General features: G+C 59.3%; 52 protein-coding genes, 1 tRNA gene and 2 pseudogenes (1 of these 55 running past the window's edge). 39 read left to right on the top strand and 16 right to left on the bottom strand.

The annotated features are described in order from the left end of the window. Both KGB25_RS21765 and KGB25_RS21760 read right to left on the bottom strand, forming a co-directional pair. Positions 1-64: pseudogene (locus KGB25_RS21765) on the bottom strand (hypothetical protein); its annotated part reaches 148 nt to the left of the window's first position; the annotation flags it as partial. Between the two features lie 152 nt (positions 65-216). After that, positions 217-301, bottom strand: a tRNA-Leu gene (locus KGB25_RS21760). Between the two features lie 107 nt (positions 302-408). On the opposite strand from KGB25_RS21760, the gene queA reads away from it, so the two are divergent. From queA to KGB25_RS21730, 6 genes are all read left to right on the top strand, one after another. Further along, positions 409-1,458 carry a tRNA preQ1(34) S-adenosylmethionine ribosyltransferase-isomerase QueA gene (gene queA, locus KGB25_RS21755; protein WP_192420785.1) on the top strand — a complete coding sequence of 350 codons (1,050 nt, stop codon included), beginning with the start codon at positions 409-411 and terminating at the stop codon, positions 1,456-1,458. 14 nt (positions 1,459-1,472) lie between these two features. Beyond that, a complete protein-coding gene (tgt, locus tag KGB25_RS21750; RefSeq protein ID WP_162130615.1) occupies positions 1,473-2,588 on the top strand; it encodes a tRNA guanosine(34) transglycosylase Tgt in 1,116 nt (371 codons plus the stop codon). Positions 2,589-2,631: 43 nt separating this feature from the next. Further along, positions 2,632-2,970: a preprotein translocase subunit YajC gene (gene yajC, locus KGB25_RS21745; protein ID WP_007916913.1), complete on the top strand. Its 339-nt coding sequence runs from the start codon at positions 2,632-2,634 to the stop codon at positions 2,968-2,970. Between the two features lie 63 nt (positions 2,971-3,033). Then, on the top strand, positions 3,034-4,902 hold the full coding sequence (gene secD / locus KGB25_RS21740; protein WP_008025484.1) for a protein translocase subunit SecD: 1,869 nt from the start codon (positions 3,034-3,036) through the stop codon (positions 4,900-4,902). A gap of 9 nt (positions 4,903-4,911) precedes the next feature. Beyond that, positions 4,912-5,826, top strand: coding sequence for a protein translocase subunit SecF (secF, locus tag KGB25_RS21735; protein WP_008025485.1), 915 nt, complete (start codon positions 4,912-4,914; stop codon positions 5,824-5,826). A gap of 132 nt (positions 5,827-5,958) precedes the next feature. Beyond that, entirely contained in the window at positions 5,959-6,510 is a 552-nt protein-coding gene (locus KGB25_RS21730) for a glycine zipper 2TM domain-containing protein (RefSeq protein WP_008025488.1), read from the top strand. A gap of 245 nt (positions 6,511-6,755) precedes the next feature. Here KGB25_RS21730 and suhB read toward each other — a convergent pair whose 3' ends face one another. Then, positions 6,756-7,574 carry an inositol-phosphate phosphatase gene (gene suhB / locus KGB25_RS21725; RefSeq protein ID WP_008014726.1) on the bottom strand — a complete coding sequence of 273 codons (819 nt, stop codon included), beginning with the start codon at positions 7,572-7,574 and terminating at the stop codon, positions 6,756-6,758. A gap of 146 nt (positions 7,575-7,720) precedes the next feature. On the opposite strand from suhB, the gene trmJ reads away from it, so the two are divergent. The 21 genes from trmJ to KGB25_RS21620 all read left to right on the top strand — a co-directional run bounded on the left by trmJ (position 7,721) and on the right by KGB25_RS21620 (position 26,652). After that, positions 7,721-8,491, top strand: coding sequence for a tRNA (cytosine(32)/uridine(32)-2'-O)-methyltransferase TrmJ (gene trmJ / locus KGB25_RS21720; RefSeq protein WP_008025492.1), 771 nt, complete (start codon positions 7,721-7,723; stop codon positions 8,489-8,491). Between the two features lie 2 nt (positions 8,492-8,493). Beyond that, positions 8,494-9,270, top strand: coding sequence for a serine O-acetyltransferase (cysE, locus tag KGB25_RS21715; protein ID WP_008025494.1), 777 nt, complete (start codon positions 8,494-8,496; stop codon positions 9,268-9,270). 238 nt (positions 9,271-9,508) lie between these two features. Then, positions 9,509-10,000 carry a Fe-S cluster assembly transcriptional regulator IscR gene (gene iscR, locus KGB25_RS21710; RefSeq protein WP_008042436.1) on the top strand — a complete coding sequence of 164 codons (492 nt, stop codon included), beginning with the start codon at positions 9,509-9,511 and terminating at the stop codon, positions 9,998-10,000. Positions 10,001-10,050: 50 nt separating this feature from the next. Then, the gene (locus KGB25_RS21705) at positions 10,051-11,265 is read left to right on the top strand and encodes an IscS subfamily cysteine desulfurase (protein WP_008025496.1); all 1,215 of its coding nucleotides are present in this window, start codon (positions 10,051-10,053) and stop codon (positions 11,263-11,265) included. Positions 11,266-11,351: 86 nt separating this feature from the next. Next, complete coding sequence (gene iscU / locus KGB25_RS21700) at positions 11,352-11,738, top strand: Fe-S cluster assembly scaffold IscU (RefSeq protein ID WP_003443374.1); 387 nt, start codon at positions 11,352-11,354, stop codon at positions 11,736-11,738. Positions 11,739-11,772: 34 nt separating this feature from the next. Next, entirely contained in the window at positions 11,773-12,096 is a 324-nt protein-coding gene (gene iscA, locus KGB25_RS21695; RefSeq protein WP_003227904.1) for an iron-sulfur cluster assembly protein IscA, read from the top strand. Between the two features lie 8 nt (positions 12,097-12,104). Then, the gene (gene hscB / locus KGB25_RS21690) at positions 12,105-12,626 is read left to right on the top strand and encodes a co-chaperone HscB (protein ID WP_008025499.1); all 522 of its coding nucleotides are present in this window, start codon (positions 12,105-12,107) and stop codon (positions 12,624-12,626) included. Between the two features lie 51 nt (positions 12,627-12,677). Further along, positions 12,678-14,543 (top strand): Fe-S protein assembly chaperone HscA, encoded by a 1,866-nt coding sequence (gene hscA / locus KGB25_RS21685; protein ID WP_223436579.1) that lies wholly within the window; start codon positions 12,678-12,680, stop codon positions 14,541-14,543. After that, the gene (gene fdx / locus KGB25_RS21680; protein ID WP_008025503.1) at positions 14,543-14,884 is read left to right on the top strand and encodes an ISC system 2Fe-2S type ferredoxin; all 342 of its coding nucleotides are present in this window, start codon (positions 14,543-14,545) and stop codon (positions 14,882-14,884) included. The genes hscA and fdx overlap by 1 nt, the downstream gene beginning before the upstream one ends. Before the next feature lie 14 nt (positions 14,885-14,898). Further along, positions 14,899-15,099, top strand: a complete 201-nt coding sequence (gene iscX, locus KGB25_RS21675; RefSeq protein WP_008025505.1) for a Fe-S cluster assembly protein IscX — start codon at positions 14,899-14,901, stop codon at positions 15,097-15,099. 88 nt (positions 15,100-15,187) lie between these two features. Beyond that, positions 15,188-15,613 carry a nucleoside-diphosphate kinase gene (ndk, locus tag KGB25_RS21670; RefSeq protein ID WP_007916882.1) on the top strand — a complete coding sequence of 142 codons (426 nt, stop codon included), beginning with the start codon at positions 15,188-15,190 and terminating at the stop codon, positions 15,611-15,613. 28 nt (positions 15,614-15,641) lie between these two features. Beyond that, complete coding sequence (rlmN, locus tag KGB25_RS21665; protein ID WP_008025507.1) at positions 15,642-16,784, top strand: 23S rRNA (adenine(2503)-C(2))-methyltransferase RlmN; 1,143 nt, start codon at positions 15,642-15,644, stop codon at positions 16,782-16,784. A 17-nt stretch (positions 16,785-16,801) separates the two neighbouring features. Continuing rightward, positions 16,802-17,560: a type IV pilus biogenesis/stability protein PilW gene (gene pilW / locus KGB25_RS21660; protein WP_008042429.1), complete on the top strand. Its 759-nt coding sequence runs from the start codon at positions 16,802-16,804 to the stop codon at positions 17,558-17,560. Next, entirely contained in the window at positions 17,560-18,636 is a 1,077-nt protein-coding gene (locus tag KGB25_RS21655) for a helix-turn-helix domain-containing protein (RefSeq protein ID WP_223436577.1), read from the top strand. Before pilW ends, KGB25_RS21655 begins: the two co-directional genes overlap by 1 nt. A 3-nt stretch (positions 18,637-18,639) precedes the next feature. Next, the gene (gene ispG / locus KGB25_RS21650) at positions 18,640-19,749 is read left to right on the top strand and encodes a flavodoxin-dependent (E)-4-hydroxy-3-methylbut-2-enyl-diphosphate synthase (protein WP_007903603.1); all 1,110 of its coding nucleotides are present in this window, start codon (positions 18,640-18,642) and stop codon (positions 19,747-19,749) included. Between the two features lie 23 nt (positions 19,750-19,772). Continuing rightward, positions 19,773-21,062, top strand: coding sequence for a histidine--tRNA ligase (gene hisS, locus KGB25_RS21645; RefSeq protein WP_008042422.1), 1,290 nt, complete (start codon positions 19,773-19,775; stop codon positions 21,060-21,062). A gap of 42 nt (positions 21,063-21,104) precedes the next feature. Then, a complete protein-coding gene (locus tag KGB25_RS21640; RefSeq protein ID WP_192228439.1) occupies positions 21,105-21,746 on the top strand; it encodes a tetratricopeptide repeat protein in 642 nt (213 codons plus the stop codon). After that, positions 21,739-22,890: an outer membrane protein assembly factor BamB gene (gene bamB, locus KGB25_RS21635; protein ID WP_032828591.1), complete on the top strand. Its 1,152-nt coding sequence runs from the start codon at positions 21,739-21,741 to the stop codon at positions 22,888-22,890. The genes KGB25_RS21640 and bamB overlap by 8 nt, the downstream gene beginning before the upstream one ends. A gap of 139 nt (positions 22,891-23,029) precedes the next feature. Further along, on the top strand, positions 23,030-24,499 hold the full coding sequence (der, locus tag KGB25_RS21630) for a ribosome biogenesis GTPase Der (protein WP_008025521.1): 1,470 nt from the start codon (positions 23,030-23,032) through the stop codon (positions 24,497-24,499). A gap of 225 nt (positions 24,500-24,724) precedes the next feature. Next, entirely contained in the window at positions 24,725-25,873 is a 1,149-nt protein-coding gene (locus KGB25_RS21625) for a pyridoxal phosphate-dependent aminotransferase (RefSeq protein ID WP_008042421.1), read from the top strand. Continuing rightward, entirely contained in the window at positions 25,861-26,652 is a 792-nt protein-coding gene (locus KGB25_RS21620; RefSeq protein ID WP_192228441.1) for an amidohydrolase, read from the top strand. Before KGB25_RS21625 ends, KGB25_RS21620 begins: the two co-directional genes overlap by 13 nt. 194 nt (positions 26,653-26,846) lie before the next feature. Here the strand turns inward: KGB25_RS21620 and leuA are convergent, their stop codons facing one another. After that, complete coding sequence (gene leuA, locus KGB25_RS21615; protein WP_008025530.1) at positions 26,847-28,526, bottom strand: 2-isopropylmalate synthase; 1,680 nt, start codon at positions 28,524-28,526, stop codon at positions 26,847-26,849. Positions 28,527-28,914: 388 nt separating this feature from the next. Here leuA and KGB25_RS21610 point away from each other — a divergent pair, with 388 nt between their 5' ends. Continuing rightward, positions 28,915-29,271 carry a hypothetical protein gene (locus KGB25_RS21610; RefSeq protein ID WP_008025532.1) on the top strand — a complete coding sequence of 119 codons (357 nt, stop codon included), beginning with the start codon at positions 28,915-28,917 and terminating at the stop codon, positions 29,269-29,271. A gap of 117 nt (positions 29,272-29,388) precedes the next feature. On the opposite strand, the gene KGB25_RS21605 is transcribed toward KGB25_RS21610, so the two are convergent. The 3 genes from KGB25_RS21605 to KGB25_RS21595 all read right to left on the bottom strand — a co-directional run bounded on the left by KGB25_RS21605 (position 29,389) and on the right by KGB25_RS21595 (position 32,619). Beyond that, complete coding sequence (locus tag KGB25_RS21605; RefSeq protein WP_008042419.1) at positions 29,389-30,210, bottom strand: M23 family metallopeptidase; 822 nt, start codon at positions 30,208-30,210, stop codon at positions 29,389-29,391. Between the two features lie 3 nt (positions 30,211-30,213). Next, complete coding sequence (gene xseA, locus KGB25_RS21600) at positions 30,214-31,593, bottom strand: exodeoxyribonuclease VII large subunit (protein ID WP_032832722.1); 1,380 nt, start codon at positions 31,591-31,593, stop codon at positions 30,214-30,216. 78 nt (positions 31,594-31,671) lie between these two features. Next, on the bottom strand, positions 31,672-32,619 hold the full coding sequence (locus KGB25_RS21595) for a LysR family transcriptional regulator (protein ID WP_008042417.1): 948 nt from the start codon (positions 32,617-32,619) through the stop codon (positions 31,672-31,674). 100 nt (positions 32,620-32,719) lie between these two features. Here KGB25_RS21595 and KGB25_RS21590 point away from each other — a divergent pair, with 100 nt between their 5' ends. The 4 genes from KGB25_RS21590 (at position 32,720) to guaA (ending at position 37,550) form a co-directional block, all read left to right on the top strand. Then, entirely contained in the window at positions 32,720-33,487 is a 768-nt protein-coding gene (locus tag KGB25_RS21590; protein WP_008042415.1) for a sulfite exporter TauE/SafE family protein, read from the top strand. A 161-nt stretch (positions 33,488-33,648) separates the two neighbouring features. Further along, positions 33,649-34,197, top strand: coding sequence for a hypothetical protein (locus tag KGB25_RS21585; RefSeq protein WP_008042413.1), 549 nt, complete (start codon positions 33,649-33,651; stop codon positions 34,195-34,197). 221 nt (positions 34,198-34,418) lie between these two features. Beyond that, on the top strand, positions 34,419-35,888 hold the full coding sequence (gene guaB, locus KGB25_RS21580; protein WP_008025544.1) for an IMP dehydrogenase: 1,470 nt from the start codon (positions 34,419-34,421) through the stop codon (positions 35,886-35,888). Between the two features lie 84 nt (positions 35,889-35,972). Beyond that, on the top strand, positions 35,973-37,550 hold the full coding sequence (guaA, locus tag KGB25_RS21575) for a glutamine-hydrolyzing GMP synthase (RefSeq protein ID WP_008025547.1): 1,578 nt from the start codon (positions 35,973-35,975) through the stop codon (positions 37,548-37,550). A gap of 70 nt (positions 37,551-37,620) precedes the next feature. On the opposite strand, the gene KGB25_RS21570 is transcribed toward guaA, so the two are convergent. Beyond that, positions 37,621-40,674 (bottom strand): membrane-targeted effector domain-containing toxin, encoded by a 3,054-nt coding sequence (locus KGB25_RS21570; RefSeq protein WP_223436575.1) that lies wholly within the window; start codon positions 40,672-40,674, stop codon positions 37,621-37,623. A 99-nt stretch (positions 40,675-40,773) separates the two neighbouring features. Continuing rightward, the gene (gene treR, locus KGB25_RS21565) at positions 40,774-41,478 is read right to left on the bottom strand and encodes a trehalose operon repressor (protein WP_192420129.1); all 705 of its coding nucleotides are present in this window, start codon (positions 41,476-41,478) and stop codon (positions 40,774-40,776) included. Positions 41,479-41,716: 238 nt separating this feature from the next. Between treR and treP the strand changes: the two genes are divergently transcribed. From treP to tadA, 7 genes are all read left to right on the top strand, one after another. Beyond that, positions 41,717-43,159 (top strand): PTS system trehalose-specific EIIBC component, encoded by a 1,443-nt coding sequence (gene treP / locus KGB25_RS21560; protein WP_008042405.1) that lies wholly within the window; start codon positions 41,717-41,719, stop codon positions 43,157-43,159. Positions 43,160-43,194: 35 nt separating this feature from the next. Next, a complete protein-coding gene (gene treC, locus KGB25_RS21555) occupies positions 43,195-44,844 on the top strand; it encodes an alpha,alpha-phosphotrehalase (protein ID WP_223436573.1) in 1,650 nt (549 codons plus the stop codon). Positions 44,845-44,947: 103 nt separating this feature from the next. Continuing rightward, a complete protein-coding gene (locus KGB25_RS21550; RefSeq protein ID WP_008025558.1) occupies positions 44,948-46,171 on the top strand; it encodes a maltoporin in 1,224 nt (407 codons plus the stop codon). A 62-nt stretch (positions 46,172-46,233) separates the two neighbouring features. Further along, on the top strand, positions 46,234-48,768 hold the full coding sequence (gene ptsP, locus KGB25_RS21545) for a phosphoenolpyruvate--protein phosphotransferase (RefSeq protein ID WP_223436571.1): 2,535 nt from the start codon (positions 46,234-46,236) through the stop codon (positions 48,766-48,768). Between the two features lie 2 nt (positions 48,769-48,770). Further along, entirely contained in the window at positions 48,771-49,061 is a 291-nt protein-coding gene (locus KGB25_RS21540) for a PTS transporter subunit EIIB (protein WP_008042402.1), read from the top strand. A gap of 125 nt (positions 49,062-49,186) precedes the next feature. After that, a complete protein-coding gene (locus KGB25_RS21535; RefSeq protein ID WP_192228449.1) occupies positions 49,187-50,563 on the top strand; it encodes a multicopper oxidase family protein in 1,377 nt (458 codons plus the stop codon). Beyond that, complete coding sequence (tadA, locus tag KGB25_RS21530; RefSeq protein WP_008042399.1) at positions 50,563-51,060, top strand: tRNA adenosine(34) deaminase TadA; 498 nt, start codon at positions 50,563-50,565, stop codon at positions 51,058-51,060. The genes KGB25_RS21535 and tadA overlap by 1 nt, the downstream gene beginning before the upstream one ends. Positions 51,061-51,173: 113 nt before the next feature. Here tadA and cmoB read toward each other — a convergent pair whose 3' ends face one another. The 7 genes and pseudogenes from cmoB to lon form a co-directional block, all read right to left on the bottom strand. Beyond that, positions 51,174-52,130: a tRNA 5-methoxyuridine(34)/uridine 5-oxyacetic acid(34) synthase CmoB gene (gene cmoB / locus KGB25_RS21525; RefSeq protein ID WP_207285682.1), complete on the bottom strand. Its 957-nt coding sequence runs from the start codon at positions 52,128-52,130 to the stop codon at positions 51,174-51,176. Then, positions 52,127-52,906, bottom strand: coding sequence for a carboxy-S-adenosyl-L-methionine synthase CmoA (gene cmoA / locus KGB25_RS21520; protein ID WP_223436569.1), 780 nt, complete (start codon positions 52,904-52,906; stop codon positions 52,127-52,129). Before cmoA ends, cmoB begins: the two co-directional genes overlap by 4 nt. Positions 52,907-53,058: 152 nt before the next feature. Beyond that, positions 53,059-53,694: a lysoplasmalogenase gene (locus KGB25_RS21515; RefSeq protein WP_192228451.1), complete on the bottom strand. Its 636-nt coding sequence runs from the start codon at positions 53,692-53,694 to the stop codon at positions 53,059-53,061. 2 nt (positions 53,695-53,696) lie between these two features. Next, the gene (locus KGB25_RS21510; protein WP_223436566.1) at positions 53,697-54,089 is read right to left on the bottom strand and encodes a protease inhibitor I42 family protein; all 393 of its coding nucleotides are present in this window, start codon (positions 54,087-54,089) and stop codon (positions 53,697-53,699) included. 218 nt (positions 54,090-54,307) lie between these two features. Beyond that, positions 54,308-54,436: pseudogene (locus tag KGB25_RS21505) on the bottom strand (hypothetical protein); the annotation flags it as partial. A gap of 59 nt (positions 54,437-54,495) precedes the next feature. Continuing rightward, complete coding sequence (locus tag KGB25_RS21500) at positions 54,496-55,104, bottom strand: hypothetical protein (protein WP_223436562.1); 609 nt, start codon at positions 55,102-55,104, stop codon at positions 54,496-54,498. A 115-nt stretch (positions 55,105-55,219) separates the two neighbouring features. Continuing rightward, on the bottom strand, positions 55,220-57,637 hold the full coding sequence (lon, locus tag KGB25_RS21495; RefSeq protein ID WP_008042395.1) for an endopeptidase La: 2,418 nt from the start codon (positions 57,635-57,637) through the stop codon (positions 55,220-55,222). Positions 57,638-57,671 lie beyond the last annotated feature (34 nt).

Raw genomic sequence — 57,671 nt, 5'->3', positions numbered from 1 at the left:
ACCCCTCCGACTCATAAGCCAGCTTGAGACAGAACAAAGCAACAGTTTCCAGCAGCAGTTCCATGGGATGAATCCTTGAGAATTGTCGTGCCCGCCGAAACAAGCGAGAAGGTCAAAAGCATCGCCAGCAAGCCGGCTCCTACAGGTCGGTGGGGTGTCAGCCACTTTATCGCAGACGAAAAAAAAGGCCTTGCAAAGCAAGACCTTTCTTAATTTTGGTGCCCCGAGGGAGACTCGAACTCCCACTCCTTTCGAAAACGGATTTTGAATCCGCCGCGTCTACCAATTCCGCCATCAGGGCTCAATGGCGGCGAAGTATAGAGATGAGATTACCGTCGGTCAATCAGGTACATAGAGAATTTTCACTATTTCGGCTAGACTTCCGGGCCCTGCTAGACGAACCCCATCATGCGCGTTGCTGACTTTACTTTCGAACTCCCTGATTCGCTGATTGCTCGCCACCCTTTGGCCGAGCGTCGCAACAGTCGCCTGTTGACCCTTGATGGGGTCAGCGGCGCCCTGGCACACCGTCAATTCACTGATTTGCTTGAGCATTTGCGCCCGGGCGATTTGATGGTGTTCAACAATACCCGGGTGATTCCGGCGCGGCTGTTTGGCCAGAAGGCTTCCGGCGGCAAGCTGGAAATCCTGGTGGAGCGGGTGCTCGACAGTCATCGCGTGCTGGCCCATGTGCGGTCCAGCAAGTCGCCGAAGCCGGGTTCGAAGATCCTGATCGATGGCGGTGGCGAAGCCGAGATGCTCGCCCGTCACGATGCGTTGTTCGAGCTGGGCTTTGCCGAAGAGGTGTTGCCGCTGCTCGACCGCGTCGGGCACATGCCGTTGCCTCCTTATATAGACCGCCCGGATGAAGGCTCGGACCGCGAGCGTTATCAGACGGTGTACGCCGAGCGCCTGGGCGCGGTGGCGGCGCCGACGGCGGGGCTGCATTTCGATCAGCCGCTGATGGACGCGATTGCGGCCAAGGGCGTCGAGACGGCGTTCGTGACCTTGCACGTTGGCGCGGGCACGTTCCAGCCGGTGCGGGTCGAGAAGATCGAAGACCACCACATGCACAGCGAATGGCTGGAAGTCGGCCAGGACGTGGTCGATGCCGTTGCGGCGTGCCGCGCTCGCGGTGGGCGCGTGGTGGCGGTGGGGACCACCAGCGTGCGTTCGCTGGAAAGTGCCGCGCGCGATGGCGTGCTCAAGCCGTTCAGTGGCGACACCGACATCTTTATCTACCCGGGCCGGCCGTTTCATGTGGTCGATGCCCTGGTCACCAACTTCCATTTGCCCGAATCCACGCTGTTGATGCTGGTTTCGGCGTTCGCCGGTTATCCCGAAGCCATGGCCGCTTATAAAGCCGCCGTTGAGCATGAATACCGCTTTTTCAGCTACGGTGATGCGATGTTTATCACCCGTAATCCCGCACCACGTGGCCCTGAGGACAAAGAATGAGTCGCCAAAGTCGTATGTCGTTTGAGTTGCTTGCTACTGACGGCAAGGCTCGTCGCGGTCGCTTGACCTTCCCGCGCGGTACCGTCGAGACCCCGGCCTTCATGCCGGTGGGCACGTACGGCACCGTGAAGGGCATGCTGCCGCGGGACATCACCGCGACCGGCGCGGAAATCATTCTGGGCAACACCTTCCACTTGTGGCTGCGTCCTGGCACCGAAGTGATCAAGAAGCACGGCGACCTGCACGATTTCATGCAGTGGAAAGGCCCGATTCTTACAGACTCCGGCGGTTTTCAGGTGTTCAGCCTGGGCGCGATGCGCAAGATCAAGGAGGAGGGCGTGACCTTCGCCTCTCCTGTCGACGGCGCCAAGGTGTTCATGGGCCCGGAAGAGTCGATGCAGGTCCAGCGTGACCTGGGCTCGGACATCGTGATGATTTTCGACGAATGCACGCCGTACCCGGCTGACGAAGACGTCGCTCGGGTATCGATGGAGCTGTCGTTGCGTTGGGCCAAGCGTTCGAAAGAAGCCCATGGCGACAACACGGCGGCGCTGTTCGGTATCGTTCAGGGCGGCATGCACCAGGATCTGCGCATGCGTTCGCTGGAAGGCCTCGACAAGATCGGCTTTGATGGCCTGGCTATCGGCGGTTTGTCGGTGGGCGAGCCGAAGCACGAGATGATCAAGGTGCTGGATTACCTGCCGGGTCAGATGCCGGCTGACAAACCTCGTTACCTTATGGGCGTTGGCAAACCGGAAGATCTGGTTGAGGGTGTGCGCCGCGGTGTGGACATGTTCGATTGCGTGATGCCAACCCGTAATGCCCGCAATGGGCATCTGTTCATTGATACTGGCGTGCTGAAGATCCGTAACGCGTTCCATCGCCATGATGATTCGCCGCTCGATCCGACCTGCGATTGCTATACCTGCCAGAACTTCTCTCGCGCTTATCTGCATCACCTGGACAAGTGCGGCGAAATGCTGGGAAGCATGCTCAATACCATCCATAACTTGCGTCATTATCAAGTGCTTATGGCTGGTTTGCGCGAGGCTATTCAACAGGGTACATTGGCCGCCTTTGTCGATGCCTTCTACGCCAAACGCGGGTTACCTGTTCCGCCTTTGGACTGAGTTTTCTGACCCCAAGATTCAACATTTGCAACTGGAGTGCTAAATGAGCTTTTTTATCTCGAATGCCATGGCTGACGCCGCTGCACCGGCCGCTGCCGGCCCAATGGGTGGCGGTTTTGAGTGGATTTTCCTGGTCGGTTTCCTGGTCATCTTCTACCTGATGATCTGGCGTCCACAGGCCAAGCGCGCCAAAGAGCAGAAGAACCTGCTGAGCAGCCTGCAAAAAGGCGACGAAGTTGTGACCACCGGCGGCATCGCCGGCAAGATCACTAAAGTGGCTGACGATTTCGTGGTTCTGGAAGTTTCCGACACCGTCGAAATGAAGTTCCAGAAAGGCGCCATTGCCGCCACGCTGCCAAAAGGCACGCTGAAAGCGATCTAAGTTTCAACTTCTACTCAATCGACGGGGCGCGCAAGGCGCCCCGCGTCATAAGCGGGCGGCGTGATGCTGAACAAATACCCTCTGTGGAAATACATTCTGATCCTGGCGGTGCTGGCGATCGGTCTGATTTATTCCGCTCCCAATCTTTATCCTGATGACCCGGCCATTCAGGTCAGCGGTGCAAGCACTGCGCTGCAGGTCAATCAGGCTGATCTGGATCGAGTGAGCGCTGCGCTCAAGGAATCCGGGATCAACGTCAAGGCGGCCACGCTGGCGACCAACGGCAAGGGCGGTCTGATTCGTCTGGTCAAGGCTGAAGACCAGTTGCCTGCCAAGGACGTCGTGCGCAAGGCGTTGGGTGATGACTACGTCGTTGCTCTGAACCTGGCACAAACCACCCCGCAATGGCTGCGCAGCCTGGCCGCGCACCCGATGAAGCTGGGTCTGGACTTGTCCGGTGGTGTGCACTTCCTGCTCGAAGTGGACATGGACAAAGCCCTCGACGCACGCTTGAAAGTGTACGAAGGCGATGTAAAGAGCCTGTTGCGTAAAGAGAAACTGCGCTATCGCAGCCTGCCGCAACTGGGCGGTGCCATTCAGCTGGGCTTCTCTGATGAAGCTTCCCGTGAACAGGCCCGTGCGCTGATCCGCAAGAACTTCAACGATTTCGACATTGTTCCGGCCGACCTCAATGGTCAGGCGGTGCTGCGTCTGGCGATGACCCCGGCCAAGCTGGCGGAAATCCGCGAATACTCCATCAAGCAGAACTTGACCACGGTACGTAACCGCGTCAACGAGCTGGGTGTTGCCGAACCGATCGTTCAGCGTCAGGGCGCCAACCGCATCGTGGTTGAGCTGCCGGGCGTACAAGACACCGCAGAAGCCAAGCGTATCCTCGGCAAGACGGCCAACCTTGAGTTCCGTCTGGCTGCTGAGCCTGGCGCTTCGAAAGCCACTTCCGAATCCTTCGAGTTCCGTGAGGGCAATCGTCCTCCTGCGCTGATCGAGCGTGGCCTGATCATCACCGGCGACCAGGTAACTGACGCCAAGGCTGGCTTCGGCGAGCACGGCACGCCAGAAGTGAACATCCGTCTGGATGGCCACGGTGGCGAGCTGATGAGCCGCGCAACCCGTTCGAACGTCGGTCGCAGCATGGCGGTGATCTTCATCGAGCAGCGTCCGGTCACCACTTACACCAAGCAAGTGGTCGATGGCGTCGAAAAAGACGTGGCGGTGCAGTCGTTCAAGGAAGAGAAGAAGATCATCAGCCTGGCGACCATTCAGTCGCCGCTGGGTGCTCAGTTCCGCATCACTGGCCTGAACGGCCAGGGCGAATCGTCCGAACTGGCGCTGCTGTTGCGTGCCGGTGGTCTGGCGGCGCCGATGTACTTCGCTGAAGAACGCACCATTGGCCCGAGCCTGGGTGCGGACAACATCACCAAAGGTATCGATGCATCGCTGTGGGGCATGCTGTTTGTCTCGCTGTTCATCATCGCCATCTATCGCTTCTTCGGCATCATCGCCACCGTTGCGCTGGGTGTGAACATGGTGCTGCTGCTGGCACTGATGTCGCTGCTGGGTGCAACGCTGACCCTGCCGGGTATCGCCGGTATCGTATTGACCATGGGTATGGCGGTCGACGCCAACGTACTGATCTTCTCGCGGATTCGTGAAGAGATCGCTGCGGGCATGACCGTACAACGGGCAATCAACGAAGGTTTCGGTCGCGCATTCACGGCGATTCTCGACGCCAACCTGACCACCTTGCTGGTGGGCGGGATCCTGTTTGCCATGGGTACAGGTCCGGTCAAAGGCTTCGCAGTGACCATGTCCCTCGGGGTTTTGACTTCGATGTTCACGGCCATCATGGTCACCCGCGCGATGGTCAACTTGATCTTCGGCGGTCGTGACTTCAAGAAGTTGTGGATTTAAGGGGCTGCCATGTTACGTACAATCAACTTCATGGGCGTTCGCAACTTCGCGTTCGGCGTCACATTGTTCCTTACTGCGCTGGCCATTTTCAGTGTCTTCCACAAAGGCATGAACTGGGGGCTGGACTTCACCGGCGGTACGCTCATCGAGCTGACCTACGAGCGTCCGGCCGACGTCACCAAGGTGCGTGAGCAGCTGGTTTCGTCCGGTTATCACGAAGCCATCGTGCAGAACTTCGGCGCAACGACCGATCTGCTGGTGCGCATGCCTGGCGAAGACCCGCAGTTGGGTCATCAGGTGGCAGCGGCGTTGCAGAAGGTTGGCGGCGATAACCCGGCGACGGTCAAGCGCGTCGAGTTCGTCGGCCCGCAGGTGGGTGAAGAGCTGCGCGACCAGGGCGGCCTCGGCATGCTGATGGCGCTGGGCGGCATCCTGATCTACCTGGCGTTCCGCTTTCAGTGGAAATTCGCCGTCGGTGCGATCGTTTCCTTGATTCACGACGTGATCGTGACCATCGGTATCCTGTCGTTCTTCCAGATCACCTTCGACCTGACGGTGCTGGCGGCGGTACTGGCGATCATCGGTTACTCGCTCAACGACACCATCGTGGTATTCGACCGGGTTCGTGAGAACTTCCGTGTACTGCGCAAGGCCAGCCTGATCGAGAACATCAATATCTCGACCACGCAAACCCTGCTGCGGACTATCGCGACGTCGGTTTCCACCTTGTTGGCGATTGCAGCACTGCTGTTCTTCGGTGGTGACAACCTCTACGGCTTCTCCCTGGCACTGCTGGTGGGTGTTCTGGCCGGTACTTACTCGTCGATCTACATCGCCAACGTGGTGTTGATCTGGCTGAACCTGAGTTCCGAAGACCTGATCCCGACGGTGAATACCGAGAAGGAAGTCGACGACCGTCCTTGAGGACTCTCTAGTCCAGAGCAGTTCCCCAGGGATGTAGTCCAAAAAGGCGCGAGTTGAACTCGCGCCTTTTTTTATGCTCCAAGGCTGGGAGAAGCACGGGTTTATCCCGCATGTGATGGTCAGGAGGTTCATGTGAACAAGTCGATGCTGGTTGGTGCTGTACTGGGTGCTGTCGGTGTGACTGCCGGGGGTGCTGTGGCCACCTACAGCCTGGTAAAAAATAACGGCCCCGAGTATGCGCAAGTGCTCGCCGTTGAGCCGGTCAAGACGCAAATCAAGACTCCACGTGAAGTGTGCAAGGATGTAGCGGTCACCCGGCAAGCGCCGGTGAAAGATCAACACCAGATTGCCGGTACGGTGGTAGGTGCGCTGGCAGGCGGTCTGCTGGGTAACCAGATCGGCGGCGGCACCGGCAAGAAAATTGCCACTGTTGCGGGCGCGGTCGGTGGTGGTTACGCCGGCAACAAGGTGCAGGAGGGCATGCAGGAGCGTGACACCTACACCACGACGCAAACCCGCTGTAACACGGTGAATGACATCAGCGACAAGGTTGTGGGTTACGACGTTCGTTATTCGCTGGACGGCAAGGAAGGCAAGGTGCGGATGGATCGTGATCCGGGCAACCAGATTCCGGTGGATAAGGAAGGTAAGTTGATCCTGACGCAGAATGAACAGGCGCATTGATGAGCTGATTGTCAGCCGCTGAAAAAGAAGCACCCTTCGGGGTGCTTTTTTTGTACCCAAAATTCACGCAACCCCCTGTAGGAGCCGGCTTGCCGGCGATTGCGGTGTAACTGTTGATATAAATGTTGAATGTCAGACCGTTATCGCCGGCAAGCCGGCTCCTACAGGGATATGCGGTGTTCTTGAGGGCGAATTCCAGGCATAAAAAAGCACCCCGAAGGGTGCTTTTTTCTGTCGCTGGAAGCTTAGCGCTTCAGCGAGGCCGGCAGGTGCGGCTGGATCGCCGTCAGCACTGCCTTGAAGCACTTGGTGTTGCCGGCAACGATGTGGCCTTTCTCAAGGAAATCGTGACCGCCGGTGAAATCGCTCACCAAGCCGCCAGCTTCCTGGATCAGCAGGGCGCCTGCAGCCATGTCCCACTCGGACAGGCCCGACTCCCAGAATGCGTCGAAACGGCCGGCAGCCACGTAGGCCAGGTCCAGGCTCGCGGAGCCAGCGCGGCGGATGCCGGCGGTCTGGCCAACCAGGGCGCGGAACATGCCCAGGTAGTTGTCGAGGTTGTCCATCTGGTCGTCACGGAACGGGAAGCCGGTGCCCAGCAGGGCGCCGTCCAGGCTGGTGCGGCCGCTGACGCGCAGGCGACGACCGTTCAGTTGAGCGCCGCGACCACGGCTGGCGGTGAATTCTTCCTGGCGAACCGGGTCCAGAACAACAGCGTGTTCCAGGCGACCGCGGTATTTGCAGGCGATGCTGACAGCGAAGTGAGGAATGCCGCGCAGGAAGTTGGTGGTGCCGTCCAGCGGATCGATGATCCACAGGTATTCTTCGCCTTCGATCCCGGTGCCGGCGTGCATGCCGGTTTCTTCACCCATGATCGAGTGGTTCGGGTAAGCCTTGCGCAGCGCGTCGATGATTTTCTGTTCAGCGGCGCGATCCACCTCGGATACGTAATCCTTGGCGTCTTTTTCGTCGACCTTGATGGTATCCAGGCGCTCGATGGAGCGGAAGATCAATTCACTGGCGCTGCGGGCGGCGCGCAGCGCGATATTCAGCATGGGCTGCATGGATGTGTCACCTAAGGTTGTTAAAGAAAGCCGGGCATTCTATCAGAACTTTTCTACAGGTGAAGGTCAGTGTTCGCTTTCATAGCTTAACGGTAGGTTGAGCTGTAAGATTCGGCTCCCGATTATTGTGTTCGAGAACGCCTCCCGTGCTGCAAAACATTCGTGTCGTCCTGGTCAATACCAGCCACCCCGGCAATATCGGCGGGGCTGCGCGTGCCATGAAGAACATGGGCCTGTCGCGGCTGGTGCTGGTCGAACCACGGTTGTTCCCGCACCACGAAGCCGATGCCCGTGCATCTGGCGCCGGGGACATCCTTGAAAACGCGCAAGTCGTCGCCACTTTGGAAGATGCCTTGGTCGGCTGCAATCTGGTGCTCGGCACCAGCGCCCGTGACCGGCGCATTCCCTGGCCGCTGCTCGATCCCCGCGAATGCGGGACGAAAGTGGTCGAGGAAGCCGGGCAGGGCGCCGAAATCGCCTTGGTATTTGGTCGTGAAGATTCCGGCCTGACCAATGAAGAGCTGCAGCGATGTCATTATCACGTGCACATCCCATCAGACCCTGAGTTCAGTTCGCTGAACCTTGGGGCGGCGGTGCAGGTGTTGAGCTATGAAGTGCGCATGTCCTGGCTGGCGGCCCAAGGCCAGCCGAGCAAGGTCGAGAAGGAAGAAGTGGCCTCGGTCAAAAGCGCTGAGCTGGCGACCATGGATGAGCTGGAGCGGTTCTATGAGCACCTGGAGCAAACCCTGGTGGCCATCGAGTTCCTCGATCCTGAAAAGCCACGGCACTTGATGGCGCGCCTGCGTCGGTTGTACGGACGAAGCTCGGTCAGCCGGGCGGAAATGAATATATTGCGTGGCATCCTCACGGAAACCCAGAAAGCGGCCCGTGGTGAGCTTCTAAAGCGGAAGGATTAATGATGTTCGAGCGTTTGCGTGAAGATATCCAGAGTGTTTTCCATCGTGACCCGGCGGCGCGTAACGCTTTTGAAGTCCTGACTTGCTACCCGGGCATGCACGCCATCTGGATCCACCGGTTGTCGGCAGCCTTGTGGCGCGCCGAGCTGAAATGGCTGGCGCGGCTGGTGTCGAACTTCGGTCGCTGGTTGACCGGGATCGAGATCCATCCGGGCGCCAAGGTCGGTCGTCGGTTCTTCATTGACCATGGCATGGGCATTGTCATCGGTGAAACCGCCGAGATCGGCAATGACGTCACCCTTTATCAGGGTGTGACGCTGGGCGGCACCAGCTGGAATAAAGGCAAGCGTCACCCGACACTGGAAGACGGTGTGGTGGTGGGGGCTGGTGCCAAGGTGCTCGGCCCGTTCACCGTGGGTGCCGGCGCCAAGGTCGGTTCCAATGCCGTGGTGACCAAGGCTGTGCCGCCCGGTGCGACAGTGGTCGGCATTCCAGGGCGGATCATCGTCAAATCCGATGAAGAGCAGGACGCCAAGCGCAAGGCCATGGCCGAGAAGATCGGTTTCGATGCCTACGGTGTTGGCGAAGACATGCCGGACCCGGTGGCGCGTGCCATTAACCAATTGCTCGATCACCTGCAGGCTGTTGATGGTCGTCTGGAGGGGATGTGCGGGGCGTTGAAGGATCTGGGCAGTAATTACTGTGCGAAAGATCTGCCTGAGCTGCGCGAAGAAGACTTTGCATGTGTGAAGGACAAGGATCAGAGCCAGGCCAGCTAGACCGAGTCGACCCCTTCGCGGGCAAGCCTTGCTCCTACAGGATTAACGAAACCCTTGTAGGAGTGAGCCTGCTCGCGATGAACGATGACTCGGTATTACTGGCTGTAACCGCCCAGCCTTTGTTATGATGCGGCCGCTCTTTTGCGGGTAAACCTGACTAAAGTACTAGGTCTTATAGTTGACTTAAATACTCGGGAATTGCATACTCGCCCCATTCCGAACTCCGTGGTAATTGTCCATGCGACTGACTACAAAAGGCCGATACGCCGTGACCGCCATGCTTGATCTGGCGTTGCATGCGCAGCACGGGCCCGTGTCCCTGGCCGATATCTCCGAGCGCCAAGGCATCTCCCTGTCCTACCTCGAACAGCTTTTTGCCAAATTGCGCCGCAGCAATCTGGTGTCCAGCGTCCGTGGTCCGGGCGGCGGTTACCAGCTGTCCCGCGACATGCAGGGCATCCAGGTCGCCCAGGTGATCGATGCAGTAAACGAATCGGTCGATGCCACCAAGTGCCAGGGGCAGGGCGATTGCCATCAAGGCGACACCTGCCTGACCCACCACCTGTGGTGCGACCTGAGCCTGCAGATCCACGAATTTCTGAGCGGTATCAGCTTGGCTGATCTTGTTACTCGCCGTGAGGTACAAGAAGTAGCCCAGCGTCAGGACCAGCGTCGTTGCAACAGCAAGACGCCACGCCTGGACAAGATTGAAGCGTCCGCCGTCGAATGACAGCCAAAGAGCTAGCGGCACGCCAGCCAGCCTGATTTAGGAGATAGTCCATGAAATTGCCGATTTACCTTGATTACTCTGCGACCACCCCGGTTGATCCGCGTGTTGCGCAAAAGATGAGTGAATGCCTGCTGGTCGACGGAAACTTCGGTAACCCGGCGTCCCGTTCCCACGTGTTCGGCTGGAAAGCTGAAGAGTCCGTCGAAAACGCCCGTCGTCAGGTCGCAGACCTGGTCAACGCCGATCCGCGTGAAATCGTCTGGACCTCCGGTGCCACCGAGTCCGACAACCTGGCAATCAAGGGTGCGGCGCATTTCTATGCGACCAAGGGCAAACACCTGATCACCACCAAGATTGAGCACAAGGCTGTCCTCGACACCATGCGCCAACTGGAGCGTGAAGGCTTCGAAGTGACCTACATCGAGCCTCGCACTGACGGTCTGGTTACGCCGGAAATGATCGAAGCTGAACTGCGTGACGACACCATCCTGGTTTCGGTCATGCACGTGAACAACGAAATCGGCACCATCAACGACATCGCAGCCATCGGCGAACTGACCCGCTCCAAAGGGATCCTGTTCCACGTCGACGCCGCTCAGTCCACCGGCAAGGTCGAGATCGACCTGCAGAAGCTGAAAGTCGACATGATGTCGTTCTCCGCCCACAAAACCTACGGCCCTAAAGGCATCGGCGCGCTGTACGTCAGCCGCAAGCCGCGTGTGCGCATCGAAGCGACCATGCACGGCGGCGGTCACGAGCGCGGCATGCGTTCCGGCACCCTGGCGACCCACCAGATCGTCGGCATGGGTGAAGCCTTCCGCGTAGCCAAGGAAGACATGGCTGCCGAGAACGTGCGTATCAAAGCCTTGAGCGACCGTTTCTTCAAACAGGTCGAAGACCTGGAAGAGCTGTACGTCAACGGCAGCATGACCGCCCGCGTTCCGCACAACCTGAACCTGAGCTTCAACTACGTTGAAGGCGAGTCGCTGATCATGGCGCTCAAGGATCTGGCGGTTTCGTCCGGTTCGGCTTGCACCTCGGCTTCGCTGGAGCCTTCGTACGTACTGCGCGCCCTGGGCCGCAACGACGAACTGGCACACAGCTCGATCCGCTTCACCTTCGGTCGTTTCACCACCGAAGAAGAAATCGACTACGCCGCGCAGAAAGTCTGCGAGGCCGTTACCAAGCTGCGCGCTCTGTCGCCGCTGTGGGACATGTACAAAGACGGTGTCGACATTTCGAAAATCGAGTGGGCGGCACACTGATTTCAAGTCGCCGCAAACCAGGCCCTGTAAACTTAAGGTAGGCAGGGCTTCAAGAGCGACTCTCTGATGAGTGAGGATTAAGAATCATGGCTTACAGCGAAAAGGTCATCGACCACTACGAAAACCCGCGTAACGTCGGCAAGATGGACGCGGAAGACCCGGATGTCGGCACCGGCATGGTCGGCGCTCCGGCGTGCGGCGACGTGATGCGCCTGCAAATCAAGGTCAACGAGCAAGGCATCATCGAAGACGCCAAGTTCAAGACCTACGGTTGCGGTTCGGCTATCGCCTCCAGCTCCCTGGCGACCGAGTGGATGAAAGGCAAGACTCTGGATGAAGCAGAGACCATCAAAAACACTCAACTGGCCGAAGAACTGGCTCTGCCGCCGGTGAAAATTCACTGCTCCGTACTCGCTGAAGACGCTATCAAAGCGGCCGTTCGCGACTACAAGCAGAAGAAAGGCTTGATCTGATTTTCAAGATTTTGCGACGAGTAAGGAGTCACCGATGGCTATCAGCATGACAGAAGCGGCTGCTCGACACGTGCGACGCTCCCTCGACGGGCGCGGCAAAGGTGAAGGGATTCGTCTGGGTGTTCGCACCACGGGCTGTTCCGGCCTTGCCTACGTGCTGGAGTTTGTCGACGAGGTGGTTGCCGAGGATCAGGTGTTCGAAAGTCACGGCGAGAAAGTGATCATCGACCCGAAAAGCCTGGCCTACCTGGACGGCACCGAGCTCGATTTCGTCAAGGAAGGGTTGAACGAAGGCTTCAAGTTCAACAACCCCAACGTACGCGGTGAATGTGGCTGCGGCGAAAGCTTCAACATCTGAGGCTTCTTGTGGGTACTCCTTGTCATTTCGCTTTATTTGAGCTGCAACCGAGTTTCAATCTGGACCTCGATCAGCTGGCTACGCGCTACCGTGAGTTGGCGCGCAGTGTTCATCCGGACCGTTTTGCGGACGCTTCCGAGCGCGAGCAACGGCTGGCGCTAGAGCAATCCGCGAGCCTCAACGAGGCCTACCAGACGCTCAAAAGTCCCCCGAAGCGCGCGCGATACCTGCTCGCCCTGAATGGTGGCGAGCTGCCGCTGGAGGTCACGGTGCATGATCCGGAGTTTCTTCTGCAACAGATGGAGTTGCGCGAAGAGCTCGAAGACCTGCAGGACAGCGCCGACCTGAATGGCGTTGCCGTCTTCAAGCGTCGTTTGAAAGTTGCTCAGGAAAAACTGAACGACAGTTTCGCAGCCTGTTGGAATGATGCAGCGCAACGTGAACAGGCCGAACGCCTGATGCGGCGCATGCAGTTCCTCGACAAGCTCACCTACGAAGTGCGCCAGTTAGAAGAGCGCCTCGACGATTAACCCAGTGCCGCTCCGGTCGCACGCCTGATATACAGATAAGTCCTGATCACGATGGCCCTACTGCAGATCGCCGAACCCGGCCAAAGTCCTCAACCGCACCAGCGTCGTCTGGCTGTGGGGATCGACTTGGGCACTACCAATTCGCTGGTCGCTGCATTGCGCAGTGGTCTTTCCGAGCCTCTGGCTGACGCTGACGGGCAGGTCATCCTGCCGTCCGCCGTGCGTTACCACGCCGATCGCGTCGAAGTGGGCGAGTCGGCCAAGCTGGCTGCCGCTACCGATCCGTTGAACACCGTGCTGTCGGTCAAGCGCTTGATGGGTCGTGGTCTGTCCGACGTCAAGCAATTGGGCGAGCAACTGCCGTACCGCTTTGTCGGTGGCGAGTCGCACATGCCGTTCATCGAAACCATTCAGGGGCCGAAAAGCCCGGTTGAAGTCTCCGCCGATATCCTCAAGGTGTTGCGTCAGCGCGCTGAAGCGACATTGGGTGGCGAACTGGTGGGGGCGGTGATCACCGTTCCGGCCTATTTCGACGATGCTCAGCGTCAAGCCACCAAGGACGCGGCCAAACTGGCCGGCCTCAACGTGCTGCGTTTGCTCAATGAGCCGACCGCCGCTGCCGTGGCTTACGGTCTGGATCAACATGCTGAAGGCCTGGTCGCGATTTATGACCTGGGCGGCGGCACCTTCGATATTTCGATTCTGCGCCTGACCGGCGGTGTGTTCGAAGTGCTGGCCACCGGCGGCGACAGCGCCCTGGGCGGCGATGACTTCGACCATGCGATTGCCGGCTGGATCATCGAGAGCGCCGGTTTGTCCGCCGATCTCGATCCGGGTGCGCAACGTAACCTGCTGCAAACTGCCTGCGCGGCCAAGGAAGCGCTGACCAATGTTGCGGTCGTTGAAGTCGCTTATGGCGACTGGAAAGCCGAGCTGACTCGCGATGCGTTCAATGCGCTGATCGAGCCGATGGTTGCTCGCAGCCTGAAAGCCTGCCGTCGCGCGGTGCGTGATTCCGGCGTCGAGCTGGAAGACGTGCACGCGGTGGTCATGGTCGGCGGTTCGACCCGTGTGCCTCGCGTTCGTGAAGCCGTCGCCGAAGCCTTCGGTCGCCAACCGTTGACTGAAATCGACCCGGATCAAGTGGTGGCCATCGGTGCCGCGATCCAGGCCGATACGCTGGCCGGCAACAAGCGCGATGGCGGCGAACTGCTGTTGCTCGACGTGATTCCGTTGTCCCTGGGGCTGGAAACCATGGGCGGCCTGATGGAGAAGGTGATTCCGCGCAACACCACCATTCCCGTCGCTCGTGCCCAGGATTTCACCACGTACAAAGATGGCCAGTCGGCCATGGCGATCCACGTGTTGCAGGGTGAGCGCGAGCTGATCAGCGACTGCCGTTCCCTGGCACGCTTCGAGTTGCGCGGCATTCCGGCGATGGTCGCGGGTGCAGCGAAGATCCGCGTGACCTTCCAGGTCGACGCCGACGGTCTGCTCAGTGTCTCGGCCCGTGAGTTGGGTTCGGGTGTTGAAGCAAGCATTCAGGTCAAGCCGTCCTACGGCCTGACCGACGGCGAAATCGCCAAGATGCTCAAGGATTCGTTCCAGCACGCCAACGACGACAAGGTCGCCCGTGTGCTGCGTGAGCAGCAGGTCGATGCCCAGCGTCTGATCGAAGCGGTGCAAGCCGCTCTCGAAGCCGACGGCGAGCGTTTGCTCGACGCCGAGGAGCGCATGGTCATCGAATTGCAGATGCAGGAACTGACCGAACTGATGAAAGGTGCCGATGGTTACGCCATTGAGCAGCAGACCAAGCGTCTGTCGCAAGTCACCGATGCCTTTGCTGCCCGCCGCCTGGACTCGACGGTGAAAGCCGCGCTGGCGGGGCGCAATCTGAATGAAATCGAGGATAACTGATGCCGCAGGTCATTTTTCTGCCACACGAGAAGTTTTGCCCGGAAGGCATGGTGGTCGAGGCTGAGCCCGGTACATCGATTCTCGAACTGGCCCATGAGCACCATATCGAGATGGAAAGTGCCTGTGGCGGCGTTTGCGCCTGTACCACTTGTCACTGCATCGTTCGAGAAGGGTTTGATTCGCTGGAAGAAGCGGATGAACTGGAAGAAGATTTCCTCGATCGTGCCTGGGGTCTGGAAGCTCAATCGCGTCTGGCCTGCCAGGCGATCGTCGGGACCGAAGACCTGACCATCGAGATTCCGAAGTACTCGCTCAACCACGCCGCCGAAGCGCCGCACTGATTCAAGGAACTGTCATGAGTCTCAAGTGGACTGATGTGCTGGAAATCGCAATCCAGCTGGCTGAAAGCAAGCCCGATGTTGACCCTTTGTCGGTCAACTTCGTCGATCTGCGCAAGTGGGTGATGGAATTGCCCGAGTTCGACGACCTGCCTGAGCATTGTGGCGAAAAGATCCTCGAGGCCATTCAGGCCCACTGGATCGAAGAACGCGACTGAGCCACGCTGCAGGTTAGGCAATACCCAAGAACCCGCGTATAATTCGCGGGTTTAATTTTTCACAAATTACCGTTTCTGGAGTTACACCATGGCTGTTCAACGTACTTTCTCCATCATCAAGCCTGACGCTGTTGCTAAAAACGTCATCGGCGAGATCACCACTCGTTTCGAAAAAGCAGGCCTGCGCGTTGTAGCTTCGAAACTGAAGCAACTGTCCAAAGCCGAAGCTGAAGGCTTCTACGCTGAGCACAGCGCTCGTGGTTTCTTCGGCGACCTGGTTGCTTTCATGATCTCCGGTCCTGTTGTTGTTCAGGTTCTGGAAGGCGAAAACGCTATCGCTCTGAACCGTGAGCTGATGGGCGCTACCAACCCTAAAGAAGCTGCTGCCGGCACCATCCGTGCTGACTTCGCTGATTCCATCGACGCCAACGCTGTACACGGTTCGGACTCCGAAGCCGCTGCTGCTCGCGAAATCTCGTACTTCTTCGCAGCTACTGAAGTAACCACTCGCTAAGCATTGGCTTAAGAGTGAAGGTGAATCCATGACTACATCGACTGTAAAAACCAACCTGCTGGGTCTGACTCAACAGGAAATGGAAAAATTCTTCGACTCAATCGGGGAGAAGCGTTTCCGTGCCGGTCAGGTAATGAAATGGATTCACCACCTTGGCGTCGATGATTTCGACGCCATGACGAACGTCAGCAAGGCCCTGCGCGACAAGCTCAAGGCCATTGCCGAAGTTCGCGGTCCTGAAGTCGTCAGCGAGGACATTTCCACCGACGGCACCCGTAAATGGGTGGTGCGCGTGGCGTCCGGCAGCTGCGTCGAGACCGTTTACATTCCCCAGGGCAAACGCGGCACTCTGTGCGTTTCGTCCCAGGCAGGCTGTGCCCTGGATTGCAGTTTCTGCTCCACCGGCAAGCAAGGTTTCAACAGCAACCTCACCGCCGCCGAAGTCATCGGCCAGGTGTGGATTGCCAATAAATCGTTCGGCAGCATCCCGGCGACCGCCGACCGTGCCATCACCAACGTGGTGATGATGGGCATGGGCGAGCCGCTGCTGAACTTCGACAACGTCGTTGCAGCCATGCATCTGATGATGGACGACCTGGGTTACGGCATTTCCAAGCGCCGTGTGACCCTGTCGACCTCCGGCGTGGTGCCGATGATCGATGAGCTGTCCAAGCACATCGACGTCTCCCTGGCGTTGTCCCTGCACGCACCGAATGACGCATTGCGTAACCAATTGGTGCCGATCAACAAGAAATATCCGCTTAAGATGCTGCTCGAGTCGTGCCAGCGCTACATGTCGTCCCTGGGCGAAAAACGCGTGCTGACCATCGAGTACACCTTGCTCAAGGACATCAACGACAAGGTTGAACATGCCGTTGAGATGATCGAGTTGCTCAAGAACATCCCGTGCAAGATCAACCTGATTCCGTTCAACCCGTTCCCGCATTCCGGTTACGAGCGTCCGAGCAACAATGCGATTCGTCGCTTCCAGGATCAGCTTCACCATGCAGGTTTCAATGTCACCGTACGCACCACCCGCGGTGAAGACATCGATGCCGCGTGTGGCCAATTGGTAGGGCAGGTGCTGGATCGCACCCGTCGCAGTGAACGTTATATCGCCGTGCGCGAGTTGAGCGCCGACAACGATATGGCTTCGAACGCTGCGAAATAATTCAAGAGAGGATCTCTATGTCCCTGCGCTTTGCGCTGCTTTTGCTGTTGGCCAGTCTTTGTACTGGCTGCGTCCTGTCGGGCGATTTCAATCCGATGAAGACCAGCAAGGGCCGCGATGAAGCGCGAGTTGCCTACGTGCAACTGGGCTTGGGCTATTTGCAGCAGGGCATGACCGAACGCGCCAAGGTCCCGCTGAAAAAGGCCTTGGAGCTGGACGGTTCGGATCCTGACGCCAATGCCGCATTGGGTCTGGTTTTTCAGGCCGAGATGGAGCCGGAGCTGGCGGATGAGCACTTTCGCAAGGCGCTATCTTCCCGCCCCAACGATGCCCGTATCCTGAATAATTACGGCAGTTTTCTTTTCGAACAGAAACGTTACAAAGAGGCTTACGAGCGCTTCGAGCAAGCCGCTGCCGATACCCTGTATCCTGAGCGTTCGCGAGTGTTCGAGAACCTGGGCATGACCGCTTCCAAGCTTGGCCAGCGTGATCTGGCCCAGCAGCAGTTGGAAAAAGCTTTGCGTTTGAACCGTCAGCAACCCCGTGCATTGCTGGAAATGGCTGAGTTGTCTTACGAAGACAGGCATTATGTGCCCGCGCGTGACTATTACGACCGTTTTAGCCTGCTCACCGAGCAAAATGCACGTAGTCTATTGCTCGGCGTTCGGCTGGCAAAAGTGTTCGAAGATCGCGACAAGGCAGCCAGTTATGGCCTGCAACTAAAACGACTCTATCCCGGTACGCCGGAATATCAGCAATACCTGTCGGAGCAATGATGAAAGCGGCGCATCCCGAAGTTGTAGCAGCGAATCGCGTTAACCCCGGTGAGACTTTGCGCCAGGCCCGCGAAAGCAATGGCTGGTCGCTGGCCGAAGTGGCCCTCAAGCTCAACCTCACCGTTAATTCCCTGAGTAATCTGGAAGCCGGCGCATTCGACAAGCTGCCGGGGCATACCTTTGCCCGCGGTTATATTCGCGCCTACGCCAAATTGCTCGGCATGGACCAGACCGTTCTGGTTCAGCAATTCGACCAATCCACCGGAACCGACTCCCAGGGCGCCAACGTCCACAGCCTGGGGCGCATCGAAGAGCCGGTTCGGGTTTCCCACACTATTTTGCGAATCGTCAGCCTGCTGTTGCTGATCGCGGTGATCGGCGGCGGTTTCATCTGGTGGCAGGATCAAACCTCACTGCGCACCAAGGACCTGATCAGCCTGAGCCCGGAGCACGTTGAAGTCGAAGGCGCCGACGGCACCACCCAGATCCATCCGCTGGACGAGCCGGAAGACCAGGCTGTCGCGGAAGGTCAGGCTGAAAGTTCGACCGCTCTCGCATTGCCGCAAGCCGAGACTTCGACTGAAGCGCCGGCTGAAGCTGAGCCGGCTACGCCTGTGGTCGCTCCGGCCGCACCGGCTACCCCGGCGCCAGTTGCACCGACACATAACACCGCGCCGGCTGCTCCGGCACCCGTTGCCCCGGCGCACAGCACCGCGCCAGTTGTCGCGCCTGCGGCCCCGACGGCTCCGGTTGTGTCGACCCCGCCTGCAACTGCCTCGGTAACGCCGACCATTCCTGCTCCGGCAGCGGCTGCTCCGGCTGCTCCGGTTGCCGGCCAAGGCCAGGTTCAACTGCAATTCACCGCTGATTGCTGGACACAAGTCACCGACGGCACTGGCAAAGTGCTGCTCAGTGGTCTCAAGCGCAAAGGCGAAACCGTTTCCCTCAGTGGTAAGCCGCCGTTTGCCGTGCGTCTGGGCTTCGCCCGTGGCGCGCAGGTCAGCTACAACGGTCAGGTGGTTGATGTCGCTCCATTCACCAGTGGCGAGACTGCTCGCCTGAAGTTGGGTCAATAAGTCATGCACGGCGAATCTCCAATCAAGCGTCGCGAATCCCGGAAAATCTGGGTCGGTAACGTGCCTGTTGGCGGCGATGCGCCCATCGCTGTGCAGAGCATGACCAACAGCGACACCAATGACGTTGCCGCCACCGTTGCCCAGATCAATCGTCTGGAAGCCGCTGGCGTTGATATCGTGCGGGTTTCCGTGCCGGACATGGACGCCGCCGAAGCCTTCGGCAAGATCAAGCAACTGGTCAAAGTGCCGTTGGTGGCCGACATCCACTTCGACTACAAGATCGCTTTGCGCGTAGCCGAACTGGGCGTTGATTGCCTGCGGATCAACCCGGGCAACATCGGTCGTGAAGACCGCGTGCGTGCGGTGGTCGATGCCGCCCGTGATCGCGGGATTCCGATCCGCATCGGCGTCAACGCCGGTTCCCTGGAAAAAGACCTGCAAAAGAAATACGGCGAGCCGACCCCGGCCGCGCTGGTCGAATCTGCCCTGCGTCACGTCGAGCACCTTGAGCGCCTGAACTTCCAGGACTTCAAGGTCAGCGTGAAAGCCTCCGACGTGTTCATGGCCGTCGCTGCTTACCGCTTGCTGGCCAAGGAAATCGTCCAGCCGCTGCACTTGGGCATCACCGAAGCCGGTGGTTTGCGTTCAGGCACAGTGAAATCCGCCGTGGGCCTCGGTATGCTGCTCGCCGAAGGGATTGGCGATACTATCCGCATCTCGTTGGCGGCCGACCCGGTCGAGGAAGTGAAAGTCGGCTACGACATTCTCAAATCCCTGCACCTGCGTTCCCGTGGCATCAACTTCATCGCCTGCCCGAGCTGCTCGCGGCAGAACTTCGATGTGGTCAAGACCATGAACGAACTGGAAGGGCGCCTCGAAGATCTGTTGGTGCCGCTGGATGTCGCGGTCATCGGTTGCGTGGTCAACGGGCCGGGCGAAGCCAAGGAAGCCCATATCGGCTTGACCGGCGGCACGCCAAACCTGATTTACATCGACGGCAAGCCGTCGCAGAAACTGACGAATGACAATCTGGTGGATGAGCTTGAACGCTTGATCCGCCAGAAAGCGGCCGAGAAGGTCGAAGCTGACGCAGCTGTAATCGCTCGCGGCTGATCGAACGAATTTAAGGATTTAAAGTGAGCAAGTCTCTGCAAGCCATTCGTGGCATGAACGACATCCTGCCCGAACAGACTCCCCTGTGGCGTCATTTCGAGGGCACCGTTTCGCGTCTGCTGGATAACTACGGTTACAAGCAGATCCGCATGCCGATCGTCGAGTTCACCGAGCTGTTCAAGCGCTCGATCGGTGAAGTGACCGACATCGTCGAAAAAGAGATGTACACCTTCGAAGACCGTAACGGTGATTCGCTGACCCTGCGCCCTGAAGGCACGGCGGCTTGCGTGCGTGCGGTGCTCGAGCACGGCATCACTGGCGGCGGCCAGGTGCAGAAACTCTGGTACATCGGCCCGATGTTCCGCCACGAACGTCCGCAGAAAGGCCGTTATCGCCAGTTCCACCAGATCGGTGTCGAAGTGTTCAACCTCGACGGTCCGGACATCGACGCCGAGCTGATCGTGCTGACCTGGCGCCTGTGGGGCGAGCTGGGCATCCGTGATGCGGTCAAGCTCGAGCTCAACAGCCTGGGCACCAGCGAATCCCGTGGTCGTTATCGCGAAGCGCTGGTCGAGTTCCTGTCCGCTCACCTGGACAAGCTCGACGAAGACAGCCAGCGTCGTCTGAAGACCAACCCGTTGCGCGTTCTGGACACCAAGAACGCCGACACTCAAGCGATCCTGGTCGACGCGCCGAAAATGGCCGACTACCTCGACGACGAATCCCGCGTGCACTTCGAGGGCCTCAAGGCTCGCCTGGACGCCGCCGGTATTCCTTACGTGATCAACCCGAAGCTGGTACGCGGGCTGGATTACTACAGCAAGACGGTTTTCGAGTGGGTCACCGACAAGTTGGGCGCTCAAGGCACCGTGTGTGCTGGCGGCCGCTACGACGGTCTGGTGGAACAGATGGGCGGCAAGCCGACCCCGGGCGTTGGTTTCGCCATGGGCATCGAGCGCCTGGTGCTGCTGCTTGAAACCCTGGAGCAGATCCCGGAAGAGATCTCCCGTCAGGTCGACGTCTATCTCTGCGCATTCGGCGAGGCTGCCGAGTTGGCGGCCCTGACGTTGAGCGAGAAGGTGCGCGATCAGTTGCCCAACCTGCGCTTGCAGATCAATGCCGGCGCCGGCAGCTTCAAAAGTCAATTCAAGAAGGCCGACAAGAGCGGTGCGCTGTACGCGCTGATCCTCGGTGACGACGAAATGGCCCAGCAAGTGGTAGGTTTCAAACCCCTGCGTGGCCAGGGCGAACAACAAAGCATTGCCTGGGATGCGCTTGCTGCACACCTGGCCACCTGCGTCGTGCAGGGTTGAAGCTGTCATAAACAGCCGATTTAGCGATTAAGGAGTATTGGGGTGTCGAGTACCGAAGACGAACAGCTGGCGGATTTGAAGGACTGGTGGACACGCAACGGCAAGCCCCTGGTCACTGGCGGCCTGTTGGCGCTGGTCATCGTGTTCGGCTGGCAAGCCTTTCAAAAGTATCAGAGCAATCAGTCGCAAGGCGCCTCGATGCTCTATCAGCAATTGCTCGAAACCACGCTGACGCCCAACGGCAAGCCTGATGCCGCCCGTGTTTCGGACCTGGCCGGCAAGCTCAACAGCGAATTTGGCGGCAGCGCCTACGCGCAATACGGCAGCCTGTTCGTGGCGAAAGTCGCGGTCGACAGCGGCAAGCTGGACGACGCCGCCACCGAGCTGAAAGCCATCGTTGCCAAACCGGCCAACCCGGCACTGGGCGAAATCGCCCGTCAGCGCCTGGCGCAGGTACTGGCCGCGCAGAACAAGGTCGATGAAGCCCTGAAACTGCTCGAAGGCGATGCCGATAAAGCATTCCTCGCCACCCGCGAAGAACTCAAGGGCGACCTGCTGGTGCAGTTGGGTCGTACCGACGAAGCGCACGCTGCGTATCAAAAAGCCAAGGCGGCACTGTCGGATGAAGCGGCAGTCGGTGGCCTACAAATCAAGTTGGACGATCTGGCCAAAGGGGATGCGTGACGTGATCCGTTGGAAACATGCAGCATTGCTGGCTCTGGCCGTTTTGGCCGCGGGTTGCAGCAGCAACAGCAAAAAAGAATTGCCGCCTGCCGAGCTGGTCGACTTCAAAGAAGAAGTGGTCCTGCAAAAGCAGTGGAGTCGTTCGATCGGTGACGGTCAGGGCGAAACCTACAACATGCTGGTTCCGGCGATCGATGGCGATACCATCTATGCCGCCGACGTCACTGGCGTGGTGATGGCGATGGATCGCAGCAATGGCGACGTCAAATGGAAGAAAGACCTCGAACTGCCTGTTTCCGGCGCCGTTGGCGTAGGTTATGGCCTGCTCGTGATCGGTACGACCAAGGGCGAAATCGTTGCGATGGACGCCACCAACGGTGAGGAGAAATGGCGCGCTCGCGTGTCCAGCGAAGTTCTCGCGCCGCCGGCCAACAACGGTGACGTGGTGGTCGTTCAGACTCAGGATGACCGTCTGATCGGTCTGGATGCCTCCACCGGCAACCAGCGCTGGTTGTATGACAGCACGCCTGCGGTCCTGACCCTGCGTGGCACCAGTGCGCCGATCGTGACCAACCGCCTTGCGGTGGCTGGCCTGTCGACCGGTAAAGTGGTTGCGCTCGATATCTCCAACGGCGTGCCGGTGTGGGAACAGCGGGTTGCGATCCCACAAGGTCGTTCGGAGCTGGAGCGCGTTGTCGATATCGACGGTGGCCTGCTGCTGTCCGGCGGTACCTTGTACGTCGCCAGCTATCAGGGTCGCGTTGCGGCACTGGACCTGGAAAGCGGTCGTCAGCTCTGGCAGCGTGATGCTTCCAGCTATGCCGGCGTTGCGCAGGGCTTCGGCACTGTGTACGTGAGCCTGGCCTCGGGCACCGTTGAAGGCGTTGACGAGCGTTCCACCACAGCCTTGTGGAGCAACGACTCGCTGGCTCGCCGTCAATTGTCGGCTCCGGAAGTGTTCTCCAGCTATGTTGCAGTCGGTGACATGGAAGGCTATGTGCACCTGCTGAGCCAGGTGGACGGTCGTTTTGTCGGCCGCGAACGCATTGACAGCGACGGCCTGCGTGCCCGTCCGCTGGTGGTGGGTGACACGATTTATCTGTATGGCAACAGCGGCAAACTGGAAGCCCTGACCATCAAGTAATGTTTTGACTATGCTTGGGGTTAACCCCCAAGCGGCCCCGTTCTGCGGGGCTCGCAGCGTTTTCAAACGCTGCCCCGAGCACCAGCCGCTGCCTCGCAGCGGCTTTTGTATTTTCTGAAATAACGAAGTGGAGAGCCGCATGGTTCCCGTAATCGCCCTGGTGGGCCGACCGAACGTCGGCAAGTCCACCTTGTTCAACCGCCTGACCAGGACTCGCGACGCCATCGTCGGCGACTTGTCCGGTCTGACCCGTGATCGCCAATACGGTGAGGCCAAGTGGCAAGGGCGTTCCTACATTCTGGTCGACACTGGCGGTATCTCCGGTGACGAGCACGGTATGGACGAAAAAATGGCCGAGCAGTCGCTGCTGGCCATTGAAGAAGCCGATGTCGTTCTGTTCCTGGTAGATGCCAAGGCCGGTTTCACCGCCGCCGACCAGATGATCGCCGAGCATTTGCGCAAACGTAACAAGCGTTCGTACGTGGTTGCCAACAAGGTCGACAACATCGACCCTGAAATGGCCCGCGCCGAATTCGCCCCGTTGGGCATGGGCCACGCGATCCCGATCGCCGGTGCTCATGGTCGTGGCATCACCCAGATGCTGGAAATCGCCCTGAGCGACTTCCCGAAAGACGAAGAAGAGCTGGAAGAAGGCGAGGAAGAGGACGTTGCCGAAGGCGAGGAAGCCAAGCGCATTCCTGGCCCAAGCGAAAAAGACGGGATCAAGATCGCCATCATCGGCCGCCCGAACGTCGGCAAGTCGACCCTGGTCAACCGCATGCTCGGTGAAGACCGGGTTATCGTGTATGACCAACCCGGCACTACCCGCGACAGTATCTACATCCCGTTCGAGCGTAACGACGAGAAGTACACGCTGATCGACACCGCCGGTGTGCGCAAGCGCGGCAAGATCCACGAAGAAGTCGAAAAATTCTCCGTGGTCAAAACCCTGCAAGCGATCAAAGACGCCAACGTGGTGATCTTCGTGATGGACGCCCGCGAAGGCGTGGTGGACCACGACCTCAACCTGCTGGGCTTCGCCATTGAGTCGGGTCGTGCGCTGGTCATCGCGATCAACAAGTGGGACGGCATGACGCCGAGCGAGCGTGACTTCGTGAAGGTCGAGCTGCAACGTCGACTGTTCTTCGTTGACTACGCCGACATCCACTTCATCTCGGCGCTGCACGGCACGGGCGTGGGCAACCTCTACGCTTCCGTACAGAACTCGTTCAAGTCCGCGGTCACCCGCTGGCCGACCAACCGCCTGACCCAGATTCTGGAAGATGCGGTCGGCGAGCACGCGCCACCGATGGTCAACAACCGCCGGATCAAGCTGCGTTATGCGCACTTGGGTGGTGCCAACCCGCCGATCATCGTGATTCACGGTAACCAGATCGAGAAGGTGCCGAAGTCTTACGTGCGTTACCTGGAAAACACTTACCGTCGTGTCTTGAAGCTGGTCGGTACGCCGATCCGCATCGAGTTCAAGGGCGGCGAGAACCCGTACGAAGGCAACAAGAACTCGCTCACTGACCGTCAGGTCAACAAGAAGCGTCGCTTGATGTCGCACCACAAGAAAGCCGACAAGAAGCGCCGCGACAAGCGCTGATTCAAGGCTGGCTCGCCTCTGTAGGAGCGAGGCTTGCCCGCGAAGAACGATAACGCGGTGTATCTGATACACCGCGGTGTTGCGTTCGCGGGCTCGCCTCGCTCCTACGGGATCGGGTTCGAGAAGAAGGGCGCCACTGGCGCCCTTTTTTTATGGGCGCCGTTTGGCTATCCTCGGGCTCTCCCGCGCCGCCGTTAGAGCCGGGTGTAGAGCAGGGAATCACCGATGATCACCAGTAAGCTGCCGAATGTCGGCATCACTATCTTCACGCAGATGTCTCAGCTCGCGGCGCAAACCGGGGCGATCAACCTGTCACAGGGTTTCCCCGATTTCGATGCCCCGCAAGCCTTGTGCGATGCGGTGGGTCGGCACATTGCCAATGGCCATAACCAGTACTCGCCGATGACCGGCCTGCCGGTACTGCGTCAGCAGATCGTGGCGAAAATTGCCCGCAGCTATGGCGTCACCGTCGATGCGGACAGCGAAGTGACCGTGACTCCCGGTGCGACTGAGGCGATTTTTTGCGCCATTCAGGCCGTTATCCACAACGGTGACGAAGTCATCGTGTTTGATCCGGCCTATGACAGTTACGAGCCCTCGGTCCAGCTGGCCGGTGGCCGTTGCGTTCACGTGCAACTGGGGCTGGACGACTTCAGCATCGATTTCGAAAAGCTCGCCCAGGCGCTGAGTCCGCGCACGCGGATGATCATCCTCAATACCCCGCACAATCCCAGCGGCGCACTGATCAACCGTGCCGAGCTGGACCAACTGGCGGCGTTGATCCGTGACCGCGACATCTATGTGATCAGCGATGAGGTCTACGAGCACCTGGTCTACGACGGTGTGCCCCATGTCAGTGTGCTGGCCCATGAAGAGCTGTATCAGCGCGCCTTCGTGGTCAGCTCCTTCGGCAAGACGTACCACGTCACTGGCTGGAAAACCGGCTACGTGGTCGCGCCACCGGCCTTGTCTGCAGAGCTGCGCAAGGTGCACCAGTACGTCAATTTTTGCGGCGTAACCCCCTTGCAATACGCCTTGGCCGACTTCATGGCGGAGCATCCTGAACACGTCGAAGAATTGCCCGGCTTCTACCAGGCCAAGCGCGATCTGTTCTGCGACTTGCTGATGCCATCGCGTTTCAGTTTCACCCGCGTCACCGGCACCTATTTCCAGTTGGTCGATTACTCGCAGATCCGTCCCGACCTCAACGACGTCGAGATGGCGCTGTGGATGACCCGCGAACACGGCGTGGCGAGCATCCCGATCTCGGTGTTCTACCAGACGCCACCCGAAGGCCAGCGCCTGGTGCGCCTGTGCTTCGCCAAACGCGAGGAGACCCTGCGTGAAGCAGCGGCAAAACTATGCGTGATCTGAGTGCATTGCCGAATCTGACCATCGCGCTGATCCAGACAACCCTGGCCTGGCACGACCGCCAGGCCAATCTGGAGCATTTCGAGCAACTGCTGGAGCAGGCTCGTGGCGCGGACCTGATCATCCTGCCGGAGATGTTCACCACCGGTTTTTCCATGGAGTCCGAGACGCTTGCCGAGGCGGAAAACGGTCCCACCAGCAAATGGTTGCGCGTCCAGGCGGCAAAACTCGATGCGGTGATCACCGGCAGCATCATCGTTCAGGCCGCTGATGGCAGCCATCGCAATCGCCTGTTGTGGGCACGACCGGATGGCGAAGTCTGGCACTACGACAAGCGCCACTTGTTCCGCATGGCCGGTGAGCACAATCACTACACGCCGGGCGAGCGCCAGGTGCAGTTCGAGCTCAAAGGCTGGCGCGTCCGGCCGCTGATTTGCTACGACCTGCGTTTCCCGGTGTGGAGCCGCGATGCCCAGGACACAGACCTGTTGCTGTACACCGCCAACTGGCCGGGTGCGCGGCGCCAGCACTGGAACCGTTTGCTGCCGGCGCGTGCGATCGAAAACCTGTGCTATGTGGCGGCGGTGAATCGCATCGGCACTGACGGGAAAGGCTTTGCGTACACCGGCGACAGTCAGGTCCTGGATTTTCAGGGCGAGACATTGCTCAGCGCCGGTGAGGCGGACGGGGTGTTTCAGGTTGTTCTGGATGCAGCGGAACTGGCGGCTTATCGCACGCGGTTTCCGGCGAATCTGGATGCGGATACGTTCGAGTTCACCTGAGATTTTCTCTGCCTGACAAGGACCCATCGCCGGCAAGCCGGCTCCTACAGTTGACCGAGTTGTTCTGACCTACGCGGTCAACTGTAGGAGCCAGCTTGCTGGCGATGGGGTCGGCACGGACAACATAAATATTGCCGGCAAACAAAAGGCCCCAAGGTTTTCACCAAGGGGCCTTTTGCATTACAGCGGTGACTTTATGCCGCTTTCGCTTCCGGCTGGCTCAACGAGCGGTTCAGCGCGCTGAACAGGGCCTTGAAGCTGGCGGTGGTGATGTTTTCATCGATGCCCACGCCGTGCACCGCACGTTGGCCTTCCACACGCAGTTCGATGTAGGCCGCGGCCTTGGCGTTGGTGCCCGCACCGATGGCGTGCTCGTTGTAGTCCATGATCTCCACCGGAATCGGCAGACCGGCCACCAGCGCTTCCAGCGCGCCGTTGCCTTTGCCACGCCAGTGCAGGTTGGTTTCGCCCTGGCCCTTGCCGGAAACTTCCACTTCCACGGCGCTGTGACCGTTTTCTTCCTGCAGGCGATGGCTGACCAGCGCGTACGGGGTGTTGGCCTGCAAGTACTCGCTGTGCAGCAACGCGTGGATCTGCTGGGCGGTCATTTCGAGGCCCAGACGATCGGTTTCACGCTGCACGACCTGGCTGAACTCGATCTGCATGCGGCGCGGCAAGCTGATGCCGTATTCCTGTTCCAGCAGGTAAGCGATGCCGCCCTTGCCCGACTGGCTGTTGACGCGGATCACCGCCTCGTAGCTGCGGCCGATGTCGGCCGGGTCGATCGGCAAGTACGGCACTTCCCACAGGGCGTCCGGTTTCTGCTGGGCGAAGCCCTTGCGGATGGCATCCTGGTGGGAGCCGGAGAACGCGGTGTGAACCAGGTCGCCGACGTACGGGTGACGCGGGTGCACCTGGATCTGGTTGCATTCTTCGACGACTTTGCGCACGCCGTCGATGTCCGAGAAATCGAGCTCAGGGTGGATGCCCTGGGTGTAGAGGTTCAGTGCCACGGTGACCAGGTCGACGTTGCCGGTACGCTCGCCGTTGCCGAACAGGCAGCCTTCGACACGATCCGCACCCGCCATCAGGCCCAACTCGGTGGCGGCCACGCCGGTGCCACGGTCGTTGTGGGTGTGCAGGCTGATGATCACGCTGTCACGACGGTTGATGTGGCGGCCGAACCATTCGATCTGGTCGGCATAGATGTTCGGGGTCGCGCATTCGACGGTGGCCGGCAGGTTGAGGATCACCTTGTGCTCAGGCGTCGGGTTCCAGACTTCGATGACCGCGTCGCAGACTTCCTTGGCGAACTCCAGCTCGGTGGCGCTGAAGGTTTCCGGCGAGTATTCGAAGGTCCACTGCGTGTCCGGCTGCTGGGCCGCGTATTTGACGAACAGCTTGGCGGCGTTCACGGCGATGGCCTTGATCCCGTCCTTGTCCTGGTTGAAGACAATGCGGCGGAAGGAAGGGGAGGTCGCGTTGTACAGGTGAACGATGGCTTTCTTCGCCCCGCGCAGGGATTCGAAGGTGCGCTCGATCAGGTCTTCACGGCCCTGGGTCAGCACCTGAATGGTGGTGTCGTCCGGGATGTGGTTGCCTTCGATCAGGGTACGCACGAAGTCGAAGTCGGTTTGCGACGCAGCCGGGAAGGACGCTTCGATTTCTTTCACGCCAACCTGTACGAGGGTTTTCCAGAAACGCAGCTTCTTGACCGCGTCCATCGGCTCGATCAGCGACTGGTTGCCGTCGCGCAGGTCGGAGCTGCACCAGATCGGCGCGGCGGTGATGGTCTTCGACGGCCAGGTGCGGTCCGGAATGTCGATGGTCGGGAACGCGCGGTATTTCGAAGACGGGTCTTTGAGCATGCTCATCGGGAAATCCTTATTGTGTGGGCCGAAAAAAGGCGGCCTGCCGGTGGATCAAAAGTTCTTGGGGAAAAGCGTAAAACGAGGCGTCGCGATTCAGCCCGGCAGTCGTGCGCTGACGAGGCACAGGCTGCGGTGCTGGCGAAGCTGAATGAGGGTGTGAGAGGTTTTCATGTCTTCAACCCTAACCGCGAGGGTGAAGGATGGCAAGCAGTCGAAAAAAATTGAGAGGAATACTCGCGAACGCGTATTTATCGAGATTTTATTGCTGTGAGTCCCTGTGATTGTTTGGTTTTTTGCGCGAGCTTCAAGCGATGCGCAATTGATGGTTTGAGCGCCGGGCGCTGACAGTCGGGCTATTCTTAAAGCCTCGACTGGCATTCAGGAGTCGGCGATGAACGAGTCTGACTGGAAGCAGTATTGCGTGTTACGGCCGGTGGCACATGAGCGGATGTGCGAGCGGATTTTGTCGGATGTCGAAAAAACGCTGCTGGATAAGAGCAACGCGCCCTACGAACGAATAGATGCCAGCGAGGAGCTGCTGAAAGCCGGGCAAAAGGAGCTGTACTGGGCGTTTGGTGTTTTCAGGTTTTCGCGTCATGAAGCCCGCTCGCACTTGCTTGGGTTGTGCGCGCGGGAGTTGATCACGGCAGAGGAGTTGAGCTGGTTTTCAGTCGAGACGCAGGAGTGGGTCAAACACTGCCTGGCGGATCGAGAGGTCCATGGGATAGAGGACCTGGACGCGGAGTAATTGTTGTCAGTGATGCCGCCTTCGCGGGCAAGCCCGCTCCCACATTTGTTCGGTGTGAACACGGTAAATGTGGGAGCGAGGCTTGCCCGCGAAATGGCCATTCGCTTCAGCGAAGATTCAAGGTTGAAACGCGCCTATGAAAATCGCCGGATCCACCCGCGCATCATTCAGGCTGACATTCCAGTGCATGTGCGGCCCGGTCGCCCGCCCAGTCGAACCGACCTTGCCAACCACACCACCACGCGCCAGTTGCTGCCCCACCTTCACATCGATCTTCGACATGTGACAGAACATGCTGATAAAGCCCTGCCCGTGGTCGACAAACACCGTGTTGCCGTTAAAGAAGTAGTTACCGATCAAAATCACTTTGCCCGCTGCCGGGGTCTTGATCGGCGTGCCGGCGCCCACGGCGAAATCCAGGCCTGAGTGGGGATTGCGCTCTTCACCGTTGAAGAAACGGCGCACGCCGAACTTGCTCGACAGCGGGCCGTTGACCGGTTTGTCCAGCAGCAGGTTGCTCGGCGTATTCGGGCTGAACGTGCGGTACGCGGCAATCTGCTCGGCCAGTTCGCGCTCGATGCGCTTGAGATTGTCCGGGTCAGGATTGACCTGTTGAGTGTTTTTCAACGTGATGCGCTGTTCCGGATACTTCTTGTTGCCAACGGTGAAACTCAGGTTGCGGCCGCCGCTGCTGATGGACTGCGCCCCCGGCTTGACCGTCAACGGCACACCGACAATCGCCAGCCAATTGTCCTGTTCCTTGACCACCAGCACCGGTTTGCCTTGATAGCTGGCTTTCGGCGCCTGGGCCGCCGCGCCCAGATCCACCACCGCCACGCCCCCCGGAACCGGTTTGTTCAACAGGCGGGTGATGTAGCTGTCAGCGTGGGCGTTGAAGGTCAGGCACAGCAACAGCAGCGAAGCTAAAAAACGCGGCATGGATCAATCCAGTAAAGAAAGGGTGACAGGCGTCAGGTGATTGTCTTCGACCCGCACTTGCAGTTCGCCTTCACCCAGTTTGGCTTTCAGGCGCTGGCCGTTGTGGGTTTGCGCGGCGTTGCGGATCGCGTTGCCACGCTCGTCCAGCAAAATGCTGTAGCCACGGCCGAGGGTCGCCAAAGGGCTGACCACGTGCAGGGTCTGCACCTGGCTTTGCAGTTGCAGACGACGGGACTTGAGCCCTTCGCGCATGGCCCGAGGCAGGCGTTCGGCGAGGCTGTCGAGGCGCTGACGCAACATCGCCAGTTGCCGCCCCGGATGTTGTCCGGCGAGGCGGGTTTCCAGGCGGATCAGCCGTTCGCGACGGGTGTTGAGGCTGCGCTCGAAGGCGCGGCGCATGCGCATGTCCAGATCATCCAGACGTTGCGCCTGTTGGCGCAGACGTTCACCGGGATGGCGCAGGCGACGAGAGATGCCTTCCAGGCGCAGGCGATCACGCATCAGGCGGTCACGCATGCGCATCACCAGCCGGCGGTGCAGGCTTTCGACCCGACGCACCAGGTCGCTGGAATCCGGCGCCAGCAGTTCAGCGGCGGCGGACGGCGTCGGGGCGCGAACGTCGGCCACGAAATCACTGATCGATACATCGGTTTCATGGCCGACGGCGCTGACAATCGGCGTCACGCAAGCATCCACGGCGCGGGCCACGGCTTCTTCGTTGAAACACCAGAGGTCTTCCAGCGAGCCGCCGCCACGGGCCAGGATCAATGCATCGAAACCACGGGCGTCCGCCAGTTTCAACGCGCGGACAATCTGCGCCGTCGCTTCACGGCCCTGCACGGCGGTGGGGATCAGCGTCAGCTGGATCTGCGGTGCGCGACGGCGGAACACGCTGATGATGTCGCGGATCACCGCGCCGGTCGGCGAACTGATGATGCCGATGCGCTGCGGATGCGCCGGCAGCGGCACTTTGCGCTCGGCGCTGAACAGGCCTTCGGCGCTGAGTTTTTCCTTCAAGGCATCGAAGGCCAGGCGCAGCGCACCGTCACCGGCCGGCTCGACGGTGTCGAGAATCAGCTGATAATCGCCACGGCCTTCGAACAGCGAAACCTTGCCGCGCACCTTGACCGCCAGGCCGTCCTTCAGCGCCTGACGAACCCGCGCCGCGTTCTGCCGAAACAGCGCGCAACGTACTTGGGCGCCGCTGTCCTTGAGGGTGAAATACACGTGGCCGGACGCCGGGCGAGCGAGGTTGGAGATTTCGCCTTCGACCCAGATATTGCTGAACACGTCTTCGAGCAACACCCGCGCGCGGCCGTTGAGCTGGCTGACAGTCAGGACTTCACGGTCCAGGCCGAGTCTTGCAAAGGGATCTTTAATCATGGGGCGCATGATAAAGGCATTCTCCAGCCGAATGCACGATCCCCCTGTAGGAGCGAGCCTGCTCGCGATGGCAGTGTGTCAGTCGACAGTGCTATTGAATGTTAAACCGCTATCGCGAGCAGGCTCGCTCCCACAATGGTCTGTGCAGACATTTATGAAGTGTTGAATCAGCGCCGTGGGATTCTGCCGGCAGGCGAGGGCGACGGTGCTGTGGCAATCCGGGTCGGCCAGGGGCAGGAAATGAATGTCGGGTGGCGCGATGTCCTGCATCGACTCCGGCAGCAGCGCGATGCCGAATCCGGCCTGGATCAATTGCAGTTGCGTGGTTTTGCGCGAGACCACCCGGGCTGCCTTCGGGAAAAATCCCTGGCGCATACACAGCTCGGCGGACAGATAACTCAAACCGCCGCGCTGCGGGTGAGGGATGGAGATAAAGGCTTCATCCTTCAACTGCGCCAGATCGATGCCCTGAGCGGACTTATCCACAACCAGCCGATGATTGGGTGGAACGGCCAGCAGCAATCGTTCGCTATACAAAGGAACAATCTGCACGCCTTCACGTTGGCGCAACACCGGCAGGCGCAGCAGTCCGACATCAAGTCGATTGTCGACCAACGCTTCAAGCTGCGCTTCGGAAGACAGCTTGACGATCTCCATGGACACGCCGGCCTGCTGGTCCAGATAAGCACTGATACCCCGTAGCAGGCGACCACTCATGGGCACGGTGCTGGAGTGACTCAGGCGCAAGGTGCCCAGTTGCCCGTTGCCCACTTGGGTGGCCATTTCACTGGCCTTGGTCAGTTCGTTCAGCAGGTTTCTGGCGCGCGGCAAGAACGCCTCGCCAGCGGCGGTCAGTCGCGGCTGGCGCGCCGTGCGTTCGAACAGCGGGGTTTGCAGGCGGGTTTCCATGTCCTTGATCTGCCGGCTCAAGGCTGACTGCGCAACAAACAAACGCTCAGCGGCTGCACTGAAGCTGCCGCACTCGGCGATTTCCACGAAGTAACGCAATTGACGGGTTGAAAGCACGAGTCATGCCTTTTTGAGATGAGAGGTCGGCTTTGAAGATATTAGTCGCAAGGCTCGGCGCTGGCTAAAGTCATCACAGGTATTTGATAAAGGCGTGCAGATGAACGTGCTGGAGTTGTTACACCAATGGCCATTCGGCGCGACGGATTGGTTGGTGATCGGCCTGGCCATCGCCCTGGCGTACATCGTGTTTGGCATCGCCGGGTTCGGCACTGCACTGGTGGCGGGGCCGATTCTGATTGTGTTCATGCCGCTGTCGAAGATCGTGCCGTTGCTGGTGCTGCTGGATTTTGTCGCCGCGTTCGGCAATCTGCTGCCCTCGCGGCGGGATGTGGCCAGGCCTGAGTTGCTGCGGCTGTTGCCGTGCATGGCGGTGGGTTGCACGCTGGGGGTTATCTTTCTGCTGAACCTGAAATCCGACGTGTTGCTGCTGTTGATGGGGCTGTTTATCAGCGTCTATGCGGTTTACAGCCTGTGGGTCAAAACCCGGCCAACGCAGTTGTCTGCCGCCTGGGCAGTGCCGATGGGCACGGTGGGCGGGATGTTCGGGGCGTTGTTTGGCAGTGGCGGCTTTTTATATGCGATCTATTTGAACAGTCGGTTGCCGAAAGACGCGGCGCGGGCCACCCAGAGTGCGCTGATCAGTTGCAGCACCGTGGTGCGCCTGAGCCTGTTTGCTGTCGCGGGTGTGTATGCCGAGCTACCCTTGTTGGTACTGGCGCTGTGTTTGTTGCCGGCCATGGCGCTGGGGTTGTGGGTCGGCCGGCGGTTGACCATGCGATTGTCCCGCGAGGCGTTTGTGCGGCTGGTGACCTGGTTGGTGCTGGCCAGCGGGATTGCGTTGATCGGGCGGTATTTGAGTACTTGACCGGATTTCGTCAGGGATTAAGCTGCCGCCCGCTCGGACGCCTTCGCGGGCAAGCCTCGCTCCTACAAGGTCGACGCAGAACCTGTGGGAGCGAGGCTTGCCCGCGAAGGCGTAGGACGGCACACCGCAGAACTTCCATTTGACGCAGCAGGCTTGCACCCATGAATTCCCAAAGCATCATCGTCCCGAAAATCTCCACGCTGCCGGTACACGAACCCCGGGCCCGGGCGGTCGTGCGGTGGCTGGTGCGCAAGGACATCATCAAGGAAGAGCTGACCACTTGCGGCCGCACCGGCAACCGCATGGGCCACGCGATCGCCGACGGTGCCCGCGCCGTGGTGCTGCACCCGGATGCGCTGCCGTTCGGCGAGCCGGTCAATGGCCTGGAGATCATTACCAAGCGCTGCATTTATACGCCGGCCAAAGGTTTTCTGGGGGAGGCGGGTTGCGCCGAGTGCCGCAAGGAAATCGGCGAGGCGCTGTTCGAAAGCCTCGAAGACTGGATGCCGGGGCGTACCGATAACTTCACCTGTCCCGAATGCGGGCATGAAGATGACATCAATGGCTTTCTGTTTTTGCAGGAATGCGGGTTTTCCAACCTGGGGTTCATTTTCAACAACTGGGCCGAGGCCGGGTTCAAGCAGAGCTTTATCGATGAGTTTGCCGATTGGCTGGATCAACCTGTCAGTTGGGTGAAGGTCGAGTTGTAACCGCTACCGTATCGCACCCATAACCGTAGGAGCGAGGCTTGCCCGCGAAGCTTTTAGCGCCAGTGATGACGCCTTCGCGGGCAAGCCTCGCTCCTACAGGATTTGCGTTCCAACCCCCCCGTCGATCACCGCATCGATAATAGACAGAGTTTTACATTGAACCCGAGGGGGTGTCTGACTATAATGGCGCGCTTCCATTTTCCCGCTCGGGAGCCCCCGCGATGCTGCGTATCAGCCAAGAAGCTCTGACATTCGACGACATTCTCCTAGTGCCCGGTTATTCCGAGGTGCTTCCTAACGAAGTCAGTCTCAAGACCCGCCTTACCCGTGGCATCGAGCTGAACATTCCTCTGGTTTCTGCCGCCATGGACACCGTTACTGAAGCCCGTCTGGCAATCGCCATGGCTCAGGAAGGTGGCATCGGCATTATCCACAAGAACATGACCATCGAGCAGCAAGCTGCCGAAGTTCGCAAGGTCAAGAAGTTCGAAGCCGGCGTCGTCAAGGATCCGATCACCATCGAGGCTGACGCCACGGTCCGTGATCTGTTCGAACTGACCCGCATGCACAATATCTCCGGCGTTCCGGTACTGCACGATGGCGACCTGGTCGGCATCGTCACTTCCCGTGACGTGCGCTTCGAAACCCGTCTGGAAGCCACCGTACGTGAAGTGATGACGCCTAAAGAGCGTCTGGTCACCGTCCGTGAAGGCGCCAACAAGAACGAAGTCCGCGAGTTGCTGCACAAGCACCGCCTGGAAAAAGTCCTGATCGTCGATGACAAGTTTGCCCTCAAAGGCATGATGACCGTCAAAGACATCGAAAAAGCCAAGGCTTACCCGCTGGCCAGCAAGGACGATCAAGGTCGTCTGCGCGTAGGCGCTGCGGTCGGCACCGGTAAAGACACCGGTGATCGCGTTGCCGCGCTGGTCAATGCCGGCGTTGACGTGGTGGTGGTCGACACCGCTCACGGTCACTCCAAAGGTGTGATCGACCGCGTTCGCTGGGTCAAACAGAATTTCCCTGAAGTGCAGGTCATCGGCGGCAACATCGCCACCGGCGCTGCCGCCAAGGCCCTGGCCGAAGCTGGCGCCGATGCGGTCAAGGTCGGTATCGGCCCTGGCTCGATCTGCACCACCCGTATCGTCGCCGGTGTCGGCGTCCCGCAAATCAGTGCCATCGCCAACGTCGCCGCTGCCCTTGAAGGCACTGGTGTTCCGTTGATCGCCGACGGCGGCATCCGTTTCTCCGGTGACCTGTCCAAGGCCATCGTAGCCGGTGCTTCCTGCGTGATGATGGGCTCGATGTTCGCCGGTACTGAAGAAGCGCCAGGCGAGATCGAACTGTTCCAGGGTCGTTCGTACAAGGCTTACCGTGGCATGGGTTCGCTGGGCGCCATGTCCCAGGCTCAAGGTTCCTCCGACCGTTACTTCCAGGACTCCTCGGCAGGCGCCGAGAAACTGGTTCCGGAAGGCATCGAAGGGCGTGTTCCGTACAAGGGCACCCTGAGCGCGATCATCCATCAACTGATGGGCGGCCTGCGTTCCTCGATGGGTTACACCGGCAGTGCCAACATCGAAGAAATGCGCACCAAGCCTGAGTTCGTGCGGATCACCGGCGCTGGCATGGCCGAGTCCCACGTTCATGACGTACAGATCACCAAAGAAGCGCCAAACTACCGCGTAGGTTGAGCCTTCTAGCAAAACGTTAAGTAACCCGGGGCTGTTTTATTCAGCCCCGAGTTGTTTCTGAATTACATAGACGAGACTGACTTCATGGCCCTCGACATTCACGCCCACCGCATCCTGATCCTCGACTTCGGTTCCCAGTACACCCAGCTGATCGCCCGCCGCGTGCGTGAAATCGGCGTGTACTGCGAACTGCATCCGTTCGACATGGACGACGAAGCGATTCGCGAATTCGCTCCAAAAGGCGTCATTCTCGCCGGCGGTCCCGAGTCCGTGCACGAAGCCAACAGCCCTCGCTGCCCGCAAGCGGTGTTTGACCTGGGCGTGCCGGTCTTCGGCATCTGCTACGGCATGCAGACCATGGCTGAACAGCTAGGTGGCAAGGTCGAAGGTTCCGAACTGCGTGAATTCGGTTATGCCCGTGTCGACGTGGTCGGCAAGAGCCAGCTGCTGGACGGCATCGAAGACCACATCGACGCCGACGGCCTGTTCGGTCTCGATGTGTGGATGAGCCACGGTGACAAGGTCACCAAAATGCCGCAGGACTTCCACATCCTGGCCAGCACCCCGAGCTGCCCGATTGCCGGCATGTTCAACGATGACCTGCGCTACTACGGCGTGCAGTTCCACCCGGAAGTGACCCACACCAAGCAGGGCGGCCGCATCCTGTCGCGCTTCATCCTCGAGATCTGCGGCTGCGAAGCGCTGTGGACACCGTCGAAGATCGCTGAAGACGCCATCGCCCAGGTTCGCGCCCAGGTTGGCACCGACAACGTCTTGCTCGGCCTGTCCGGCGGCGTTGACTCCTCGGTGGTTGCCGCGCTGCTGCACAAAGCCATCGGCGACCAGCTGACCTGCGTCTTCGTCGACAACGGCCTGCTGCGTCTGCACGAAGGCGAGCAAGTGATGGCCATGTTCGCCGAGAACATGGGCGTCAAGGTGATCCGCGCCAACGCTGAAGACCAGTTCCTGAACAACCTGGCTGGCGAAAGCGATCCAGAGAAGAAGCGCAAGATCATCGGTCGTACCTTCATCGACGTCTTTGATGCCCAGTCCAACAAACTGGACAACATCAAGTACCTCGCCCAAGGCACCATCTACCCGGACGTGATCGAGTCGGCTGGCGCGAAAAGCGGCAAGGCGCACGTGATCAAGTCGCACCACAACGTGGGCGGCCTGCCGGAAGAAATGAACCTCAAGCTGGTTGAACCGCTGCGCGAGCTGTTCAAGGACGAAGTCCGTCGTCTGGGCCTTGAACTCGGCCTGCCGTACGACATGGTCTACCGTCACCCGTTCCCGGGCCCGGGCCTGGGTGTGCGGATCCTCGGTGAAGTGAAGAAGGAATACGCCGACCTGCTGCGTCGCGCCGACCACATCTTCATCGAAGAACTGCGCAAGGCCGACTGGTACCACAAAGTCAGCCAGGCATTCGTGGTGTTCCAGCCGGTGAAATCGGTTGGCGTTGTAGGCGATGGCCGTCGTTACGCCTGGGTCGTGGCCCTGCGTGCCGTGGAAACCATCGACTTCATGACTGCGCGTTGGGCTCACCTGCCTTACGAACTGCTGGAAACCGTCAGCGGCCGCATCATCAATGAAATCGAAGGCATCTCCCGCGTCACTTACGACGTGTCGAGCAAGCCACCAGCGACCATCGAGTGGGAATGATCCCGGTCTGACTGATCGCCTGTAACACCTCAAAGGCCCCGTGAATGTGAATTCACGGGGCCTTTGCGTATCAGGCAGTTACAGCCGGCAGGCGCCCTTGCAGCGTCAGGCCCATGCGGTTGAGTGCGTGGGCAAGGCTGATCAGATTCGCGTAGGTGATCCGATGCACACCCGCCCAGGCCGGACGGTTGATCCGAAAGCCGCTATCCATCGTTCGCTCGATTGTCGTTCGCACAATCTGGTCAGTGCGGCTGCGATGAATCAGCGAGAAGGTGTCTTCCGACCTTTCAATGGTGAACATGCCTTGGCGGAACAGCAGCTGATTGATCTGCTCGGGCGTTCGTTGAATGAACGGCGTCGGCATCTGCAGGCTGATGTCGGCATACAGGGTGTCGGTATTACCGTGCATCGGGCCAGTTCCCCCGGCAATCTCATGGCCTACTTCGATACCATGGTCGATGTCCAGATGCAGACTCTGATCGGGTTGCACTTCTTCTATGCGCAAACCGATACCCCCCTCCGTTTCGCTGATGCCGGCCATTCCCCTGAACGTGTTGGTACTCTCCTGGTCGGTGAGTACCAGCCATTTTCCGCCGCCGTTGCGGGCTTGAGTCGCCTGCATGATGGTGTGGGTAAGGTAGGTCTTGAAGGATTGCTGTGCTCTGAGGGTCATGGTCGAGTCTTCATAACGATAACTCGCCAGGCAGTCAGTGGCCTGGATTCGAATGCCGTTCTGTTGGGCCGTTTTGACGACCTCCAGCGGCGTGAACTGTCCCGCAGGATCGCCTGGCAACTTTTTCAGGTACATCTCCAGCATGCCATGCATATTTCCGGTTTCGGCGAAGTTGTTCAGGTCGACTTGATTGAAGTCGTTGAGCAGACGATGCAGGTAGATCGTCTTGACGCCTTTCCTGGCCAGCGTCGGCATGTTTTCGATCAGGAAGCGCATGCTGGCAATGCGATCCTGACTTTCACCGACCACCAGTCCCGGCGCTGTGTCGAATACCTTCTCGATGAGTTCGGTGACCGTCGTGGATGGAGTGATCACGGGCTGGACCGGTCGGGGAGGCAGCGAGGCGAAAAAGTCCTTGGGTTTCTGGAATGCGATTGCATCCCTGGCCAGTGCCGTGCGGCGTCCGGCGACATACTCTTCGTAGGGGGAGACCCCTCTGATTTGCCCACCAGGCATGTTGACGACTTTTATATGGGTTTCCTGTTTTCCCAGCGCCAGGAAATTCAACGAGCGACCGTTAGGGGCATCGTATCGGGTCAAGTGTGCGTGATCATTCACTTTGGGCGGCAATGGGGCAGCGGGCCGGGAGGGGCCGGGAACAAGTTTGCTGGGGCCTTTGCCGCCACCCTTCAACCCGCTCTTCGGCGCCAGCTCCCATTCACCTTCGGCATTCAGGCGCACGGGAATCGACCCCGTAAAGGCATTCGGGTTCTGCGGATCAATGATCGCCCATGTTCCGCCACCATTGGCGTCTGCTTCGAAACGCACGAAGTAAGCCTGCTCGTTTATCAGGATGGCGTTGGAGGGTTGTGAATCGAGTGTGTAGACACCCTGGAATTTTCCGCTGGTGGCCATCGGGTAGCTTTCGAGGATTTCATTGCTTTGCCAGTGCTCCGGTACATCAAACGCTTGCGCGGTTTCATCGGGCACGCCCGGCAACTCTCCAGGTTGCAGGGTGACTTCCTCCGATTCGTCGGGCGCCTGCGGTTCTTGCGTGCCGACGGTTTCTTCGGGATCGAGCGTCTTGTTCAAGTCCGCCATCTCGGCCGCTTCTGCCGCCTCAGCCGCAGCCCCGGTTTCGTCCAACACACTGACCTCTTTGAGCAGCGGGAGATTGAACAGCACATTGATGCCATCGAGCACCGCGCCGATGATGCCGGTCTTGCGTTCTGCCGCTGTTTTGCCATTCACCGCTTTGTCGATGTTCAAACCCATGGCCGCGATGCTGGCCCCGATCACCGGCAATGCGATCGGCCAGCCAAGCACCGCCAACGGGCCGAAAACGTGCAGTGCGGCGGTGAGATAACCCAGCCATAGCTGCTTACGCATCTGTCCATTGCTCACCAGCGTCAGGTCAGCCTCTTCCAGCATCGTGCGCTGGACGGCCCGGCTCTGCCAGGTGAACACGTCACCGCTGATGGTGATGTCTTTTTGATTGATCAAATGGTGGTCGTACTTGCCCCAGGTGCCGACCAGTTGGTTCATCAGCGGGGTGATATTGTCGTGGACCTCCTTGCGAACCGACAGCGGGAAATGGGTCATGAATTCGGTTCGGGGGTGTTCTTCGTTCATCTGCAACAGCATCCACCAATGCATGTCCGTCAATGTCGGGTGCACGTGGAAGGGTTCTGCGGCGCCGGGAACGTAGGTGATTTGCCGACCGTTGGGCTTAACAATGCGCAGAATATCGGTGGCGACATGCCCTGCGACATCCAGCGCGCAAACACGAAGATCCGCAGGCGTAGCGGTTTGCGCTTTCAGGGTAGCCAAGGTGATCGGCCAGGACGCGCCACCGATGACGGCCCTGATGACGGTCTGGAAATCCTCCTCTTCGAGTTGCCCGCTTTGCCGCGCCTGCACGGCTTTGCTGAGGTAGTTACATTTGGCCAGTGTGCGGTAGTCATCAAAATGGCTGGCCCAGAACGCATTCAGCTTATCCAGGTAGCGTTGACTGAGGTTTTTCTCCCACAGGTCCGCGAGCACCTGCCTGGGGTACATCCGCACTTCATTGGTTTCGTTGTAAATACTGGCGTTCGCATCCGCCGTGTAAAAACCGCCATTGCTGTCCAGTTCGAGGGCGTCGTCCTGGTCGGTCACGCGGTATCGATGGATCACCAGTTGCGTCAGGGTTAAAGATTCACTGGGTTTGGGCGCGTGTTCCCAACCCAGAAAAACCTTGGTGCTGCTGGCCGAGACATTGTTGAAGCGATGCCACCAGACCTGATCCGGGTCCAGGTGGGTGATGCCGTGTTTTTGCAGGATTTCACTGGCGACCGCATGGGCTTCCTCCTGCAAACCGGGGCAGGCTGTCACCACGACCGGCGCGATGAGTCTGAGTGTTTCCTGATCGGCGGCATTGCTTGATGCGGGGGTGTTTTGTTCGGTGGACATGCTCTCGCTCCTTGAGAAATGGGCAGCGATGATTGCCCGTTTCCATGCAGGAGGTGCACTACATAGTTATGCCCAAACGCGATTCAATTACCTGTAGGGTCAGCGCCGTGCCACATCCGAAAAGTAGAATTTGTCGAGGGTGTGCCGTGATTCCGTGTACTCGAACTGCCGGCCGTCCTGCAGAAACGTATGGTTGCTGACCACGATCACATGGCTCTGGCCGTCGAGGTCGAGGTGTTGCTGGTCGTCCTTGCTGCGGGGCACGGCTTCGATGGTTCGCTGGGCGTAGGCGATTTGCAGTTGCAAGGTCTGTTCGATGAAGGCGTAGATCGAGTGCTCGGCGATGTCCCGCGATAGTCCGGGGATCACGTCGCTGACGAAATGGTTGATGTCGAGGATCACTCGTTTTCCATCGATCCGCCGTACGCGTTTGATCCTCGTGATCAGGCTGCCTTCTTCAGCCTTGATATGTTCCAGCAGCGCACCTTCGAGAGGGATCTGGCTGAACTCGACCACTTCGGTGCTGACGTTGTTGCCCAGTCGCGGATAGGTTTCCTGAAAGCTGACGATGCCGCCCAACTGAAATTCGATCGGGTCGGTCGACAACACAAAGGTGCCTTTCCCGTGGACTTTCTGGGCGAACCCGCGCTCCTGTAATTGCTCGATGGCCTTGCGCACGGTGCCGCGACTGGCCTGGTAGCTGTCCATCAATTCGGTTTCGGAAGGCAACCGGGCGCCGCGCTCCAGACGTTCGGTCGTGATGCTGGCAAGCAGATCGCTGTAGATCTGGTTGTATTTACTCATGGGGATGGCTCTGTGCCGCAATGTGCTCAAGGTTTCGAACCTTAAGGGCAGGGTAGGGGTTTGTCCATGCGGGTTTGGGTTTTCATCGTCTGAGAGGGTGGGAAAAATCGCCGCCGGTCGGGTGACAAGCCAACAAATTCAAACTCGTCTGTACGAGTTGTTGATTTAACTCGTACAGACGAGTACTTTTCGCTTCGGCGTGCTGCCAATAACAAAAAACCACAGCGGAAAAACAAGCATGAGCCACGACTATCCGAACATCGTCAGCGAGCTGCTGCAAAGCCTCGGTGGCAGCGACAACCTCGAGCAAGCCGCGCATTGCGTCACACGCCTGCGCCTTGCCCTCAAGGACCCGAGCCGGGTCAACAGCACCACGCTGAACCAGATTGACCTGGTCAAAGGCTCATTCTTTACCGGCGGCCTGTTCCAGGTGGTCATCGGTCCTGGCGAGGTGGAGAAGGTTTACGCAGAGCTGCGCCATCAAACCGGTCTTGCCGCGTCAACCATCGCCGACGTTAAACAGAAAAGCGCCGACAAGATAAACGCCATGCAGCGTCTGGTGCGGGTGTTTTCCGACGTGTTCATGCCGATCCTTCCGGCGTTGATCATCGCGGGCCTGCTGATGGGCATCAATAACCTGATCGGCGCCAAGGGCATGTTCATCGAGGGCCAGACCCTGCTGGACGCTTACCCCAAGCTTGACGGGCTCTGGAGCCTGATCAACCTGATGGCCAACACTTCGTTCGTGTTCCTGCCTGCGCTAGTGGGCTGGTCAGCAGCCAAGCGGTTTGGCGGCAGCGAAATCCTCGGCATCGTGCTCGGTCTGATGCTGGTTCATCCCGATCTGCTCAATGCCTGGAACTATGGCAAGGCAGTCGCAGGTCTCGACGGCCAGAGCCTGCCGTATTTCGACATCCTCGGTCTGTTCCAGATCGAAAAGGTCGGTTATCAGGGGCAGATCCTGCCCATCCTGCTGGCGGCATACGTGATGAGCGTCATCGAAAAATGGCTGCGGGCGAGAGTGCCTAATGCGGTGCAATTGCTGGTGGTGCCGATCACCACCATCGTGGTTACCGGCGTGCTGGCGCTGGCGGTCATTGGCCCGGTGACCCGGCATCTGGGGATTCTCATCACCGAAGGTGTGGTCACCTTGTTTGATCTGGCGCCGATGGTCGGCGGCGCGATCTTCGGCCTGCTTTACGCCCCCTTGGTGATCACCGGCATGCACCACATGTTTCTCGCGGTCGACTTGCAGCTGATCTCGACCCAGGGCGGTACTTTCATCTGGCCGATGATCGTCATGTCCAACCTCGCCCAAGGCAGCGCGGCGCTCGCGGTGTTCTACATGACCCGTAATGCGCGGGACAAGTCCATGGCGTCGACCTCAGCGATTTCGGCCTATTTCGGCATCACCGAACCGGCGATGTTCGGGGTCAACCTGCGCTACAAGTTTCCGTTTTACGCGGCACTGATTGGCTCGGCGCTGGGGGGCATCTTCCTGTCGATGAACAAGGTCCAGGCCTCGGCCATCGGTGTCGGCGGTTTACCCGGATTTATCTCGATCATTCCGCAGTTCATCCCGATGTTTGTGATCGGGATGATCATCGCCATGGTCGTGCCGTTTGTTTTGACCTGTGGGTTGAGCATGAAGATTGTTCGGCCTGGGTATCGGGTCGCCTGATAGATCGCTATCGCAGTTCAAGAAGGAATACAGCCATGCAAGACTGGCAACGTTCGGTGATCTACCAGATCTACCCGAAGAGTTTTTACAGCCACGCAGGCAATCCCACGGGTGATTTGCTCGGCGTCGTGGCCAAGCTCGACTACCTGCACTGGCTGGGCGTCGATTGCCTGTGGATCACGCCGTTCCTGCGTTCGCCCCAGCGTGACAACGGTTACGACATCAGTGATTACTACGCCATCGATCCGAGCTACGGCACCATGGCCGACTGTGAATTGCTGATCGCCGAGGCCGGCAAGCGCGGGATCAAATTGATGCTCGATATCGTGGTCAACCACACCTCGATCGAGCACACCTGGTTCCAGCAGGCGCGCAGCAGTCTCGACAATCCGTATCGTGACTTCTACATCTGGCGCGATCAGCCCAATAACTGGGAGTCCAAGTTTGGTGGTTCGGCATGGGAGTACGAGGCTCAGACCGGCCAGTATTTCCTGCACCTGTTCGATCACACTCAGGCCGACCTGAACTGGGACAACCCGAAGGTGCGCGCCGAAGTTTTCAAGATGATGAGATTCTGGCGGGATAAAGGTGTGGGCGGGTTCCGGCTGGATGTGATCAACCTGATCTCGAAACCGGCGGACTTTCCCGAGGACAATACCGACGGCCGACGCTTCTATACCGACGGGCCGAATGTTCACGAATACTTGCAGCAAATGCACCGCGAAGTGTTCGAAGGCCATGACCTGATCAATGTCGGCGAGATGTCGTCTACCAGTCTCGAACACTGTATTCGTTATTCGCGGCCGGGCTCCAAAGAGCTGTCGATGACCTTCAACTTCCATCACCTGAAAGTCGATTACCCGAATCTGCAAAAGTGGATTCGCGCCGATTTCGACTTCCTCGAGCTCAAGCGCATCCTCTCCGACTGGCAAACCGGCATGCAGGCCGGCGGCGGTTGGAACGCGCTGTTCTGGTGTAATCACGACCAACCTCGGGTGGTCTCGCGGTTTGGTCATGACGGCGAGCATCGTGTTGTGTCGGCGAAGATGCTCGGCACCGCGCTGCATTTTCTCCAGGGCACGCCATTTGTGTATCAGGGCGAAGAGCTGGGTATGACCAATCCGGGCTTCGATCACATCGATCAATACCGCGACGTCGAGACCCTGAACATCTTCCGGCTCAAGCGCGAGGCGGGTGCGAGCGATGCCGACAACATGGCGGCGATCATGCAGAAGTCCCGCGACAACGGCCGTACGCCGATGCATTGGAATACCGGACCGAACGCTGGTTTCAGCACGGCGCAACCCTGGATCGGCGTACCGGCCAACTCGGCGCAGATCAACGTCGCCACTCAACTCGACGACCCGAATTCAGTGCTGCATCACTACCGCCAGTTGATCAATTTGCGGCGTACCGAAGTGCTGATATCCGACGGTGTTTACCGTCAGCTGTTGCCTGAGCACGCGCAAGTTTGGGCTTATGTACGGGAAGGAAGCGGCGAACGGTTGCTGGTATTGAACAACTTTTACGGGACGCCTTGCGAAGTTGAATTGCCGGATGCAGTGATCGCTGAACTCATGAGCCAGCGCTTGGTCATCAGCAACTATGCGGACTGTCCGCCGCGAAATCGACAGGTGTTTTTACGACCGTATGAGTCGTTTGTCTTGCACTTGACTGACCACTGACCCCTCACAAAAAACATCGTTTCAAAAACACGCAGAACGCTGCGCGGGGGAGTTTTGCGCGCCGATTTTGCTGCTGCACACAATAAAAATAATGGAGTGTTTCTTGAAAACAACAATAAATCGCGGCCTTGCAGCCGCTGGCATTTGCCTGGCGTTGCCACTGACGGCCCATGCGCTGGAGTTCGGCGGTTACCTGCGCAGCGGCGTCGGTACGTCGGTCAACAGTGGTAAACAACAGTGTTTCCAACTGCCCGGAGCACAGACCAAATACCGCCTCGGTAACGAGTGCGAGCAGTATGGGGAACTGGAACTTCGTCAGGACTTGTACACGCTGGATGACGGTTCGGTGCTAAGTGTCGATGGCATGGCCTCACTGTATAACCAGTACGACAAGGACCTGACGTTCAATGGCGACAACGGCTCGGTGCGCTTGCCGCAGCTGTACGCGCAATGGTCGAACATGCCTGGCCTCAACGGCGGTTCGCTGTGGGCCGGTCGCCGCTATTACAAACGGAACGACATCCACATTTCCGACTTCTACTACTGGAACCAGAGCGCCACTGGCGGCGGCATCGAGGACGTGCTGATCGGAGATCTGAAATACAGCTACGCCTTTTCGCGCAAGGACAACCTGTACCAGAAGGATTACATCAATCGTCACGATTTCAACGTTGCCGGTTTCAACACTAACCCCGGCGGTGAGCTGGAGTTTGGCCTGAGCTACATCGACAAACCCGACAGCCGCGACGCTCATCGTGGCTGGGCGATTACCACCCAGCATGTGCAAAAAGGATTTCTGGGTGGCAAGAACAAACTCGCGTTTCAGTACGGTGAAGGGCCGGGCACCGGGTTGGGCTATACCGGTAACGTGAAACTGGATGACAGCAATAAAAGCTACCGGGTGGTGGAGTTCTTCGACTGGCAGGTGACGCCCCGGTTTGGCGGGCAGGTCGAAGCGGTTTACCAGAAGGATATTCGCCCCGACGGATCAGACCAGAACTGGATTTCCCTGGGCGTTCGGCCGGCCTACGCGATTACCGAGCAGTTCAAACTGGTGACCGAGCTGGGTCACGATCAGGTCGAAGCTACAGGTGGCACGCGCAAGCTGAGCAAGTTCACCTTTGCCCCGACCTGGTCGCCCAAGGGGCCTGAATTCTGGGCGCGGCCCGAAGTGCGCTTGTATTACACCTATGCCAGCTGGAACGAGGCGGCCAAGCGTGCGGCCAATGAACTGGCAGCGGGTTCAGCGTTGTCCGACACCGGAGCCTTCGGCACGGCGCGACACGGTGCGAACGTCGGATTGCAGGTCGAGTACTGGTGGAAATAAGCGATGCTGTCGGAGCGTCGCGCTCCATCGGCACTTCAAAGAACAGAACAGCAGGTGAAGTCATGGCCACACCCCAACAATTGCAGCTTCACGCACCCCTGTCCGGCGTATTGATGCCCTTGGACCTTGTGCCCGATCGAGTTTTTTCCAGCCGGATCATCGGCGATGGGCTATGCATCGATCCGACGTCAACAACGTTGTGCGCGCCGCTGGCAGGGGTTGTCAGCAATGTGCAGGCCAGTGGGCATGCGGTCAGCATCACCGATGAAAATGGCGTGCAGGTGTTGATGCACATTGGGCTCGACACGGTGAACCTTGCAGGAAAGGGGTTCACGCGGTTGGTGGAGGAAGGGCAGCAGGTTGCCGTCGGGCAGTCGCTGATTGAGTTCGATGCTGATTTTGTTGCGTTGAATGCACGCAGCCTGCTGACCTTAATGCTGGTGGTCAGCGGTGAACCGTTCACTTGGCTGACGGCGGAAACCGGGTGGGTAGACAGTGGTCAGCCGTTGCTGGGTTTGAATTCTGTCGAGCTGACAATGGATGAGTCTGTGGCTAAAGAGGGCGAGACGCTGTTCTCCAAACCGGTGACGTTGCCCAACCCGAACGGCTTGCACGCCCGTCCTGCGGCGGTGTTCGCCCAAGCGGCGAAAGGTTTCTCGGCAAGCATTCACCTGCATAAACAGCAGGAGAGTGCGAATGCGAAATCCCTGGTGGCGATCATGGCATTGCAGACCGTTCACGATGATGTTGTGCAAGTCAGTGCGGTCGGCCCGGATGCTGAGGAGGCGATCAAGGCACTGGCCGAGCTGCTGACCGCCGGATGCGGCGAGACCGTGCCCGTGACGGCGGATGTTGCCCCGCAGCCCCTGGAGGCATCATCACCCAAGGTGCTGCGTGGGGTATGTGCTTCGGCGGGTTCGGCATTTGGCCAAGTGGTACAGATCGCCGAGCAGGTCCTTGATGTCAGCGAATGGGGTGAGAGTTCGCGGGTTGAGCGCGATCATCTGTCCGCAGCGTTGACCGAGGCAATTTCAGCGTTGCAGCAGATGCGTGATAACGCCACGGGCGATGCTCAGGCAGAGATCTTCAGGGCGCATCAGGAACTGCTCGAAGACCCGGGTTTGTTAGAGGTGGCTCATGTGCTGATCGACGAAGGCAAAAGCGCCGGATTCGCCTGGCGTGCGGCCACCGGGTCGACGGCAACCTTATTCAAAGGCTTGGGCAATGCGCTGCTGGCCGAACGAGCGGCAGACCTGGCCGATGTCAGTCAGAGAGTGCTCAAGTTGCTACTCGGCGTGCGGGACCGCGAGCTGGAGTTGCCTGAAGGCGCCATTCTGATTGCTGAACAACTGACACCGTCCCAGACCGCCGGGCTCGATACCCGTAAGGTGCTGGGTTTTGCCACGGTCGGCGGTGGCGCCACCAGCCATGTCGCGATCCTGGCGCGGGCGTTTGGTTTGCCGGCGATCTGTGGGTTACCGGTGCAAGTGCTGGCGCTGGTCAACGGTACCCAGGTGTTGCTCGATGCCGATAAGGGGGAGTTGCAGCTTGACCCGGATCTGGCTGCCATTGAAGAACTTCAAGCCAGGCGCGCGCTTGCGCAGCAACGTCAGCACCATGAATTGGCGCAGGCGTCGCTGGCTGCCTGTACTCGCGACGGACATCATGTCGAGGTGACAGCCAACATCGCTTCGCTGGCTGAAGCCGAACAGGCCATGGCGCTGGGAGGCGCGGGTGTGGGTTTGCTGCGTTCGGAGTTTCTATATCTGGATCGCCATCATGCGCCGAGCCAGGACGAGCAGGCCTCCACCTACAGCGCCATCGCCCGAGCTCTCGGGCCTGCGCGTAATCTGGTGGTGCGAACGCTGGATGTTGGCGGTGACAAGCCTTTGGCCTATGTCCCGATGGACAGTGAAACCAACCCCTTTCTGGGCGTGCGCGGGATTCGTCTGTGCCTGGAGCGTCCGCAGCTGTTGCGCGATCAATTCAAGGCAATCCTGAGCTGTGCGGGACTGACGCGTTTGCACATCATGCTGCCGATGGTGACGCAGCTGTCGGAGTTGCGCGTGGCTCGTCAACTGCTCGAAGAGGAGGCGCTGGCCCTGGGCCTCACGGAACTGCCGAAGCTGGGGATCATGATCGAGGTGCCAGCAGCGGCGCTGATGGCTGATCTGTTTGCGCCCGAAGTGGATTTTTTCTCCATCGGCACCAATGACCTGACCCAATACACCTTGGCCATGGACCGCGATCATCCGCGGCTGGCCAGTCAGGCTGACAGTTTTCATCCTGCGGTGCTGCGATTGATCGCCAGCACCGTGAAAGCCGCCCATAGCCACGGCAAGTGGGTGGGCGTGTGCGGCGCCCTGGCCTCCGAAACCCTGGCCACGCCGCTTTTGCTGGGGCTGGGCGTGGATGAGTTGTCGGTGAGTGTGCCGTTGATTCCGGCGGTCAAAGCGGCGGTTCGCACGGTGGACCTGGTGGATTGCCAGGCCATCGCCCAACAGATCCTGGGCCTGGAAAGTGCCGGGCAAGTACGCGAGGTCTTGAGGCTGTATCGCGACGCGACGGTCGAAACTTCACTGGTTATGGAGAACTGAACATGTTCGAGAAAATGCAGCGAGCGTTCTGGAAAGCCTTGACGCCGGATCTGATCGTGGATGAACCGAAGGTGGCTGCGCCATCGGCGCCTGGCCTGGCAGCGAATGTGGTGGCTGCGTTGGGTGGTGTGGATAACCTCAAGTCGCAGCAGCCTGTGGCGCTGACCCGGGTTCGGGTGGAATTGCGCGATGTGGGGCGGATGAATCGACAGGCTTTGAATCTGGCAGGTGTGCCAGGCGTCATGATGCTGGAGGGCGGCGTGGTGCACCTGATCACTGGCCTTCAGCCATAACCGATCCTTCGCCACAGATGATGTGCGTCTCTCGGTCGCCCTTACCGTTTCTCAACCGCAGGTGTATCGTATTCGCCTTTTCCAGGTCCCCGGATCTGTCGCTGATACGTGAGGTAGTTGAGTTCATGTCCTTTACCCGTCGCCAAATTCTCGGTGGCCTGGCCGGTCTTGTTGTCGTTGGCGTCGGTGCGGGGGGCGCGTCGCGTTACTGGCTGGGCAAGATGGCCGACGCCGATGCGGGCCACGACTATGAGCTGATTGCGGCGCCGCTGGACGTCGAGCTGGTGGCCGGGCACAAGACCCAAGCCTGGGCGTTCGGCCCGTCGGCGCCGGGCACCGAGTTGCGCGTGCGTCAGGGCGAATGGCTGCGGGTGCGTTTCATCAATCACCTGCCGGTGGCGACCACCATTCACTGGCACGGCATCCGCCTGCCGCTGGAAATGGATGGCGTGCCCTACGTTTCGCAGTTGCCGGTGCTGCCGGGCGAATACTTCGACTACAAATTCCGCGTGCCCGATGCCGGCAGCTATTGGTATCACCCGCATGTGAACAGCAGCGAAGAACTGGGCCGTGGTCTGGTGGGACCGCTGATTGTCGAAGAGCGCGAGCCGACCGGTTTCAAGTACGAGAAAACTTTGAGCCTCAAGAGCTGGCATGTCGACGAGGTGGGCAATTTCGTCGAGTTCAGCATTCCCCGGGAAGCAGCCCGGGGCGGCACGGCGGGGCGTCTGGCGACGATCAACGGTGTGCCGCAAGCGGTCATCGATTTGCCGGCCGGGCAGATCACCCGCGTGCGCCTGCTCAATCTCGATAACACCTTGACCTATCGCCTCAACATTCCCGGTGTCGAGGCGCAGATCTACGCGTTGGACGGCAATCCCGTCGAGCCGCGTCCATTGGGCAAGGAATACTGGCTCGGGCCAGGCATGCGCATTTGCCTGGCAATCAAGGCACCTGCGGCCGGTGAAGAATTATCCCTGCGCAACGGCCCGGTACGTTTGGGCACGTTCCGCTCTGTGGCGAACACCGATGCCCCAACCGAGTGGCCGCCCGCGCTGCCCGCCAACCCGGTGGCCGAGCCGGACCTGGCCAATGCCGAGAAACTCAACTTCAATTTCGAATGGGTCGGCTCGGTTTCGGTGAACGTCGACAACGGCCGGCCGCCGAGCCTGTGGCAGATCAACGGCAAGGCCTGGGACATCACCGACAAGACCTGCGCCGATCGCCCGATTGCCAAGCTCGAGAAGGGCAAAAGCTACATTTTCGAATTGAAGAACATGACTCAGTACCAGCACCCGATTCACCTGCATGGCATGAGCTTCAAGGTCATTGCCTCGAACCGGCATAAGGTCATCCCGTATTTCACCGACACCTATTTGCTGGGCAAGAACGAGCGGGCGCAAGTGGCGCTGGTGGCGGATAACCCTGGGGTGTGGATGTTCCATTGCCATGTGATCGACCACATGGAAACCGGCCTGATGGCCGCGATCGAGGTGGCGTGATGCGTCAGATTCGTCCCGCCGCAATCATCGACCGCAGCCGTGATCGTGACTTCATGCGCGAAGCGCTGGCGCTGGCCGCACAAGGCGCTGCGCTGGGTGAAGTGCCGGTGGGCGCGGTGTTGGTGCAGGACGGTGAAATCATCGGCCGTGGCTTCAATTGCCCGATCAGCGGCAACGACCCGAGCGCGCATGCGGAGATGGTCGCTATCCGCGCAGCGGCACTGGCCGCCAGCAATTATCGTTTACCCGGCAGTACGCTGTACGTGACGCTTGAGCCGTGCAGCATGTGCGCTGGGCTGATCGTGCATTCGCGCATTGCGCGGGTGGTGTACGGCGCGCTGGAGCCCAAGGCGGGGATTGTGCAGAGTCAGGGGCAGTTCTTTACCCAGGGCTTTTTGAATCACCGGGTGCTGTATGAAGGTGGAGTGTTGGCCGAGGAATGCGGGGCGGTGCTCAGCGAATTCTTCAAGGCCCGGCGCGCCAAGCCCGCAGACTAGAGGCGACAATGAAGCAGCCTTCGCGGGCAAGCCTCGCTCCTACGGGGTTGTGTCGTACGCCAATTCCGCGACCGACGCATAACCTGTAGGAGCGAGGCTTGCCCGCGAAGCTTTTACTTACGGGCGACAATCACCGCGCGCATCGGCGCCGGCAGCCCTTCAATCGTCTTGCTGTGGTCTTCCGGATCGAGGAAATCACTCAACGACTGATACTTCATCCACTCCGTCCCGCGCTGTTCCTCGACGGTCGTCACGCTGACATCCACGCACTTCACGTCCGTGAAACCGGCACGCCGCAACCAGAGCATCAGCGCCGGCACCGACGGCAAGAACCACACGTTACGCATCTGCGCATAACGATCTTCCGGCACCAGCACCTGCTGTTGATCACCTTCGATCACCAGCGTCTCCAGCACCAGTTCGCCGCCCTTGACCAGGCAATCCTTCAGCGCCAACAGATGCTCGATCGGCGAGCGGCGGTGGTAGAACACGCCCATGGAAAACACTGTATCGAAGCCTTCGAGTTCCGCTGGCAGGTCTTCAAAAGGAAACGGCAGGTGCCAGGCATTCGGCTCGGACAAATAGCGCTGAACCGCCTGGAACTGACAGAAGAACAGCCAGTTCGGGTCAACGCCGATCACGCTGTCCGCGCCGGCACCGAGCATGCGCCACATGTAGTAACCATTGCCGCAGCCGACATCGAGGATGCGTTTGCCCTTCAGGTCCAGATGCGGCGCGACGCGCGACCATTTCCAGTCCGAACGCCATTCGGTGTCGACGTGCACGCCGAACAAATCAAATGGGCCTTTGCGCCACGGCGACAACCCCATCAATGCGGTACGCATTTGCGCGCGGGTCTCAGCGTCGCAATCGGTGTCCAGGGTCAGGCCATTCAGCAGGTCGACTTCACTCGGCTGGATTTTTGGCAAGGCGTCCAGCGCACTCTGCCAGCGCTCGAGGTCGCCATGACCCTTTTCCATTTTCTTGTCGAGTTGCGCTTGCAGGGTGTTGGCCCATTCGGCCAGCGGTGTACCGGCCAGACGGCGGGCGAGGGGGGACAGATCAATCATGGCAAGGCAATCAACGAGGCAAAGTTAAGACACTGGAACCACGGCACGACTTTCGAGAACCCGGCGGCGAGCAGGCGCTCGCGGTGTTCTTCGAGGCTGTCGGGCTTCATGACGTTTTCGATGGCGCTGCGCTTCTGGGCGATTTCCAGTTCGCTGTAGCCGTTGGCGCGTTTGAACGCGACGTGCAGGTCGGTGAGCAGCGCATGTTCTTCGGGGTCGTTGAAGCGCAGCTTTTCCGAGAGGATCAACGCACCGCCAGGCAGCAGCGATTGACGGATGCGACTCAGCAACGCGGTGCGCTGCTCGGGGGCAATGAATTGCAGTGTGAAGTTCAGCGCCACCACGGAGGCTGGCTGAAAGTCGAGGGCGAGGATGTCGCCTTCGATCACTTCCACCGGCAGCAACTCCTGGAACATCGAATCCTGACCGTTGAGGTATTCGCGGCAGCGTTCGACCATCGCCGCCGAGTTATCCACAGCGATGACGCGGCAGCCATCGGTGCGCACGTGACGGCGCAACGCCTGGGTCACGGCACCGAGGGACGAGCCGAGGTCGTAGAGCACGCTGTTGGGCTGAGCGAATTGCGCGGCGAGCACGCCGAGGTTTTCGACAATGGTCGGATAACCTGGCACCGAGCGCTTGATCATGTCCGGGAACACCCGCACCACGTCCTCGTTAAAGGCGAAGTCGGGCACCTGGGCCAAAGGCTGGGCGAAAAGGCGATCGGGTTCTTTGCTCACGGCGGTTCCAGCGGGGTATGTGGAAAAGGCCGGCATTTTAGCCAACTTGGCGCGGGGATGCGCGGGTTGTCTGATAAAGCGGTGGGCAGGCTTTTAGATATTCGTGTTCAGGGACATTGCTTCGCGAGCAGGCTCGCTCCTACAGGGATTGCGCTGTACCTGTGGGAGTGAGCCTGCTCGCGATGAATTCAGCGCGGTTTCGGACCGAACGCCGAGGCGGTGATACCCCACTGCCCCAACCAATAGCTGAGGATGATCACATAAGGCGCGGCATCGAATGGCGCAACAAACCGGTTGATGCCAATTACGCTGTCCGAAAACACAAACGCCAGCGCGCCGCCCGCCGCCAGCAGCGCAGAGCGCTTCGGTACATCGGTGCCCAGGCGAGCCAGTGCCCGCCAAAGCATGGCGCTGATGGCCAGGCCGTAGACGATCACCGGGATCAGCAGGGGGCCCAAACCATTGGCAATCAAAATCCCCAACAGCACCGCGCCGACGCCCAGCGCGAGGATCAACGGCAGCACCGCCAACCGCCGGCAATCACTCAAATAAGCTTTCAGATAGGCAAGGTGCGCGACCAAAAACGCCCCGAGGCCGAACACAAACAAATCCCCCGGCCACGCGAGCAAGACATCGCCGAGCAGGGAAAAGATCAAGCCCAGGCTGATCCAGCGTCGATATTCGCTGGGCGGCGCATCGTGCAGCCAGCCGAGCAAGGCCAGCACGGGCAACGGTTTGACCAGCAGGCAGAGCAGCGCGGCGTGCACGCTCAGGCCGTAAAGAAAGGTCACCGCGCCCATCAGCGCCAGAATCAGCCAGCCCATGATCAGTTAACCGAGATCGCGCAGTCGAAGGTTTCCACCGCCGGCACTTCCGGCGCCCAGGGTTGTTGCGAGGTCAGGCGCAAGCGTCCGTCACCGTGTGCGAATGCCTGGAAACGCCAGGTAGAAACACCGGCAGCGCCGACGACCCCAGCATCTTCCGGATTTCGATAGACCTCTGGCCCTAACGCGCGCAACACGCCACCGGCCGAATCCTGGATTGCCCAGCGATAGCCCGTGGTCGGGTTGCTCGGCAGGGTCAGGATCAGGTTTTGCCCGTTGTGCAGTTGCACGGGGCATTCGCTTTGTTTTTCCACGGTCACGTTCTGTTTCGGTTGCGTGGCGCACGCGGCCAGCAAGACGAGGGCGAGGGGGACAAACAGGCGGGTGGGGGACATGAGGTCAGTGGCTCCGGCATTCACGACGAACGGCGAGCATAACTGAAGATGAGACAAATTGTGACGGCCTGGGGAGTGATGTTGGCCGTGCAGGCGCCATCGCCGGCAAGCCGGCTCCTACAGGGGATTTGTGCCGCTCACATTTTTTGTGGCTGACACCCATACTTTGTAGGAGCCGGCTTGCCGGCGATGGCGATCTTGCAGGCGCTACATGATTATCAGAACAACACCTTCGCCACATCCGCAAAGCGCTTGGCGAAATGCACGGTAACCCCCCTTCCTTCCGGTAACTCGCCGAAACTGCCGATATCGTGCTTTGGCAGAATCAATTCAAAGATCTTCTGCCGCAGATTTTCAGCTATATACGCTATGCACTTGTCTGCTTTTTTACGGAGCAACAGTAGAGTCACTTTATGACGATGGGCAAGTCGTTAGTCCAGTTCGATTCATATGTTATATCGTGCCTCTCATATATTTGTCTGGCCTTCAATGCATAGGAACCAGAGGTTAGCGCCCAGTTGGGTTTTGTCGTCCAAAAGCCACCGCCATCGGGATTAGTGCTGGTTTTGTACGTGCCGGTGGGTAATGGACTTATCTTGACCAGTTCAATTTCGACCCGAGTGGTGAAGGGATGTCCATGTCCTTGGATAGTTTGCTCGATCAGAGGAAGTGACTCTCCCTTAAGAGGTTTGGTTATTCTTGGTCGATCAAGCACTTTTTGGTAATTTACTTTTTCGGTTGGTTCGGATGTTTCTTCTGGCCAATTCCGTCGTTGCCTTACACGAATCCATTTACGCCCGGGGGCTTCAAGCTCTGGCCCTTCGGGTGTAAAACTCCACGTCCCGTTCTTATTCGCGTCGGCCATGGGTTTCCAATGGTTTTCAGCCCAAAAACAGAAGTTCAGTTCAATAGAGGCGAACGGTTCTCCTAATCCTTCTATTACCAGTTTTTCAACCTTATCCCCCTCTTTAGGACTCAAGATAGTCGGAGGGGCTAATTGCGTTTTTTCTTCCATGATTGCTCTCACTTTAATGAGGATATGAGCAACCGTTTTATCAGGGCAGGGAAATGAATCCACCTGTCAGAAGTGTCAGCTCCGACAGGTGGTCGTTGTGCCGTGAGGCGATGAATTAAAACAACACCTTCGCCACATCCGCAAAGCGCTTGGCAAAATGCACGGTAATCCCTTCCTTCAGATAATCCGGCAATTCATCAAAACTCCCGCGATTCGGCTCCGGCAGAATCAATTCAAAAATCTTCTGCCGCCGCGCCGCAATCACCTTCTCGCGAACTCCGCCAATCGGCAAAACATGCCCGGTCAGCGTCAGTTCGCCGGTCATGGCCACGCCTTTTTTTGGCGGCTGATTGCGTGCCAGCGAGAGCAGGGCGCTGGCCATGGTCACGCCGGCGCTCGGGCCGTCTTTCGGGGTGGCGCCTTCTGGCACGTGCAGGTGCACGAAAGCCTCGTCGAAGAACTTCGGATCGCCGCCAAACGACTTCAGATTCGAGCTGACGTAGCTGTAGGCAATTTCCGCCGACTCCTTCATCACGTCACCCAATTGCCCGGTGAGTTTGAAACCACGGTTGAGCGTGTGAATCCGCGTCGCTTCAATCGGCAGTGTCGCGCCGCCCATGCTGGTCCAGGCCAGCCCAGTGATCACGCCGGTACCGGACAGCACTTGCTCGTTGCGGAACACCGGGTGGCCGAGTGAGGCTTCGAGGTCTTTCGGGCCGAGCTTGATCACCGCTTTTGGCTCATCGATCAACTTCATCACCGCCTTGCGCACCAGTTTGCCCAGTTGTTTTTCCAACTGCCGCACCCCGGCTTCACGGGCGTAACCGTCGATCAGCGCCTTCAACGCGGTGTCGCTGATGCTCAGGCTGCCTTTCGACACGCCCGCCTTCTCAAGCTGCTTGGGCCACAGATGACGTTTGGCGATGGCGATTTTTTCTTCGGTGATGTAACCCGACAGGCGAATCACTTCCATCCGGTCCAGCAACGGGCCGGGGATTGAATCGAGGGTGTTGGCGGTGCAGACGAACAGCACTTTCGACAGGTCCAGACGCAGGTCCAGGTAATGGTCGAGGAATTCGACGTTCTGTTCCGGGTCGAGGGTTTCCAGCAGCGCCGAGGCCGGATCGCCCTGGTAGCTCTGGCCCATCTTGTCGATTTCGTCGAGCATGATCACCGGGTTCATCACTTCGACGTCTTTCAACGCTTGCACGAGTTTGCCCGGCATCGCACCAATGTAGGTGCGGCGGTGGCCCTTGATCTCGGCTTCGTCGCGCATGCCGCCGAGGCTGAAACGATAGAACGGTCGGCCAAGGGATTCGGCGATGGATTTGCCGACGCTGGTTTTACCCACGCCCGGCGGACCGACCAGCAGCACGATGGAACCGCTGATCTCACCTTTGTAGGCACCCACGGCGAGGAATTCGAGGATGCGGTCCTTGATGTCGTCGAGGCCGGCGTGGTGCTTGTCCAGCACCTTGCGTGCGTGCTTGAGGTCGAGTTTGTCCTCGCCATACACGCCCCACGGCACCGAGGTGGCCCAGTCGAGGTAGTTGCGCGTGACCGCGTACTCCGGTGAACCGGTCTCGAGGATCGACAGCTTGTTCATTTCCTCTTCGATACGTTTCTGCGCCTGCGTCGACAACACCTTGCCGACCAGGCGCTGTTCGAACTGCTCGATGTCGGCGCTGCGGTCATCCTTGGTCAGGCCCAGCTCTTGCTGGATGACTTTTAACTGTTCTTTGAGGAAAAACTCGCGCTGATGCTCGCCGATCTTGCGGTTAACTTCGGCGGAAATTTCTTTTTGCAGGCGCGCAACTTCAACTTCCTTGCGCAGCATCGGCAGGACTTTTTCCATGCGCTTGAGCATCGGCACGCAGTCGAGCACTTCTTGCAGCTCGCTGCCGGTCGCCGAAGTCAGGGCGGCGGCGAAGTCGGTCAGCGGTGACGGATCGTTGGGGCTGAAGCGGTTGAGGTAGTTTTTCAGCTCTTCGCTGTACAGCGGGTTGAGCGGCAGCAGTTCCTTGATCGCGTTGATCAGCGCCATGCCGTAGGCCTTGACCTCGTCGGTCGGCTCGGTGGGCTGGTGCGGGTACTCGACTTCCACCAGGTACGGCGGGCGATGGTGCTTGAGCCAGGTCTTGAGGCGTACGCGGGTCAGGCCCTGGGCGACGAATTGCAGTTTGCCGTTTTCGCGACTGGCGTGGTGCACCTTGACCAGCGTGCCGTAGAGCGGCAGGGCCGAGGTGTCGAAATGGCGCGGGTCTTCCTGGGGCGTGTCCATGTAGAACAGGGCCAGGGAGTGATGATCGGATTTGCTCACCAGATCCAGCGTTTCAGCCCACGGTTCTTCATTGACGATCACCGGCAGCACTTGGGCCGGGAAGAACGGGCGGTTGTGGATCGGGATGATGTAGACCTTGTCCGGCAGGTTCTGGCCGGGCAGGGCGAGGCCTTTGCCGGTGGAGTGGTGCGGGGCGTTTTCGGGGTCGGCGTAGTCGCTCGGGTCTTCGGGGAATTCTTGCTGGTCGCTCATGGGGCACCTGCGCAATGGGGTATGGGTCTTAGAT

It is taken from the genome of Pseudomonas sp. BF-RE-21, from assembly GCF_019947305.1.
GTDB classification, from domain to species: domain Bacteria; phylum Pseudomonadota; class Gammaproteobacteria; order Pseudomonadales; family Pseudomonadaceae; genus Aquipseudomonas; species Aquipseudomonas migulae.
The sequence above is the reverse complement of the archived record's forward strand: the minus strand, read 5'-3'. Positions and strand labels throughout refer to the sequence as shown.

Coding starts and splice junctions, on each gene's coding strand:
- queA (WP_192420785.1), top strand. CDS start 409: ATGCGCGTTGCTGACTTTACTTTCGAACTCCCTGATTCGCTGATTGCT.
- tgt (WP_162130615.1), top strand. CDS start 1,473: ATGTCGTTTGAGTTGCTTGCTACTGACGGCAAGGCTCGTCGCGGTCGC.
- yajC (WP_007916913.1), top strand. CDS start 2,632: ATGAGCTTTTTTATCTCGAATGCCATGGCTGACGCCGCTGCACCGGCC.
- secD (WP_008025484.1), top strand. CDS start 3,034: ATGCTGAACAAATACCCTCTGTGGAAATACATTCTGATCCTGGCGGTG.
- secF (WP_008025485.1), top strand. CDS start 4,912: ATGTTACGTACAATCAACTTCATGGGCGTTCGCAACTTCGCGTTCGGC.
- suhB (WP_008014726.1), bottom strand. CDS start 7,574: ATGCAGCCCATGCTGAATATCGCGCTGCGCGCCGCCCGCAGCGCCAGT.
- cysE (WP_008025494.1), top strand. CDS start 8,494: ATGTTCGAGCGTTTGCGTGAAGATATCCAGAGTGTTTTCCATCGTGAC.
- iscR (WP_008042436.1), top strand. CDS start 9,509: ATGCGACTGACTACAAAAGGCCGATACGCCGTGACCGCCATGCTTGAT.
- KGB25_RS21705 (WP_008025496.1), top strand. CDS start 10,051: ATGAAATTGCCGATTTACCTTGATTACTCTGCGACCACCCCGGTTGAT.
- iscU (WP_003443374.1), top strand. CDS start 11,352: ATGGCTTACAGCGAAAAGGTCATCGACCACTACGAAAACCCGCGTAAC.
- iscA (WP_003227904.1), top strand. CDS start 11,773: ATGGCTATCAGCATGACAGAAGCGGCTGCTCGACACGTGCGACGCTCC.
- hscA (WP_223436579.1), top strand. CDS start 12,678: ATGGCCCTACTGCAGATCGCCGAACCCGGCCAAAGTCCTCAACCGCAC.
- fdx (WP_008025503.1), top strand. CDS start 14,543: ATGCCGCAGGTCATTTTTCTGCCACACGAGAAGTTTTGCCCGGAAGGC.
- iscX (WP_008025505.1), top strand. CDS start 14,899: ATGAGTCTCAAGTGGACTGATGTGCTGGAAATCGCAATCCAGCTGGCT.
- ndk (WP_007916882.1), top strand. CDS start 15,188: ATGGCTGTTCAACGTACTTTCTCCATCATCAAGCCTGACGCTGTTGCT.
- rlmN (WP_008025507.1), top strand. CDS start 15,642: ATGACTACATCGACTGTAAAAACCAACCTGCTGGGTCTGACTCAACAG.
- pilW (WP_008042429.1), top strand. CDS start 16,802: ATGTCCCTGCGCTTTGCGCTGCTTTTGCTGTTGGCCAGTCTTTGTACT.
- KGB25_RS21655 (WP_223436577.1), top strand. CDS start 17,560: ATGAAAGCGGCGCATCCCGAAGTTGTAGCAGCGAATCGCGTTAACCCC.
- ispG (WP_007903603.1), top strand. CDS start 18,640: ATGCACGGCGAATCTCCAATCAAGCGTCGCGAATCCCGGAAAATCTGG.
- bamB (WP_032828591.1), top strand. CDS start 21,739: ATGCGTGACGTGATCCGTTGGAAACATGCAGCATTGCTGGCTCTGGCC.
- der (WP_008025521.1), top strand. CDS start 23,030: ATGGTTCCCGTAATCGCCCTGGTGGGCCGACCGAACGTCGGCAAGTCC.
- KGB25_RS21625 (WP_008042421.1), top strand. CDS start 24,725: ATGATCACCAGTAAGCTGCCGAATGTCGGCATCACTATCTTCACGCAG.
- KGB25_RS21620 (WP_192228441.1), top strand. CDS start 25,861: ATGCGTGATCTGAGTGCATTGCCGAATCTGACCATCGCGCTGATCCAG.
- leuA (WP_008025530.1), bottom strand. CDS start 28,526: ATGAGCATGCTCAAAGACCCGTCTTCGAAATACCGCGCGTTCCCGACC.
- KGB25_RS21610 (WP_008025532.1), top strand. CDS start 28,915: ATGAACGAGTCTGACTGGAAGCAGTATTGCGTGTTACGGCCGGTGGCA.
- KGB25_RS21605 (WP_008042419.1), bottom strand. CDS start 30,210: ATGCCGCGTTTTTTAGCTTCGCTGCTGTTGCTGTGCCTGACCTTCAAC.
- xseA (WP_032832722.1), bottom strand. CDS start 31,593: ATGATTAAAGATCCCTTTGCAAGACTCGGCCTGGACCGTGAAGTCCTG.
- KGB25_RS21590 (WP_008042415.1), top strand. CDS start 32,720: ATGAACGTGCTGGAGTTGTTACACCAATGGCCATTCGGCGCGACGGAT.
- KGB25_RS21585 (WP_008042413.1), top strand. CDS start 33,649: ATGAATTCCCAAAGCATCATCGTCCCGAAAATCTCCACGCTGCCGGTA.
- guaB (WP_008025544.1), top strand. CDS start 34,419: ATGCTGCGTATCAGCCAAGAAGCTCTGACATTCGACGACATTCTCCTA.
- guaA (WP_008025547.1), top strand. CDS start 35,973: ATGGCCCTCGACATTCACGCCCACCGCATCCTGATCCTCGACTTCGGT.
- KGB25_RS21570 (WP_223436575.1), bottom strand. CDS start 40,674: ATGTCCACCGAACAAAACACCCCCGCATCAAGCAATGCCGCCGATCAG.
- treR (WP_192420129.1), bottom strand. CDS start 41,478: ATGAGTAAATACAACCAGATCTACAGCGATCTGCTTGCCAGCATCACG.
- treP (WP_008042405.1), top strand. CDS start 41,717: ATGAGCCACGACTATCCGAACATCGTCAGCGAGCTGCTGCAAAGCCTC.
- treC (WP_223436573.1), top strand. CDS start 43,195: ATGCAAGACTGGCAACGTTCGGTGATCTACCAGATCTACCCGAAGAGT.
- ptsP (WP_223436571.1), top strand. CDS start 46,234: ATGGCCACACCCCAACAATTGCAGCTTCACGCACCCCTGTCCGGCGTA.
- KGB25_RS21540 (WP_008042402.1), top strand. CDS start 48,771: ATGTTCGAGAAAATGCAGCGAGCGTTCTGGAAAGCCTTGACGCCGGAT.
- KGB25_RS21535 (WP_192228449.1), top strand. CDS start 49,187: ATGTCCTTTACCCGTCGCCAAATTCTCGGTGGCCTGGCCGGTCTTGTT.
- tadA (WP_008042399.1), top strand. CDS start 50,563: ATGCGTCAGATTCGTCCCGCCGCAATCATCGACCGCAGCCGTGATCGT.
- cmoB (WP_207285682.1), bottom strand. CDS start 52,130: ATGATTGATCTGTCCCCCCTCGCCCGCCGTCTGGCCGGTACACCGCTG.
- cmoA (WP_223436569.1), bottom strand. CDS start 52,906: ATGCCGGCCTTTTCCACATACCCCGCTGGAACCGCCGTGAGCAAAGAA.
- KGB25_RS21515 (WP_192228451.1), bottom strand. CDS start 53,694: ATGGGCTGGCTGATTCTGGCGCTGATGGGCGCGGTGACCTTTCTTTAC.
- KGB25_RS21510 (WP_223436566.1), bottom strand. CDS start 54,089: ATGTCCCCCACCCGCCTGTTTGTCCCCCTCGCCCTCGTCTTGCTGGCC.
- KGB25_RS21500 (WP_223436562.1), bottom strand. CDS start 55,104: ATGGAAGAAAAAACGCAATTAGCCCCTCCGACTATCTTGAGTCCTAAA.
- lon (WP_008042395.1), bottom strand. CDS start 57,637: ATGAGCGACCAGCAAGAATTCCCCGAAGACCCGAGCGACTACGCCGAC.